Here is a 57,233-nt window from a genome sequence, read left to right on the forward strand (position 1 = left end):
GTCGTGGGCTCAAGCCGGGGCGCTGTTCTTGTTGTCCTCGTGAGTCGTGGGCTCAAGCCGGGGCGCTGTTCTTGTTGTCCTCGTGAGTCGTGGGCTCAAGCCGGGGCGCTGTTCTTGTTGTCCTCGTGAGTCGTGGGCTCAGGCCAGGGCGCTGTTCTTGTTGTCCTCGTGAGTCGTGGGCTCAGGCCGGGGCGACGCGCGGGAGGCGGAGCGCGGCCAGGACCGGGAGATGGTCCGTGGCCGCCGTCAGATCGGCGTCGGTGACGCCCGGCAGCCCCACCGGGACCCCACAGCCGATGATCTCGACGCCCTCGGAGGCGAAGAGCGCGTCGATGCGCTGATGCGGATCCTTCGGCGTCGAGGTGGCCTCGCTCCCCCACGGCTCGGTGGCCCAGCCGTCGCGCAGCCGCCCGGCGATCCGGCGGAAGGCACGGCCGTCCGGCCGGTCGTTGATGTCACCGGCCGCGACGGCGTACGGGACGTCCATCGCGGCCAGCCGGTCCAGCAGCATCCCGGCCTGGTCGTAGCGCTCGGCCGCCGCCAGGCTCAAATGGCAGCTGATCACGCCCAGCCGGATGCCGTTGGTCGCATTGGCCGCCCCCGTGGGGTCCGTGTCCCGGTGGCCGCCGCCGAACCGCAGCACGGCGGTCGCGAATCCGCGCCGGTGCAGCCCGGGGACGCGCGGCAGCAGAATGTCCTCGGTCCGCTCCACCTGGGCGCGCAGCGAGGTGAGGATCATCGGGCCCGTGGCGGTGGCGCCGCCCGTGGTGTAGACGAGCCCGGTCTCCCGGGCCAGCCAGGCGGCGGCCTTGCGCCAGCGGAAGAAGCGCGGCGCCTCCTGGAGGCAGACCACGTCGGGGGCGCAGGCCCGGATCACCCGGGCCAGCGCCTCACGGTCGTCGCGCATCGAGCGGATGTTGTAGCTGAGCACCCGCACCACGGCCGCGTCCGGGCCGGTGCTCGAGCCGGGCAGGTCCGCCGGCGGCACGACGACGCCCCCTCTCCGGCTCAGCCCTGACGGGCCAGGTCGGCGGCGCCGACGAGCCCGGCCTTGCCGCCGAGCTGGGCGGCGAGCACCTGGGCGTGCGGACGCCACTGATTGCCGACGAGCCAGCGGCGGAAGGACTTGCGGATCGGGTCCAGGACGAGATCGCCCTCGTCGGAGACCCCGCCGCCGACGATGAACGCCGAGGGGTCGAAGAGCGAGGCCAGGTCGGCCAGCCCGGCCCCGGCCCAGCGGGCCAGCTCACGGAAGGAGTCGATGGCGACCGCGTCGCCCCGGCGGGCGGCGTCGCTGATGTGCTTGCCCTCGATGCCCTCGGGGGTCCCGTCACCCAGACCGAGGAGCACCTCCGCGCTCTCCGGGGTGGCCGCGGCGCGCTGCTTGGCGTAGCGGACGAGGGCGCGCCCGGAGGCGTACTGCTCCCAGCAGCCCTGGCTGCCGCAGCCGCACAGCAGACCGTCCGGCACGACCCTTATGTGGCCGAACTCGGCCGCCACGCCGAAGCGGCCGCGGTGCAGCTTGCCGCCGATGATGATGCCGCCGCCCAGACCGGTGCCGAGCGTGATGCACACGACGTCGTCATGGCCGACGCCGGCGCCGAAGCGGTACTCGCCCCACGCGGCGGCGTTCGCGTCGTTCTCCACCACCACGGGCAGCCCGACGCGCTGCTCGACCTTGTCCTTCAGCGCCTCGTGCCGCCAGTTGATGTTGGGTGCGAAGAGAACGGTGGCCCGCTTGTCGTCGACATAACCGGCCGCGCCGATGCCGACCGCCTCGACGTCATGGCCGACGCTGACCTTGCGCACGGCAGCCGCGATGGCGTCGACGACCCCCTCGGGAGTCAGCGGGGTCGAAACCTGGCTTGTCTCGAGAATCGAGCCCTCTTCGTCGACCACGCCGGCCGCGATTTTCGTGCCGCCGATATCGACGCCGATGGTGAGTCCCATGAGTCCCTCAGTTATTTGGTCGAACCCCGCCGGGGCTAACGGTACCGGAGGTAGCCCTCAGTCGAGGTCGATGTGTTCACTGCTCGAACCCTTGCCTTCGCCACCCTGACCCCTCCTGCCCGTTTCGCCGCTTTGGGTCCAGCGCTGCTCCTGCCCTGATACGGCGGCATGATAGGCCGCGAGCAGCTCCGTACCGGCGCCGACAAGATGCTCGAATACATCGGGATTGCGCTCTATGACCGGTTCGACGGCCGCTTTCGCCTGTGCGATCAACTGTTGTACGGCGCCCTGCACCGCCGTCCCGGCGATCGGCGCCCGCAGCCCGGCGACCTTGTCCGCGATGGCGTCGGCCAGCTTGCGGAACTCCTCCCCGGCGCTGCCCGGCTCTTCGGCCGCCCCGGCCGCCTCCCGGGCCCGCCGGGCCCTCTCCTCGGCCAGATCCTCGGCGCACGCCCGCTCCCAGGCGTCCGGGTCCATCTCGGTGACCGGCACGTCGTCGGTGATCGGGATGTCGTCGACCGGGGTGTCTGCGGGACGCTCGGTGGCATCGCTCATGGCGAACAACTCCTGCGGCGGGGATGCGGTGCGGGCTGCCGGGGTGCGTTCATCCGGTCTTGTCATCGACGTTACCGGAATGAGGGGGCGAGGTCAGAGGCCGTGACCGGACGGGGGTTGGCGGGTAGGTCAGAGCCTCTTGGGCCACAGGTCCGGGTCGGGCGTGAAGCGGACCTGCAGCCGGCCGTCGCGCAGCCCGGCACCGGAGACGGTACAGCGGCGCAGCGCGGACGGCAGCGGCAGCACCCGGTGGAACGGGCCGACCGTGACGATCAGTTCATCGCCACGGCGCACCAGGCCGAGCGCGTCGCGGTGGGCACCGGGCAGCGGCAGCCGCCACAGCAACACCCCGTCCTCCGCCAGCCGGTCCTCGACGCTCCAGGGGTCGGCGGCCGGACGGTCCGGGCGCGCGTCGGGCGCCCCGACGGCCCCGGCGAGCGCGGCCAGGCCGGCGGTGGGGCGGGGGACTGTGGGGCCCTGGGGGTCCTGCGGGTCCTGCCGGCCCTGCGCGTCCTGGGGGTCCTGCGGGTCCTGCGGGTCCTGCGGGTCCTGCGGGTTCCGGGGGCCCTGCGGGCCCAGGGGGTCTTTCGCGCCGTGGGGGTCTCCCACCCCGTGCGGCTCGCGGCCCAGATGGGGCACCTCCCGGACCGGGACGGCGGGCGCCCACTGCTCGTACAGCTCCTTGAGCGCGGCCTGCTGCTGCCCGGAGAGGCCGGCCAGCCACGCGTCGGCGGTGCCGGTGGGCAGCAGCCGGTTCGCGATCACCGCCTCGACGCGGCAACCGTGCAGCGCCAGCCCGGCACGGGCGGTACGCAGCGCGCGGTCGGCCACCGGGCCGGGTTCGACGACCAGCCGTACCGTCGTGGCCTCCGAGTCGATCACACCCTGCACCCCGGCCAGCTCCCGCTGCCAGCGCTCGGCCGTTTCGTACAGCTTCTGCGCGGGCATCGGCACCCCCGCCAGCTGGGCCAGCATCGGCCGCAGCGCACGCGCCGCCTGCCGCTCGGCCGGCAGCAGCCGCCGCAGACAGCGGCGCAGCTGCTCGGGCAGGGCGAGGATCGCGACGGTCTCCGGCGCGGGCGGCATATCGACGACCAGGACGTCCCAGCCGGTACCGGGAGGGGCGGTCTGCGCGGCGCGCAGGGCGCGCAGCAGCGCGATGGACTCCATACCGGGGAGGGCGGTCAGCTCCTCGCCGTCGAGCGGGGTCGCGCCGAGCATGTCGAGCGCGGCCCGGCCACGCTCCTGGAGGGCGACCAGCTCGGCGCGGAACCACTCGTCCGTGACGATCCGGGCGGCCCACAGACCTGGGGTGAGCTCCACGGGCACCGACCACGGCAGCTGCTCGGGCCCCCGGCCCGGGGCGGAGCGCAGTGGCCCGATGCCGAGCAGGGCCTCGGGGGTGCCGTCCGGGTCGGCGGTGAGCAGCAACGCCCGCTTCCCCTCATGGGCGGCGGCGAGGGCGGTCGCGGCGGCGACCGTGGTGCGGCCCGCGCCGCCGGTACCGGTGACGAGGACCGTACGCATGAGGGAGCCTCCGGCGGGGGTGATGCGTGGGTTCGTGGTGTTCGCGGCGCGGCATCCGAATGATCCGCACCGGCCGGAGCGTACCTCGCGGGGCGGATGGGGGCGCGGGGTCCGTGGGTGGTGGTTGCCGGGGCGATCCGGCCCGTCCGGCGTTCGAGGACACGCCTGGAAGGCGTGCCGGGGGACGGGGCGAGGCCCGGACTCGGCGGCGAACCCCGGACGGGGTGGGCTCAGGCGCCTTCTACGCGCTTCTTGAGGCCCGCCAGGGCGCGGTCGATGATGACCTTTTCGGCCTTGCGCTTGATCATGCCCAGCATGGGGATCTTGACGTCGACCGTGAGCTGGTACGTCACCTCGGTGCGCCGGCCGCCGTCGCGGGCGGCGAGGCGGTAGGAGCCGTCGAGGGCGCGCAGCATCTGGGACTTGACCAGGGACCAACTGACCTGGTCGGCGCCGGTCCAGCTGTAGGCGAGGGTGTAGTCGTCCTTGATCGCCCCGGCGTCGAGCACCATCCGCACCTGCTCGGCGCGGCCCCAGTCGTCCTTGGTGAGGATGTCGGCCTCCTTCACCTCTCCGGACCATTCCGGGTAGCGGTCGAAGTCGGCGATCACCTCCATGACGTCGGCCGGTGCCGCCTCGATCGTGATGCTCGAGCTGGTGTGTTCCGCCATCGCCGTGGCTCCTCCGTACCGGTCCGCCGCATGGGATGTCTGCCGCTGAAGGCTACCGCGCGCGGGTCACCACTCCAGGCTCCAGGGGGCCCCTGTCGAGGCGAAGTGTCCGACATTGACGCACTCGGTGGCGCCGATTCGCATACGGCGGGCGAGTGGCTGATGGACATGGCCGAAGAGGGCGTACTTGGGCCGGACGGTATGAATCGCCTCCAGGAGCGCCGCACTGCCGCGCTCGAAGCGGCGGGCGACGGTGTCGTAGCAGAGCTCGGGGACCTCCGGCGGGATGTGGGTGCACAGGACGTCGACCTCGCCGAGTCCCGCGATCTTGGCGGCGTAGGTCTCGTCGTCGATCTCGTACGGCGTGCGCATCGGGGTGCGCAGTCCGCCGCCCACGAAGCCGAAGACGAGGCCGCCGATCTCGACGCGCTCCCCGTCGAGGACGGTGGTGCCGGGCCGGGTGTACTCCGACCACAGCGACGGAATGTCGACGTTGCCGTATGTGGCATACGTCGGAGTGGGGAACGCGGCGAAAAGTTCGGCGTACTGCCGGCGGACGGCGGACTCGATGGCCGCGCGGCGGTCGAGCCCGTCCCACAGCCGGTCGCCGAGCTCGCGGGCCTCCTCGAACCGGCGGGCGGTGCGCAGCTCGACGAGGCGGTCGGCGTTCTCGACGCCGAAGAGATCGGGGAAGATCCCGCGGGAGTGGTCGGCGTAGTCGAGGAAGAGGACGAGGTCACCCAGACAGAGCAGGGCGTCGGCACCGTCGCCCGCCTTTTCGAGGTCCTCACTGTTGCCGTGCACGTCGCTCACCACGTGGACTCGCATGCGTGTCACCCTAAGACCTACAGCCAGCCGTCCGTAAGGTGATCGGACTGCGCTGACCCGCGTCTACCTGCGGTTACTTTCGGGTCGTGGCTTCAGTCGATTAGTCTGCGGACTGCACGAGGGCGGTGTGTGACGCATCAAACATCTGAGCACAAACCCCTATCCCGGAAGCCATACCCGCGAGTAACGTCCGGGCCGTCCAACCTCTCTCCCCCACCCCCATGCCCTGTAGCGGCGCCGGCGCCCCCACGAGGAGCAGCAGTCTTGCGCGAGTTCAGCCTTCCGGCCCTTTACGAGGTTCCGTCCGACGGGAATCTGACGGATCTCATCCGACGCAATGCCGCACAGCACCCGGATGTCGCTGTGGTCGGCCGCAAGGTCAACGGTCGGTGGGAGGACGTCACCGCGAGAGAGTTCCTCGCAGAGGTGCGCGCCGCCGCCAAGGGCTTGATCGCCGCGGGCGTCTCGCCCGGCGACCGGGTCGGCCTCATGTCGCGCACCCGCTACGAGTGGACGCTGCTCGACTTCGCCATCTGGAGCGCGGGCGGCATCACCGTGCCGGTGTACGAGACGAGTTCACCGGAGCAGGTCCAGTGGATCCTCAGCGACTCGGGCGCGGTCGCCGCCCTGGTCGAGACGGGGGTGCACGAGGCCGCCGTCGAGGCCGTACGGGACGCCCTGCCCGGTCTTCAGCACGTCTGGCGGATCGAGGGCGACGCCATCGAGGCACTGCGGAAGCTGGGCGCGGAGCTTCCGGACGAGGTGGTGGACGAGCGCTCCTCGCTTGCCAACGCCGACTCCCCCGCCACCATCGTCTACACCTCCGGTACGACTGGCCGTCCCAAGGGGTGCGTGCTCTCGCACCGCAGCTTCTTCGCCGAGTGCGGCAACGCGGTGGCCCGGCTCAAGCCGATCTTCAACACCGGTGAGGGTTCGGTACTGCTCTTCCTCCCGGAGGCGCATGTCTTCGGACGGCTGGTGGAGATCTGTGCGGTGCTGGCGCCGATCAAGATCGGGCATGTGCCGGACGTGAAGTCACTCACCGAGGAACTCGGCGCGTTCCGGCCCACGTTGGTGCTGGGCGTGCCGCGCGTCTTCGAGAAGGTCTTCAACTCGGCGCGGGCGAAGGCCCAGGCCGACGGCAAGGGCAAGATCTTCGACAAGGCCGCCGACGTCGCCATCGCGTACAGCAAGGCGCTGGACGCCCCGGGCGGTCCTTCGTTCGGGCTCAAGTTCAAGCACAAGGTCTTCGACCGGCTCGTCTACAGCAAGCTGCGGGACGTGCTCGGCGGCCGTGCCACCCACGCCATCTCCGGCGGCGCACCGCTCGGCGCCCGGCTGGGCCACTTCTACCGGGGCATCGGCTTCACCGTGCTGGAGGGCTACGGCCTGACGGAGACCTGTGCGGCCACCACCTTCAACCCCTGGGACCGGCAGAAGATCGGCTCCGTCGGCCAGCCGATGCCGGGCACGGTGGTCCGTATCGCCGACGACGGCGAGGTGCTGCTGCACGGCGAGCACCTCTTCACCGAGTACTGGAACAACCCCTCGGCGACGGCCGACGCGCTGTCCGACGGCTGGTTCCACACCGGGGACGTCGGCACCCTCGACGAGGACGGCTACCTCACCATCACCGGCCGCAAGAAGGAAATCATCATCACCGCGGGCGGCAAGAACGTCGCCCCGGCGGTGATCGAGGACCGCATCCGGGCCCACGCCCTGGTCGCCGAGTGCATGGTCGTCGGCGACGGTCGGCCCTTCGTGGGCGCGCTGATCACCATCGACGAGGAGTTCCTGCCCCGCTGGGCGGCCGAGCACGGCAAGCCGGAGGGTGTGACCGCGGCCGAGCTGCGGGAGGACCCGGAGATGCTGGCCGAGATCCAGACGGCGGTGGACGACGGGAACGCGGCGGTGTCGAAGGCGGAGTCGGTGCGGAAGTTCCGCATCCTGCCGACGCAGTTCACGGAGGACTCGGGGCATGTGACGCCGTCGCTGAAGCTGAAGCGGAATGTGGTGGCGAAGGATTTCTCCCAGGAGATCGAGGCCATCTACAACGGCTGAGGCGGATGGGGGTCTGGGCTGTCGCCCAGCCCCCGTACGGGGGCTTCGCCCCCGTGGCCCCGCTCAGCCACAGCCGCGTACGGGTGCCCGGGCCCCGGCGGCCCCAAGAGCGGCTCCAGGCTTCGTCCGGACCCTGCGGGCTCCGGGCTTTGTCCGGACCCTGCGGCCCCCGACGGGGCTCCGCCGTCGGCCCGGGAGCCGCCGCGTCGCCCCGTGCCAGGGCATCTCGCGGAGAGCCGGCTTCGCCGGGGGTCAGGGGCGAAGCCGGAGGGCCGGCTTCGCCCCTGACCCCGGCTGGCCCCGCCGGAACTCGGCTCTCGGCGCTCCCGGCCAGGCGGACTCCCAGCTGGGCCACCGGATCCGGCCGAGCGAGGTGGTTCACAGCAGGGTCTGCAGCCGTTCCGCCAGGAGGTCCCAGCGCCAGCGCTCCTCGACCCAGGCGCGGCCCCGCTCGCCCATCCGCCGCCGTAGCTCCGGGTCCTCCAGCAGCGCCACGATCCGCTCGGCGCTCTGCTCGGCGAAGCCGCCCGGCACGACCCAGCCCGTCTCCCCCTCCAGCACCGCGTCCGGCGCGCCGCCCGAGTCGCCCGCGACGACCGGCAGCCCGGTCGCGGACGCCTCCAGGTAGACGATGCCGAGCCCCTCGACGTCCAGCCCGCCACGGCGGGTGCGGCACGGCATGGCGAACACATCGCCCGCGCCGTAGTGGGCGGGCAGCTCCTCCCAGGGGACGGGTCCGGTGAACCGTACGGAATCGGCCACCCCAGTCGTCTCCGCCAGCCTGCGCAGATCCTTGGCGTACGGGCCGCCGCCGACGATCAGCAGTACGGCGTCCGGCACTCGCCGCAGGATCGCCGGCATGGCCTCGATCAGCGTGTCCTGCCCCTTGCGCGGCACCAGCCGCGATACGCACACCACGACGGGCCGGTCCGCCAGCCCCAGCCGGGCCCGGATCTCCTCGCCGCCCGAGCCGGGGTGGAACGTCTTCTCGTCCACGCCGGGCGGGAGTTGGACCATCCGCGCGGCGGCGCGGGGGTCCAGGGCGGCGGCGATCCGGGAGCGGGTGTACTCGCCGAGGTAAGTGATCGTGTCCGTGCCCTCACCGATCCGCCGCAGCAGCTGCCGCGAGGCGGGAAGCTGCGCCCAGGCCGCCTCATGCCCATGCGTGGTCGCCACCAGCCGCCGGGCGCCCGCCTTCCGCAGCGCCGGGGCCATCAGGCCCAGCGGGGCCGCGGCCCCGAACCACACCGAGGAGCAGCCGTGTTCGCGCAGCAGCGCGGCCGCTCGGCGGGTGACCCGCGGGGCGGGCAGCAGCATCGTCGTACGGTCCCGCACGACGGTGAACGGCTGCTCGGCATCGAAGCGCGCGGTCTCCTCGGCGCCCTCCTGGCCGCGTTTCCAGGTGGACGCGTAGACGACGATCCTCGCCGGGTCGAGGCGCAGCGCGAGGTTGTGCAGGAACGCCTGGATGCCGCCGGGGCGGGGCGGAAAGTCGTTGGTCACGAGCAGGGTCTTGTCCATCGGGGCCGACAGTACCGGCTGGGGGTGGCGCGCGGGTCAATCCCCCACCCCGCCCCTTCCCGAAACCGGGGCTCCGCCCCGCACCCCGGCGCGGGCCGGCCCCGCCCCACGCCCTTCGGTTCTAGTGGTCGTCGCAACACCCCAGGACCCCGGACGCCCTTCGGGCGTGTCCGGGGTCGCCGGACGGGCTGGACTTTGCCGCTCCGGCGTCTGAGGAGCGGGGGCTGGACGCGAAGCCCCGTGCGGGATCCAGGGCCGCAGCCCCGGACGGGGCCCAGGCGTACACCACCCAGCAGGGTCCAGGGGCGGGGCCCCAGCGGGCTCGGGGGCTGGCCCTCGGCTTTGGGAAGGGGCGGGGCGGGGCTCCGCTCGCCGCAGGCGCACACCACCCGCACCGGGCCACCGGGCCACCGGGCCACCGGGCCGCAATCAGAGCCGGGGGCGGCCCCTCAGCCGAGCTCTGCCCTCACGTACTCGCGCGTACAACCACCCAGCAGGGTCCAGGGGCGGGGCCCCAGCGGGCTCGGGGGCTGGCCCTCGGCTTTGGGAAGGGGCGGGGCGGGGCTCCGCTCGCCGCAGGCGCACACCACCCGCACCGGGCCACCGGGCCACCGGACCGCCGGACCGCCGGACCACTGGACCACCGGGCCACCGGGCCACCGGGCCACCGGGCCACCGGGCCACCGGGCCACCGGGCCACCGGGCCACCGGGCCACCGGGGCCACCGGGGCCGCCGGGCCACCGGGGCCACCGGGCCACCGGGGCCACCGGGCCACCGGGGCCACCGGGGCCACCGGGGCCACCGGGGCCACCGGGGCCACCGGGGCCACCGGGGCCACCGGGGCCGCCGGGGCCACCGGGGCCGCCGGGGCCACCGGGGCCACCGGGGCCGCCGGACCGCCGGGCCACCGGGCCACCGGGCCGCCGGGCCGCAATCAGAGCCGGGGGGCGGCCCCTCAGCCGAGCTCTGCCCTCACGTACTCGCGCCACAGCGCCGTGAACTCCTCGAGGCTCACCCCCAGCACCCCCCGCAGCGCCGACTCCACCGCCCCGGACCGCTGCGGCGCCTCCCCCACCGCCCGGTAGAACCGCACCAGCCGCTTTCCACCCCATTTGTCGGCGATCAGGCGGCAGGCGAGCCAGCCTTGTTCGTAGGCGCGGGAGAGGCGGTCGGGGCCGGTGCCGAAGCGGAAGTCGTCGTCGCGGGGAAGTGACCGGGGCGGGTGGCCGGCGGCGAGGGAGGCGGTGAGTTCGGGGGCGATCTGGCGTGGGGTGCGGCCGGGGGCGTGGTAGCCGGCCCAGTCGGCGAAGCCTTCGGAGAGCCAGAGCGGGGTGGAGGCGGTGGTGGCGGTGCGGGTGGCGACGTGGGCGGTCTCGTGGGTGATGACGACGCGGCGGCCGAAGTCGCCGAGGATCTGGTACGCCTCGGGGTTGACGATGACCCGGTCGGCGGGGGTGGCGGAGCCGCCGGCGCCGCCGACCTCGCCCGTGGTGACGGCGGCGATGCCCCGGTAGCCATTGGCGGAGGCGCCCAGGAGGGCGGCCATCCGGTTGAGCGAGGCGGGGACCTGGACCACGACCCGCCCGGCCCACTCATGGGGCCAGACGCGGTCGAGGGCGGGCACGGCGCGGTCCGCGGTGGCGGCGACCGCGCGCAGCAGGCGGCGGTCCTGGCCGACGCCGAGCACGAGGCTGTGGCGGCCGCGTACGACGTCGACCGCGCCCTGCTCCCAGAGCTGTTCGGTGGCGCGCTTGCCGTCGACCACGCCGTCGTCGGAGGCGACGTACCACCGCCCGCCGCGCTGGGCGAGGGTCAGGTACTGGGAGGAGATGACCGGGGCGGTGTCGTAGCCGGCGAGCCGGTAGCGGAGTTCGACCTGCGCGGCGATGCGGTGGCCGGTGCCCAGGGCGGGCTGGAAGCCGCCGATGCGCACGAGCCGGTAGGTCCATGAGCGAAGGGGGATGGCGGACATCTGGGTGAAGACCCGCCGCTGCTCGGCCCGGTAGCGGGCGGAGCCGTGGTCGACGGTGGCGAGGTAGGCGCCCGCGTCCCGGTCGCGGATCGCCGCGGCTCGCCGGTCGAGCATGCGTTGCACGGCCCGGCCGTCCCGGCTCTCGGGGTCGTCGGGGGCGGCGACGTGGCCGCATCCGGTCAGCGCGGCGAGGGACAGCGCGCATACCAGCGGCAGGCTCAGCGTCGCCCGCCATCCGCCTGACCTCCGCCGTCTCGTCACGCGTTAGATCGTACGAGCCCGTGCGCCGGGTTCAGACGCGCGTGATGGAAGAGATCGGCATCATGCCGACAGGGTCGTAGCGGACCCGCGCCCCGGGGTACGGCGCGTGGATCACTTGCCCGTTGCCCGCGTACATCGCGACATGGCTGGCGTCGGAGCGGTAGACGACCAGGTCTCCGGGGCGGGCCTGGGACAGCGGCACGGGCTGTCCGGCGTGCGCCTGCTCCTGGGAGGTGCGGGCAATGGCGACCCCCGCGCGGGCGTAGGCCCACTGGGTGAGCCCGGAGCAGTCGAAGGCGGTCGGCCCGGCCTGTCCCCAGGCGTATGGCAGTCCGACCGCCGCACGCGCCGCGCCGAACGCGGCGGCCGCCCACCCCGACGACGGGGGCAGGTCCGGCGCGCCGGGAACACCGCCGGGAACGCCATGCGGGCCGCGCCCGTCCCGGGAGGCGCGTGCGTAGGGGTCCCGCTCCCCCTGCGGCACCGCACCGACCAGCCGCCGCGCGGTGGCCAGCTTGCGCTGTACGGCGCGCTTGTGACGGGCCACGGCCTTGCGGCTGTGCTCCAGCTTGACCAGCTTGGCCGCGGCCTCCGCCCGCTCCTGGCGCAGGGTGCGCTGGGCGCTCTTGAGGACCCGCAGCCGGCCGGCCTGCCGACTGGTGATCCGCTCCAGCGTGGCGGCCTTGTCGAGGTAGTGGGCGGGGTCCTCGGAGAGCAGCAGGGCGATACCTGGGTCGAACCCGCCGGTGCGGTACTGCCCGCCCGCGAGGGCGCCGAGCGCCACCCGCATCCGGTTGACCCGCTCCTGGCCGCGGGCGACGCGGTCCTGGAGCCGTTCCACTTGGTGGCGCAGGTCATGGGCGCGCGTCCGGGCCGCGTTGTACCGCTCGGTGGCCCGCTCGGCCTGGGCGTAGAGCGTGTCGATGCGGCTGCCGGCGGACCGGGCGGCCGGGTGGCCGTCCGCGGGGTCATGCGGCTCGGCCCCGGCCTGCCCGGTGCACAGCGCGGCGGCGGAGGCCGCGGCGACCGCCGAGGCGGTGGTCCAGACGGTGGCCCGGCGGTTTCCGGGCTTCGAGGCGCGGCGAGCGGACGACATGGGGAAGCCGCACTCCCTTCCGCAGGCTGAGGGGACCTGCGCGGCAGACAGTAGCCGTGCGGCTGGGGCCGGATCCAAGGGCAAGGGCGGGCAGACAAACTGACACCCCGCCGGAGACGCAGGTCACCGACGGGGTGGGGGTCAGCGGAACGTGTGGGGGATTCGCCCGAAAGGGGCGGTTGGCACAGCTCTCGCGAGGAGACTGGGATCAGATCCGCACGCCGAACTGGAACGGCATGTTGTCCATCGCCTCGAAGCGCACACTGGCACCGGGCTTGGGGGCGTGCAACACCTGCCCGTTGCCCGCGTACAGGCCTATGTGGTGCATGTCGCCGTAGAAGAGCACCAGGTCGCCGGGCTTGAGCTCGCCCCGGCCGATGTGGGTGCCGGCGTTCGCCTGGTCCTGCGAGATACGCGGGAGCTGGACGCCGGCCTGCTGGTACGCCCAGCCGGTGAGGCCGGAGCAGTCGAAGGAGGACGGACCGGTCGCGCCCCAGACGTAGGGGGAGCCGATCTTGGTCTTGGCGGCGGCGAGCGCGGCGGCGGCCCGCCCCGACTCGGGCACCTCGTTGCCCAGGTCCACGCGCTGGCTGGAGCGGTTGGCGCGCTCCTGCTCCTTGGCCGCGAGGGCGGCGCGCTCCTTGGCGGTGAGGGTGTTCAGGAGCTCCCGGGCCTTGGCGAGCTTGCCCTGGATCTCGTCCTTCTTCTTGCCCAGCGCCTTACGGGTGTCCGCCAGGTCCTGCAGCTTGGTGGACGCCTCTTCGCGCTGCTGCTTGAGCGTGCGCTGCTTGTCGGCGATCTTGCGCAGCGACTGGGCCTGCTTGCCGCTCAGCTGGCTGAGGGTGGACGCCTTCTCGAGGTAGGTGTCCGGGTCGGAGGAGAGCAGCAGCTGGACGGAGGGGTCGATGCCGCCGGTGCGGTACTGGGCGGTGGCCATCGAGCCGAGGCCGTCGCGCAGCTTGTTCAGCTCCTCCTGGCCGCGCGCCACCTTGTCCTGGAGGTCGCCGACCTGCTTCTCCAGCTTCTCCTGCTTGTCCTTGGCGCCGTTGTACTTCTCGGTCGCCTGCTCCGCCTCTTCGTAGAGCTTGTCGACCTGCTCCTTGACGTCCTTCTTGTCCTGCTTGGGAGCGGCCTGAGCGGCCTGGGAGGTGAGGGCGACGGCAGCAGCCGCGGTCACGGTGAAGACGGTTACCCGAGTACGGCTCGGCTGCTTGGGTCGACGGTGGGACGCCACGGGGGCGAGCTCCTTCTTCCTCCAGCCGCCTACCGGGAGTTGGGGGGTTGAATCCCCGGCTCCGCGTGGGGGCGCGGACTCGGCGGTACCTCCGCTGCCATCCCCGATGGATGATCAACCGCGCGAAGGTTCGAGCCGACCTTAGTGACCCCGCCGTGATCCGTTCAAATCCCAACGGCAAAAAAGTGGCCCTTCGAGCGCATCTTTTACAAATATCACACGGGCAGTGACGGTCATTTGACGCTGCGCTGATAATCAGACTTCACTTAGGTGCGCGCAAGTCGCTTCAACAACAGGGCCGATGCCACGGGGCGCGCTCCGGCGCGCGCCACCCCGTCGGCCACCTCTCGATCGGTCGACACCACGACCACCGGCCGCCCCGGCGGCTCGGCCCGCACCAGCTGCCGGACGAGCTCGTCCGCGGTCACCCCTTAGGTGCGCGCAAGTCGCTTCAACAACAGGGCCGATGCCACGGGGCGCGCTCCGGCGCGCGCAACCCCGTCGGCCACCTCTCGATCGGTCGACACCACGACCACCGGCCGCCCCGGCGGCTCGGCCCGCACCAGCTGCCGGATGAGCTCGTCCGCGGTCACCCCCGGCTTGCTGAACAGCACCCGCACCCCGCGCGGCGGGGCCAGCAGCACCGGGGTGGCCAGATCCGCCCCGTCGAAGACACAGGTCATCTCGGCCCCCGTCTGGGCCGCGAGCACCGCGAGACCGCCCAGCAGCCGCAGCCGCTGCTTCTCCAACGGCATCGTCGGATAGCCGGTCTTGGTGACGTTGTAGCCGTCCACCACCAGATGCGCCTGCGGCAGTGCGAGCAACTGGTCCAGCAGCGCCGGATCCGTCTCCGACAGCGCCCTGGTCGCTATGTCCTTCGGCGTCATCTTCCCCGGCTCGACCGCGTCCACCGTGTCCGCCGGGTGCATCGACGCGGGCGGCAGCGCCAGTTCGCGCCGTAGCCCCTGGGCCGCGTCCAGCACCGTGTCCAACAGCAGCCGCAGCCGCATGTCCTCCACGCTGCGCCCCTCGCGCACCGCCCGCCGGCTCGCCTCCACCGCGGACTCCGCCTCCGCGAGCCGGGCCCGCAGCCGGCGCGCCTCGCCGTCCGCGGCCGCCTGCCGCGCGGCTGCCTCGGACCGTACGGAGTCCAACTCGGCCTCGGCCTTGCGCAGCGCCGCCGCGCCCCGCTTCACATCGCTCTGTGCGCTCCGCAGCTTGCGCTGGAGCACGTCGTTCTCCTTGCGCGCCGCGTCCAGCTCGGCGCGGGCGCGCTCGGCCTCACCGCGCGACGCCGCCTTGGCCTCGGCGAGCTCGTCGCGCAGCCGCTGCAGCTCACGCGCCGCCTCCTCGCCGGCCCGCTCGGCGGACGCCCGCTGGGCCTCCTCACCGGCGGCCTCGACCAGCTTGACCCAGCCCACCGGGCGCAGCACATACGCCACCGCGGCGACATCCACCGGATCGGCCGCGGCGGGCGGCGAACCGCCCTCGATCGCCTCGGCCAGCTCCGGCTGGGTCTCCCGCAGCCGCTCCGCGATCCGCTGCCGGAAGACGGGGTCGCTCTCCACCGCGGCGGCCATCGCGTTCCCCGCGAACTTCGCCCGGCGGGTCGGGGTGAATCGGGCGTACTGCCGCAGCTGAGGTGGCAGTTCGGTGACCGTCAGACCACCGAACGCGTCCGCGACGAGCGCCACGACACGCCGCCGCACCCCTTCCGGCAGGGGGCGGTCGAGCGCCTCGGAGACGCCCTCGGCGTCACCGGCCACTCCGGGGCCGCCCGTCCGGTCCACCACCTGTCATCGCTCCGTTCTCAGGCGCTCGCGCTCGTGTCCGGGCGGTCGACCAGCTCGATCTGGTCAACCGCATTGCACCAGCGGCAGCGCACTGACTCAATGGTCTCACTGAGCACCTCGCGCTCCTCGACTCTCGGTTCCCCGGCCAGGTCGAGGTGCACATACTCCACGGCCTTGGTCGAGCGGGTCACGTCGAATCGGGTGAGATTGCCGCACAGCGTGCAGCGCCAGCGGGTCTCGGCGGTCGGCAGGGGAACGGCCATCGTCTCGCGTCCTCGCTTCTGGACTCATCGGCGTCCTGTAACCCTACGGCCTGAGCCCTGACCTGTGCCGGGCCCGTCTCGCGGCGAGGCACTCTGGGCAGGTTGTGCCGGGTACGCGATGATCTGACCATGATCGAGACGTCCGCGGGGCCCGGCCGCCCCCTGATGACGTACACCCTCATCACCCTGTGCTGCCTGGTCTTCGTCCTGGGACCGGCCTCCGGGCTCAATCCCGGCTACGGCACGGGAAGCAAGCTGCTCGAGGCGCAGTCCGCGTACTTCGAGCGCTGGGGGGTGGTCCCGAGCGCCCTGTGGAGCGGCACCCCCGGCGAGCCGCTGACCCCGCTGACCGCGCTGTTCGTCCACGGCAACTGGCTGCATCTCCTCGGCAACATGCTGTTTCTCTACGTCTTCGGCGCTATGACGGAAGAGCGCATGGGCCGAGTCCAATTCGCTCTCTTCTACCTCGCCACCGGCTATCTCGCGCTGCTCGGCTACGCCGCCGCGCACGCCGACTCCACGCAGACCCTGGTCGGCGCCTCCGGGGCCATTTCCGGCGTACTCGGCGCCTTTCTGTGGCTGTTTCCGTGGGCCCGGGTGACCAGCCTCTTCCCGTTTTTGTTCTTTCTGCCGCTGCGCTTCCCCGCCTGGGTCGTCCTGATCTTCTGGGTCGCCCTCCAATGGATGTCCGCCCGCGAGGCCGACGACCGCCCCGGCGTCGCCTACCTCGCCCATCTCGTGGGCTTCACGCTCGGATTTCTCTACGCGTGGGCCCGGTTCGGGCGGACGGCTAGAGTGGGCGCCGCAGCCAGGTCCAGCGAGGGAGAAAGCCAGCCGTGATCACTTCGATCGTGCTCATCAAGACCAGCGTGGACCGGATTCCGGAGATCGCCGAGAAGATCGCCGCGATCGAGGGCGTGAGCGAGGTCTATTCGGTCACCGGAGCGCACGATCTGATCGCGATGGTGCGGGTCGCGCAGCACGACGATCTCGCGGACATCATCCCGGGCCAGATCAGCAAGGTGCCGGGGGTCGCCTCGACGGAGACGCACATCGCCTTCCGCACGTACTCTCAGCACGACCTCGAGGCCGCCTTCGCCATCGGCCTCGACAGCTAGGCCCATGCCGGTGACTTAGTAGGGCTTGCGAGGCGCTGACCTGAAGCGATGCCCCCGATCGGCATGCCTTGGAAGCCTGCAAAGTCACCGGCATTGCAGTGACGCGGAGAAGGATCAGCACTTGACTTCGCCGTAACCGCTCAGGCCCTTTCCGGGCCCTGGGGCACAGCCGGGCCCAGGAAGCGCACCCCTGGGCCCCGGGCTTCAGCCCCGCGCCGGGACGCAGCGGCCGTCCTCGGTGCGGTAGGTCCACCGGGCGCCGTCCCGGACCAGTTCCTTCACGGCGCGGACGAAGCGCTCCACATGCTCATCCGGGGTGCCCGCGCCGAAGCTGACCCGGATCGCGTTCAGCGAACGCTCCCCCGGCGCCGCCTCGGGCGCCCCGCACTCGCCCGGCTCCTCGGGTTCACTGCCCAGCAGGGTCCGTACCAGCGGATGCGCGCAGAAGAGGCCGTCGCGCACGCCGATGCCGTACTCCGCGGAGAGCGCCGCCGCGAAGTGCGAGCTGTTCCAGCCCTCCACCACGAACGAGAGCACTCCCACCCGGGGAGCGTCGTCGCCGAACAGGGACAGCACCCGCACCTCGGGCACCTCGGCCAGCCCCTGCCGCACCGTCTCGATGAGCTGGCGCTCGCGCGCGACCAGCCCCTCGAAGCCGGCCTCGGACAGCGCCTTGCACGCCGAGGCGATCGCGTACACCCCGATCACATTCGGCGAACCGGCCTCGTGCCGGGCGGCGGTGGTGTGCCACTCGACGTCCACCCCGCCATCCTCCCGCCGCGCGACCTTGCGGCTCGCGCCGCCGCCCGCCAGGTACGGCCGCGCCTCCCGCAGCCAGTCGGCCCGCCCGGCCAGCACGCCCGCCCCGAACGGCGCGTACAGCTTGTGTCCGGAGAACGCCACCCAGTCGACATCCGCCTCGGCGATGTCCACCGGATGATGGGGGGCGAGCTGGGCGGCGTCCAGCACGATCCGCGCGCCGTGCGCATGCGCCACCGCCGCCAGCTCTCGCACCGGCCACAGCTCACCTGTCACATTCGACGCACCCGTCACACACACCAGCGCCGCACCGCCGTCCCGGCCCGCCAGCGCCTTCTCCAGCGTCTCCACCGCCTGCCGCGGCGAGCGCGGTGCGCTCAGGTAGCGCACCCGCACGTCCTCCCGCTGCTCCCACGGCAGCAGCGAGGCATGGTGCTCGGTCTCGAACACGAAGACCTCGGTGCCCCGCGGCGCCACGGCGGCCAGCAGGTTGAGGGAGTCCGTGGTCGAGCGGGTGAAGACGACCTGATCGTCCTCGCGGCAGCCGAGGAAGGCGGCGACGTCCTTACGGCTGTTCTCGAACAGATCGGTCGACAGCTGGGAGAGATAGCCCGCCCCGCGGTGCACGCTTCCGTAGTACGGGGCGTACGCGGCGACGTCGTCCCACACGCGCCGCAGGGCGGGCGCACTGGCGGCGTAGTCGAGCGCGGCATACGTCACCTCGCCACCGGTGACCAGGGGGACGCGGACATCGCTGCCGAGGACGGGAAGCGGCTCGCAGGTGGCAACAGACGAAAAAGCGGACATGGCGAATTCTCCCGGGAATGCCGAAAAAGCCGAAAAGGCGTGCATGCGGACGCGCAGGCGGAATCTGCCGCCAGGGCGCGGAAGGAACGAAAGGGAACGGGCCGTCCGGCCCTAGCGCATTCGCTGCATCACGGAAGAACTCCCTCGACCACCAGGACCCCTAGTGCGAGGGGTCCGCGCTTGCCGCAGACCTCGCTGCCTGCGGCCTGGTCATCACCCGGGGCACCCCGCCACGGACGGAGGGTTGCCGGACAGCGGGCCGGGGCCGTAGTCGCTGTCGCTCGTGACCTGGCCGGCAGTATGCCATCGGCTGATCGACGCACGCAGCCCCTGTCCGCATCCCGGACAGGGGCTGCTGCACGACCTTCGGATCACGCGTTGCTCGCCAGCACCCACCGCTCCAGGGCGCTGCCCGCCGCCCCCGAGTCGATCGACTCGGCCGCCCGCGCCACACCCGCCGCGATCCGCTCCGCCAGCGGCTTGTCGCCCGGCTCCGGCTCCAGCGCCACGAGCGCCGCCGCCGAGTTCAGGAGCACCGCGTCCCGTACCGGGCCCGTCTCGCCCGCCAGCAGCCGCCGCGCCACGTCCGCGTTGTACGACGCGTCCGCGCCGCGCAGCGCCTCCACGGGGGCCAGCTCGAACCCGATGTCCCGCGGGTCGAACGTCTCCTGGCGTACGACGCCGTCGCGGACCACCCACACCTGCGAGGTCGACGTCACCGTCAGCTCGTCCAGACCGTCATCGCCGCGGAACACCAGCGCCGAGGAGCCGCGCTCCGCCAGCACACTGGCCATGATCGGCGCCATTCGCGCGTCCGCGACGCCCGTGGCCTGGCATCGCACCCGCGCCGGGTTGGTCAGCGGGCCCAGGAAGTTGAACGGGGTGGCGATGCCCAGCTCGCGACGGGCGGGGGCGACATGCCGCAGCGACGGGTGGAACTTCACCGCGAAGCACATGGTGATCCCCGCCTCCTCGGCGATCTCGGCCACCCGCCGCGGGCTGAGCTCCAGATTGACCCCGAGCTTCTCCAGCACGTCGGAGGCACCGCTGGCCGAGGACGAGGCCCGGTTGCCGTGCTTGACGACCCGCGCCCCGGTGCCGGCGACGACCAGCGCGGACATGGTGGAGATATTGACGGTCCTGGCGCGGTCGCCGCCGGTGCCGACGATGTCGACGGTCGCCCCGGGCACCTCGATCACCTTGGCATGCTCGTACATGGCCCGGACGAGCCCGGACATCTCGGCCACGGTCTCGCCCTTGGCCCGCAGCGCGACGGCGAAACCGGCGATCTGCGCGTCGGTGGCCTCACCCCGCATGATCCGGTCCATGGCCCAGGCGGTGTCATCGGCGCTGAGGTCCCGGCCCCGCAGCAGTGAGTCGAGGACATCCGGCCAGGTGCGGGCCGTCGCGGTGCTGTCGCCTCCGGCGGGGGTCACAACGTCCATGGTCCGCTCCTGGATCCGTGGGGTGGGCAGGGGAAGGGGCCCGCCATACGGGCGTGGCGCCCGTGGCAAGCCTATCGGCGCGAGAACGCCACCCGCCGCACGCCCGTATGGCGGACAACGACCAGGGCCTCGGTCCGGACCCTGAGGTCCGGACCGAGGCCCTGGCGGTGGCGTCAGCTGACGTGCGAGAGATCAGTGGTGGCCGTGGCCGCTGGTGATCTCGTCGTACTCCGCACGCGTCGGCTTCGGAATGACGGCATCCTCGCCGTAGTAGCTCTTGGAGAGCTTCGAGCGGAGCTTCTGCGACGGCTTTATCTTGCGGGCGACCCCGTTCTCGTCCACGGCCGGACCGACCTCGTACGGCTCCGGCTGCTCATGCTGGGTGAGCAGATGCCGCTGCTCCTGCGAGATCGGCTCGTGCACCTCGATGAACTCACCGTGCGGCAGCCGCTTGATGATGCCGGTCTCGCGACCGTGCAGCACCTTGTCGCGGTCGCGCCGCTGGAGGCCCAGGCAGATCCGCTTGGTGGCGATGAAGGCCAGGACCGGGCCGGCGAAGAAGGCGATCCGCACGAACCACGTGATCGAGTTGATCGAGAGGTGGAAGTGGGTGGCCCACAGGTCGTTACCGCCACCGATCAGCATCACGAAGTACGCGGTCAGCCAGGCGACGCCGAAGGCGGTGCGGGTCGGGGCGTTGCGCGGACGGTCCAGGATGTGGTGCTCGCGCTTGTCCCCGGTGATCCAGGACTCGATGAACGGGTAGACGCCGATGGCCAGCAGGACCAGCGGGAAGAGCACGATCGGGATGAACACGCCCAGGACGAGCGTGTGACCCCAGGCGTTGATCTCCCAGCCGGGCATCACCCGGACCAGACCCTCGGCGAAGCCCATGTACCAGTCGGGTTGGGCGCCGGTGGACACCTGGTCGGGCCGGTAGGGGCCGATGGTCCAGATCGGGTTGATGGTGGCGATCGCCGAGATGGCCGCGATCACACCGAAGACCAGGAAGAAGAAGCCGCCCGCCTTGGCCATGTAGACCGGCAGCAGGGGCATGCCGACCACGTTCTTCTCGGTCTTTCCGGCGCCCGGGAACTGCGTGTGCTTGTGGTAGAAGACCAGGATCAGGTGCGCCACCAGCAGGCCGAGCATGATGCCCGGCAGCAGCAGGACGTGGACCGGGTAGAGCCTCGGGATGAGGTCCATACCGGGGAACTCGCCGCCGAACACGAACATCGAGATGTAGGTGCCCACGACCGGGATCGACAGGAACACGCCCTCGATGAACCGCAGACCGGTGCCGGAGAGCAGGTCGTCGGGGAGCGAGTAGCCGGTGAAGCCGGTCAGCATGCCGAGGAAGAACAGCAGGAAGCCGAAGAGCCAGTTGATCTCACGCGGCTTGCGGAACGCACCGGTGAAGAACACCCGCATCATGTGGACGAACATGCCGGCGAGGAACACCAGCGCCGCCCAGTGGTGGATCTGCCGGATCAGCAGACCGCCGCGGACCTCGAAGCTGATGTCGAGCGTCGAGGCGAACGCCTCGGACATCTTGACGCCCTGCATCGGCACGTACGGGCCGTGGTACGTGACCTCTTCCATGCTGGGGTGGAAGAACAGCGTCAGATACACACCCGTGAGGATGATGATGATGAAGCTGTAGAGGCAGACCTCGCCCAGCATGAAGGACCAGTGGTCCGGGAAGATCTTGCGCATATTGGCCTTGGCGAGGCTGTAGATGCCCAGCCGGCCGTCGGCCCAGTCGGCGACGCGCTCACCCGCGGGCGCTTTGCCGCGCCGCTCGGTGTGCCGCGTGGTGTCAGTACTCATCCGCGCTCCCAGAAAGCAGGACCGACGGGCTCCGGGAAGTCGCCCATGGCTTCGAGGTACCCCTGGTCATTGACCGAGATCCGCAACTGCGGCAGGGCGTGACCGGCCGGACCGAAGATCACTCGGCCACCGTCGGAGAGGTCGAACGTCGACTGATGGCAGGGGCACAGGACGTGGTGCGTCTGCTGCTCGTACAGGTTGATCGGGCAGCCGACGTGGGTGCAGATCTTCGAGAACGCGACGATGCCGTCGTGCGACCAGTCCAGCTCGCGCTTGTCCTTGATGTTCTCCGGCTGCAGCCGGACCAGCATCAGGGCCGCCTTGGCGATCTCCGTCTGGAAGTCGTGCTGCTCCTCGCTCATGCCCTCGGGCATGGCGAAGGTCAGCGAGCCGACGACGATGTCCTCGGGGCGCAGCGGCTGCATGGTGTTCTGGTTCATCAGCCGCTTGCCCTTGGCCCACTTGGTGTGCCGGAGCTTGGTGCCCGGCAGCGGACCGAGGTCGCGCAGCAGCACCACGCCGGAGAGCGGCACCAGCGCCAGCGCGCCGAAGAGGGTGTTGCGCGCGAGCTTGCGCCGGCCGAAGCCGGACTCCTCGGCGCCCGTCCGGAAGTCGTCGAGGACCTTGGCCTTGACCTCGGGGGGGGCCTCGATGGGGTGGCGCTCGTCGGCGACCTCCACATCGGACATCAGGGTGCGGGCCCAGTGGACCGCGCCCGCGCCGATGGCGAACAGGGCGATGCCGAGGGTCAGTCCCAGCGCGAAGTTGAGCGCGCTGACGTGGCCGATCGGGAAGACATAGATGTACTTGTCCACCGGGAGGGCCACATACGAGGCGATGAAGGCGATCGTGGCCACCATCGAGACCGTGAACAGCAGGGCGACCGTGCGCTCGGAGCGCCTCGCGGCCCGCTCGTCGATGTCCTGCTTGCGGTGCTCGTGCGGGGGCAGCCCCGGGTCGGCGAACGGGTCCTCGGAGACCGCTACCGCGCCCTCCCCGGCCGCCCGCTCCTGCGGCAGCTTGTCTTCTGCGTCTGGCATCTCGTGGCTACTCATGACTTCTTGGCCTTTGCGGTCCGGGCGGCGACCCAGATGGTGAGGACGATCAGCGCGCCCATCCCGAAGACCCAGCCGAAGAGGCCCTCGCTGACGGGGCCGAGCCCGCCGAGCTCAAGGCCGCCGGGGGTCTTGGTCTTGTCGCTGTTGACCGTGTCGAGGTACGCGATGATGTCCTTCTTGTTCTTCTCCGGCAGCGTGGTGTCGGGGAAGGAGGGCATGTTCTGCGGGCCGGTCTGCATGGCCTCGTAGAGGTGCTTGGGCTCGACGCCATCGAGGGCCGGCGCGTACTTGCCGTTCGTCAGGGCGCCGCCCTTGCCGGCGAAGTTGTGGCACTGCGCGCAGTTCGTACGGAAGAGCTCCCCGCCCTTCGCGATGTCCGCGCCGTCAGGGCTGTACTGGCCCTTGGTGGGGGTCACCGGACCCGGGCCGAGCGAGGCGATGTACGCGGCCAGCTGCTCGATCTCGGCGTCCGAGTAGATCTTCTTCTTCTTCGGCACCTGGGCGCCCGGCTGCTGGGCGGGCATACGGCCGGTGCCGACCTGGAAGTCGACGGCGGCGGAGCCCACTCCGACCAGGCTAGGGCCGTCGGTGGTCCCCTGACCGCCCGTGCCATGGCAGGTGGCGCAGCCGACGGCATAGAGCTTCTTGCCCTCCTCGATGGCGAGGGACTGGGCGGAGCTGTCATCGGCCTTCGCCTCGCTCGGCGAGAACGCGGCGTACAGCCCCCCAGTGACCGCCAGCGCGAAGAGTAGGACGACGAGCGCAGCCAGCGGATGGCGCCGTCGTGCGGAGAGCTTTTTCACGGATTACCCCGGTGTCAGGATCTTCTGCGTCGATGCTTTAAGGACGTGGTTCCGGTCGCGGAGACCGGCTTACTTGATCATGTAGATCGTGGCGAAGAGGCCGATCCAGACGACATCGACGAAGTGCCAGTAGTAGGACACGACGATCGCCGCCGTCGCCTGCTGGTGGGTGAACCTCTTGGCCGCGTACGTCCTGCCCAGGACCAGCAGGAAGGCGATGAGGCCGCCTGTCACATGCAGTCCGTGGAAACCGGTGGTCAGGTAGAACACCGAACCGTACGGGTCGGACGAGAGCGAGAGCCCGTCATGCTTGACCAGTTCGGTGTATTCGAAGATCTGACCGCCGACGAAGATCGCGCCCATCATGAAGGTGATCACGAACCAGGTGCGCAGCTTCTTCACGTCGCCGCGCTCGGCGGCGAAGACACCGAGCTGGCAGGTGAGGGAGGAGAGCACCAGGATCGTGGTGTTCGTCGCCGAGAACGGGAAGTTCAGCGCGGACGCCATTTCCTTCCAGTGCTCGGCTCCGGTCACCGATCGCAGGGTGAAGTACATCGCGAAGAGGGCCGCGAAGAACATCAGCTCGGAACTCAGCCAGATGATGGTTCCGACGCTGGTGAGGTTCGGCCGGTTGACCGACGGGTGCGCGTGCCCGGTATCTACTGCTGTTGCTGTCGCCACGACCGACATTATGTCGGTCGCTTATCCAGCGCTCACTCCCGGGGGTCCCGTTCGGAGTGTCAAGGCCATCGATGCTGCTCGTCGGGGCTCTACGGGCCAGTCCCTCGAAGGAGGGAGAGATCCGTACGCCCCCTCCTCCGCACGGCTGTACCGGAGTAGCATCCGCGACAGGAGCCCAGCGGATCACTTACTTCGCCCGGAGGACGCCATGCGGCCGACCGCAACGGTGCTGGTCTACAGCGATGATGCGAGCACCCGTGAGCAGGTGCGGCTCGCGGCCGGGCGGCGGCCCGCCGCGGATGTGCCGCCGGTCGAGTTCGTCGAGTGCGCGACCCTCCCCGCCGTCCTCTCGGCTCTGGAGGACGGGGGTATCGACGCGTGCGTACTGGACGGCGAGACGGCGCCCGCGGGCGGTATGGGCGTCTGCCGGCAGATCAAGGACGAGATCTTCCGGTGTCCGCCGGTGCTGCTCCTCATCGGCCGCCCGCAGGACGCCTGGCTGGCCACCTGGAGCCGCGCGGAGGCCGCGGTCACCCATCCGGTGGACCCGGTGGCCCTGGCGGACGCGCTGGCCGGGCTGCTGCGCACGCGGCCGGCCGTGGACGCCTGACCTCGCGGGGGCCATCGGGGTCACACCTGGGGGCGGAGCCGGGCCGAGTCGGCCGGGTCGTTGCCCTCGCGCTGGCCGGCGAGGGCGCTGCCCTGGCGCCAGTCGGCCCAGGCCATGTTCCAGTCGCCGTAGCCGTTGTCGAACGCCGTCATGTTGTCTCCGTTGCTGTTCACGACCCTGACGATGTCTCCGAGGCGCACGGTGTTGAAGAACCACTGCGCGTTCGCCGTGGACATACCGGTGCAGCCGTGGCTGACGTTGGCGACGCCCTGGGAGCCGGTGGACCACGGCGCGGCGTGGACGTATTCACCGCTCCACGTCACCCGGGTGGCCCAGTAGACCATCAGGTCGTAGGAGTTCCCGAGCCCGATGCTGGCGCCGGTCATCCGCACGGCGGATTCCTTGGCGAGGATCACCTTGATGCCGTTTCGGGTGTCGAAGCCGGGCATGCCGGTGGTGATCGGGATGGTCCGGATGGGCACCCCGTTCCGCCTCACCGTCATCTGGTGGGTGCCGGAGTCGGTCAGGGCCTCGATGCGGTCACCGGTGGTCAGCCGCAGCGACTTGGCGGCGCCGCCGTAGAGCCCCGCGCCGATCCTGATGCCGTTGAGGTTGGAGTGCACCTTGATCGTGGCGTGGGCGGGCCAGTACTCCTGCGGACGGTAGTGCAGGTTCCGGTCGTCCGCCCAGTGCCAGACCCCCTCCACCGCGGGCTGTGAGTCGACCTTCAGGGCGCGCTCGATGACGGCCCGCGCCGACGGGTCCTTGACCGGTGCGCTCAGCTTGGCGGTGATGGGCTGCCCCACCCCGTACTCGCCCGCCTTCGGGCCGAAGGTGACCTTCAGCCGCTTCTTGGCGGAGCCGGTGGTGGTGAAGTCGATGGCACGGCGGCCCGGGGCGCCGCCCGAGTCCTCCGTGGACACCTTCAGCGTGTAGTGCGCGCCCGCGGCCAGCGGCACGGTGCTGCGCCACCGGCTGCCGTCGGGGCTCAGCTCACCGCGGACGTAACGGCCCGCGGCGTCGGTGGCCGTGACGTCCGTGATCCGGCTGTCGTCCCCCTTGGCCGTCACTTCGAGCGGCTTGTCCGGGTCGGCCTGGTGGCTGTCCCCGTCGCCGCTGAACGAGATCTGGTCGGCGGCGTCGTACGGCTTGGCGGACAGCGGGTCCGAGGAGGGGCCCCCGCATCCACTCAGCCCCGCTATCAGCGGCGCCACCAGCAGAGCGCAGGTGAACACCGCTCGGGTTCGCGATGATCGAGGTGTGTGGCTCATGGGCCCACGCTAAGAACGGCCGCCGCGTTCGGCGCGCGGAGTGAAGCGGCGGAGTGACACCCGGACGGAGCACACACGAGCGGGGCCCGGGCACCTGGGGAGGTGTCCGGGCCCCGCTCGCTGACCGGCCGGAACCGGTTACTGGTTCGCGTTCTCGCCGCGGTAGTACTCGAAGACCCAGCCGAAGAGACCGACCATCACGATCGGGGCCGAGAAGAAGAGCAGCCACCAGCCGAAGGCGATGGCCATGAAGGCCAGGGCCCCACCGAAGGCGAGGGCAAGCGGCTGCCAGCTGTGCGGGGAGAAGAAGCCCAGCTCACCGGCGTCGTCCGCGACATCCGCGTCCTTGTTGTCCTGCGCTCCGGCGTCCACCCGGCGAGCTGTGAAGGCCAGGTAGAAGCCGATCATGATGCTCAGTCCGAAGGCGAGGAAGAGCGCGGTGGTGCCGGCGGGCTCCTTCGACCACACGCCATACACGATCGCCATCACCAGCATGAAGACGGCGAGCCAGATGAACATCCGTCCCTGGATCTTCACTTGCCGGCCTCCTTGCCACCCACGAGGGCCTTGTCACCAGCGGGCACACCGTGGTTCTCGAGCTGGTCGAGCGCCGCGATCTCCGGGTGGTGCAGATCGAACGCCGGGGATTCGGAACGGATCCTCGGCAGCGTGAGGAAGTTGTGCCGCGGCGGCGGGCAGGAAGTCGCCCACTCCAGCGAACGGCCGTAGCCCCACGGGTCGTCGACCTCGACCTTCTTGCCGTACTTGGCAGTCTTCCAGACGTTGTAGAAGAACGGCAGGATCGAAAGGCCCAGCACGAAGGAGCTGATGGTCGAGATCGTGTTCAGCAGGGTGATGCCGTCGGCCGCCAGGTAGTCGGCGTACCGGCGCGGCATGCCCTCGGCGCCCAGCCAGTGCTGCACCAGGAACGTGCCGTGGAAGCCCACGAACAGCGTCCAGAAGGTGATCTTGCCGAGCCGCTCGTCCAGCATCTTGCCGGTGAACTTGGGCCACCAGAAGTGGAAGCCGGCGAACATCGCGAAGACGACGGTGCCGAACACCACGTAGTGGAAGTGGGCCACCACGAAGTACGAGTCGGAGACGTGGAAGTCCATCGGCGGCGACGCCAGGATCACACCGGTCAGACCACCGAAGGTGAAAGTGATCAGAAAGCCGACGGCCCAGAGCATCGGGGTCTCGAAACTCAGCGACCCCTTCCACATGGTGCCGATCCAGTTGAAGAACTTCACTCCGGTCGGGACCGCGATGAGGAACGTCATGAAGGAGAAGAACGGCAGCAGCACTCCGCCGGTCACATACATGTGGTGCGCCCACACCGTCACCGAAAGACCGGCGATGGCGATCGTCGCGGCGATCAGGCCGATGTAACCGAACATCGGCTTCCGGGAGAACACCGGAATGATCTCGGAAATGATGCCGAAGAACGGCAGCGCGATGATGTACACCTCGGGATGGCCGAAGAACCAGAAGAGGTGCTGCCAGAGCAAGGCGCCGCCATTGGCCGCGTCGAAGACATGCGCCCCGAATTTACGATCCGCCTCCAGCGCGAAGAGCGCGGCGGCCAGAACCGGGAAGGCGAGCAGCACCAGCACGGCGGTGAGCAGCACGTTCCAGGTGAAGATCGGCATCCGGAACATCGTCATGCCCGGAGCGCGCATGCAGATGATCGTGGTGATGAAGTTGACCGCACCGAGGATCGTGCCGAAGCCGGACAGCGCCAGACCCATGATCCACATGTCCGCGCCGACGCCCGGCGAGCGGACCGCGTCCGACAGCGGGGAGTAGGCGAACCAGCCGAAGTCGGCCGCGCCCTGCGGGGTCAGAAAGCCGCCCACCGCGATCAGCGAGCCGAAGAGGTACAGCCAGTAGGCGAACATGTTCAGCCGCGGGAACGCCACATCGGGCGCGCCGATCTGCAGCGGCATGATCCAGTTCGTGAAGCCGGCGAACAGCGGGGTGGCGAACATCAGCAGCATGATCGTGCCATGCATGGTGAACGCCTGGTTGAACTGTTCGTTGTTCATGATCTGCGTGCCGGGGCGGGCGAGCTCGGCGCGCATGAGGAGCGCCATCAGCCCGCCGATGCAGAAGAACGCGAACGACGTGACGAGGTAGAGCGTGCCGATCGTCTTGTGGTCCGTGGTCGTCAGCCACTTGACGACGACATTGCCGGGCTGCTTACGGCGCACCGGCAACTCGCCTGCGTGTGAGGCGGTCGCGTCGGCACCCTGAGGTTCGTTGAGGATGCTCACTTGTTCTTGGTCTCCGCGTTCTTGGCGGCGTCCGTCTGCGCAATGCCCGCCGGGATGTAGCCGGTCTGGCCCTTCTTCACCAGGTCCTTCAGGTGCTGCCGGTAGCGCTCCGGCGACACGACCTTGACGTTGAAGAGCATCCGGGAGTGGTCGACGCCGCACAGCTCGGCGCACTTGCCCCTGAAGGTCCCCTCGCGGGTGGGGGTGACCTCAAAGACGTTGGTCTTCCCCGGAATGACGTCCATCTTCATCAGGAAGGGAAGTACCCAGAACGAGTGGATGACATCGCGGGAGGTCAGGATGAACTGGACCGACTCACCCTTCGGCAGCCACAGGGTGGGGCCCGGGTTGCCGTTCTGCGGGTTTCGCTCACCGGGGATACCGGCGTCGTAGACGCCCTCGGCGCCCTTGGGCACCCCGGTGAGCAGGCGGTCGGGGATGGCCGCGATCTCCTTGGCGTTCTGCTTCGGAGTGGCGGTGTCCCCGTCCACGTTCTCCATGTAGTTGAAGCCCCAGCTCCACTGGTAGCCCACCACGTTGACCACGTGGTCGGGCTTCTTGGAGGTCTTCAGGAGCGCGTTCTCATCGCGTGCGGTGAAGTAGAACAGCACCGAGACGATGATGATCGGGACCACGGTGTACAGCGCCTCGATGGGCATGTTGTACCGGGTCTGCGCGGGAACCTCGATCTTGGTCCTGCTGCGGCGGTGGAAGATGACCGCCCACAGAATCAGGCCCCAGACCAGTATGCCCGTGGCGAGCGCTGCCGCCCACGAGCCCTGCCACAGGGAGAGGATCCGCGGCGCCTCCTCCGTGACGGGAGTGGGCATTCCGAGGCGGGGGAAGTCCTTGGATGTGCAACCGGTGGCGGTCGCCAGGACCAAGCCCGCGGCCAGCGCCTGCAGCAGCTTCCGCCGCACCGGGCGCCGCGACGAGCGGTCGGAGCCGTTGGGACTCACGTAGCGCCTTCCCGAGAGTCTCGCCCGCGCGGTCGGCCGCGGCCGTCTGTCTGGTCGGTCGCCGGCCCGGTGCGAGCAGGGGTTTGGATGTTTATGCGGACCAAACCCTACTGGACGCCATTTGGGGCTGCGCGGGGAGGGTGCCCAACGCGCCGGGCCGCTCCCCGAAGGGATGGAATCCCCTGCTCCGCCAGCGGTTTTCGGCCCCGGTGGGGTCGGCGTCCGGCACCGGGACCGCACGCCGCCCAGGACACCCGTTCCGGCGACCGGGCTGCGGGGTACATCCTTTCGGGGGCCCGCCGGGCACAGCGACTAGCGTTTCGTATGTGCCCTACTTCGACGCGGCCTCATCCGCTCCCCTGCACCCCGTCGCCCGGCAGGCGCTGCTCGCCGCCCTCGACGAGGGGTGGGCCGACCCGGCCCGGCTCTACCGGGAGGGGCGCCGCGCCCGGCTGCTCCTGGACGCCGCCCGGGAGGCGGCGGCCGAGGCCGTCGGCTGCCGCCCGGACGAACTCGTCTTCACCCCTTCGGGGACCCGCGCGCTGCACGACGGGATCGCCGGGGCGCTCGCGGGCCGCCGGCGGGCCGGGCGCCATCTGATCGTCTCCGCCGTGGAGCACTCCGCGGTGCTGCACGCCGCCGCCACGCACCAGGCGGGCGGCGGCACGGTGGCCGAGGTCCTGGTGGACCGCACCGGCCGGGTCGCACCCGGTGCCTATGCGGCGGCCCTTCGGGAGGCCCCCGGCCCCACCGCCCTGGCCTGCCTCCAGTCCGCCAACCACGAGGTCGGCACGGTGCAGCCGGTGGCCGAGGTGGCGGACGAGTGCGCGGCGCGGGACGTCCCGCTGCTGGTGGACGCGGCGCAGTCGCTGGGCTGGGGGCCCGTGGAGGGCAACTGGTCGCTCCTGACCGCCAGTGCCCATAAATGGGGCGGCCCCTCGGGCGTCGGGCTGCTCGCCGTGCGCAAGGGCGCGCGCTTCGCGCCCCAGGGACCGGCGGACGAACGGGAGTCGGGCCGCGCCCCCGGCTTCGAGAACCTCCCCGCCATCGTCGCCGCGGCCGCCTCCCTGCGAGCCGTACGCGCGGAGGCCGCCGCCGAGGCGGAGCGGCTGCGGGGGCTGGTGGACCGGATCCGGGCGCGGGTGCCGGAACTGGTGGGGGATGTCGAGGTGGTCGGCGACCCGATGCGGCGGCTGCCGCATCTGGTGACCTTCTCCTGTCTCTATGTCGACGGAGAGGCGCTCCTCCATGAGCTGGACCGCGCGGAGTTCTCGGTCTCCTCCGGCTCGTCGTGCACATCGAGCACGCTGACCCCCAGCCATGTGCTGCGGGCGATGGGTGTGCTGTCCGAGGGCAACATCCGGATCTCGCTCCCGCCCGGCACGGCGGAAGAGGACGTGGAGCGGTTCCTGGACGTGCTACCGGGGGTGGTGCGCGGGGTACGGGAGCGGCTGGGCGCGCCGGTGGAGCCGGCGGGCGCCGCGGAGCCCGTCGCCGACCTCGTGGTCGACACCCTCGGCAAGCGCTGCCCGATCCCCGTGATCGAGCTGGCCAAGGTCATCGGCGAGGTGCCGGTGGGTGGGCTGGTGACGGTCCTGTCCGACGACGAGGCGGCCCGGCTGGACATTCCGGCGTGGTGCCAGATGCGGGGCCAGCACTACGAGGGCGAACTCCCCGCCGAGCGGGGCGTGGCGTACCGGGTGCGCCGCCGGGCCTGACGCCGGGTCGGCGGGCGCGAACCGGTCCGTGGTCCGGCCCGTCCGCCATCCGGCCCGTCCGCCATCCGGCCCGGTGGGGCGCTCCCCACCGGACCGGTCGCGGCTCAGACCAGGTGCTCGTTGATCTCGGCCGCCGCCTCATGCCCGTAGGCCTTGGTGAAGCGATCCATGAAGTGGCCGCGGCGCAGCTCGTACTCCTGGGTGCCCACCGTCTCGATGACGAGTGTCGCGAGCATGCAGCCCACCTGCGCGGCGCGCTCCAGTGAGAGGTTCCAGGACACTCCGGCGAGGAAGCCGGCACGGAAGGCGTCGCCGACGCCGGTCGGGTCGGCCTTCTCGTCCTCCTCCGGACACCCGACGACGATCGGCTCCTCGCCGTCGCGCTCGATCCGCACGCCCTGCGCGCCCAGCGTGGTCACGCGGGTGCCGACCTTGGCGAGGATCTGGTCCGCGGTCCAGCCGGTCTTCGTCTGGATCAGCGCGGCCTCGTACTCATTGGTGAAGAGGTACTGCGCGCCCTCGACCAGCAGCCGGATGTCCTCGCCGTCCATGCGGGCGAGCTGCTGGGAGGGGTCGGCGGCGAAGGGGATGCCGCGCGAGCGGCACTCCTCGGTGTGGCGGACCATCGCCTCCGGGTCGTCCGCGCCGATGACCACGAGGTCGAGCCCGCCGACCCGCTCGGCGATCGGCTGGAGCTCGATCTGGCGGGCCTCGCTCATCGCGCCGGTGTAGAAGGACGCGATCTGGTTGTGGTCGGTGTCCGTGGTGCATACGAAGCGCGCGGTGTGCAGGACCTCGGAGATCCGGACGGATGAGGTGTCCACCCCGTGGCGGTCCAGCCAGGAGCGGTATGGGGCGAAGTCCTCACCGGCCGCGCCGACCAGGATCGGGCGCAGCCCGAGCACGCCCATGCCGAAGCAGATGTTGGGGCCCACGCCGCCTCGGCGGACATCGAGGGTGTCGACCAGGAAGGAGAGGGAGACCGTATGCAGTTGATCGGCGACCAGCTGATCGGCGAAGCGGCCGGGGAAGGTCATCAGATGGTCGGTGGCGATGGAGCCGGTAACGGCGATACGCACGGTGGTCGCTCCTGCGGGGCGGCGGCGAAGTCGGACGCCTCACGCTATCGGCTCGGCCACCCTCGCACGAACGGAAGAAACTACCCGATAGTAGGGCTTTTTTCACTCGTACCCCGCTGCATACGGTGCGTACCCACGGGGTACACGTTGGTAATCCCCTTGAAACAGGGAGGCCGTATGCCGAGCCATCTCCACACCACACTTCCCGCACTGCCCGCCGGCGCCATCGAGCCCGAGTATCTGGAGGGGCTGCGCGGCGACTGTGCGCGTATGGCACCGCATTGGACGGTCACCGTATCGCCTCCGGCCGCGCCCGTATCCCCTTCCCGCATTCGCGGAGTCACGGTGCCGCCCGCGTCGGCCGATCTGCTGGTCGGCATGTCGGACTACGGCGACTGAAGGAACCACCCGCCCCTTCACTCCGTCTCATCGGCATCTCACTCGCGAGGGATGGACCGTAGAACGTGAGCGGAGCCGAAGGAGCGATACGGTGAGCACCGAGGACACCGACACCCCGCAGACCCCCGACGACGACATCCGACAGTCGCGGCGCCGTTCGCCGCTGGCCGTCGTGTCGGTGGCGGCCGCGGTTCTGGTCGCCGGTGGCGGCGGGGCCTACTGGGCCTCCACCGCGACGGACGGCGGCACAGCCCCGGGCGCGGCACGCAAGGACGGATCGCCGAAGCCCCTCGCACTCGACGCCTACGCCTCCCGCGCCGGGCAGGCCGGGAACGGCGGCGACGAGGGCATCGCACCCGGCGAGCCCGACCCGAACGGCGGACGCTATGTGGCCACCGGCAAGCTGCCGGACGGGCCCGGCTCGGCCCCGGTCTATCCGACCGATCCGAAGGTCACCAAGGCCGACGTGGCCCGGCTCGCCAAGGCCCTGGACGTAGCGGGCAGCCCCCGCGCCGACCACGGCTTCTGGAAGGTCGGCGGCCCGGCGGACGGAAACGGCCCGGCGCTGCGGGTGAGCCGCGAGGGGCCGGGCGCCTGGTCGTACTCGCGGTACGGGGCCCCGGGCGGCGACTCCTGCGTCCACCCGGGCGCGAGGACGGACGCCGGCACGACCACGGGCAGCGCGGCCGGCGGCAGCGGCGCGAGCGAGAAGGGCTGCCCGTCCTACCGCGACGGCGCCAAGCACGGCGACAACGGCGCAGGCGAGGGCAGCGACAAGGCCGTGTCCCAGGAGAAGGCCGAGCGCGCCGCCGAGCCGGTACTGAAGGCGCTCGGACTGTCGGACGCGAAGCTGGACGCGCGTGGCCTCTACGGCGCCGTGCGGATGGTGAACGCGGAGCCGAAGGTGGGCGCGCTGCCCACCCAGGGCTGGACGACCAGCCTGGAGGTCGGCGCCGACGGCCAGTTGGTGGGCGGCAGCGGCATGCTCTCGACGCCCCGGAAGGCCGACAGCTATCCGCTGATCGGCGCGGACGAGGCGCTGAAGAAGCTCAACGCGGCCGCGGCCAAGGGCCGTGACACCTCCGGCAAGGTGATGGTGCGCAAGGCCACCTTTGGGCTGGCCGCCCATATGGTGGACGGACGGCGGGCCCTGGTGCCCTCGTGGATCTTCGAGACCCGGCCGACCGGGACCAACGGCGTTGCGCTGACCCTCCCCTACCCCGCCGTGAAGCCCGAGTTCATCAAGAAGGCCGGCACCACCCCGGGCCAGGGCCAGTCGAGCAGCCGACCGGGCAAGCCCGGCAAGAAGACGGACGACATCACCTCGTACAGCGCGGACGGCAAGACCCTGACGCTGCGCTTCTGGGGCGGGGTCTGCAACACCTACTCGGTCTCCGCGAAGGAGACGTCGAAGCAGGTGACGGTGGACATCACGAGCAAGCCCACCCATCCGGGGCGGGCCTGCATCCTCATCGCCAAGCAGCTGGAGAAGAAGGTCACGCTGGACAAGCCGCTGGACGGGCGGAAAGTCGTGGACCGGTCGACCGGTGAGACGTTGCCGCCGCGGAAGTAGCCGTGCGGAGGTGGTCGCACGGACGACGAGAGGGGGCGGGCCCGTGGGCCCGCCCCCTCTCGTCGTCGCTGTGCCGCGCGCCGGGGACTCAGCTGAAGGAGTCGCCGCAGGCGCACGAACCCGTGGCGTTCGGGTTGTCGATCGTGAAGCCCTGCTTCTCGATGGTGTCGACGAAGTCGATCGAGGCACCGCCCAGGTACGGGGCGCTCATCCGGTCGGTGACGACCTTGACGCCGCCGAAGTCCTTGACGACGTCGCCGTCGAGCGAGCGCTCGTCGAAGAAGAGCTGGTAGCGCAGGCCGGAGCAGCCGCCGGGCTGAACGGCGACGCGCAGCGCGAGGTCGTCACGGCCCTCCTGCTCCAGCAGGCTCTTGACCTTCGACGCGGCGGCGTCGGACAGGATGATGCCCTCGCTCGCGGTGGTCTCGTCCTGAACGGTCATCTGCTTCTCTCCCGGGTCGTACGGACTGCTTGCCGTCGGCTCCAACCGACGGCGCCCCGGATTCATTCCGGGCCCAGCGCAATTCTCCTGGCTCTTCATGCTCGCACACGGGTCGGCGGACCGGAATGCGTCACATCGACACGATCCCCATCGTCAAAGTGACGTGAACGGGATAAGATATATAGCGTCAATTTGACGATTACCCCGACCAGGGTTTACCAGCGAAGAAAGAAGGGTGCGTGACGTGACCACCGCCCAGCCCCTCGACGTGCAGCCGACCCCGCTCGCTCTGCTGCTCCTCGGCCGTGAGACCGACCCACGGAGCGAGCGCGGCGTGGAGTGCCCCGGAGACCTTCCGGCGCCCTCCGACCCGGACCTGGTGGCCCGCGCCCGCGCGGCCAAGGAGAAGCTCGGGGACAAGGTCTTCGTGCTCGGCCACCACTACCAGCGCGACGAGGTCATCGAGTTCGCTGACGTCACCGGAGACTCCTTCAAGCTCGCCCGCGACGCGGCCGCCCGGCCGGACGCCGAGTACATCGTCTTCTGCGGTGTGCACTTCATGGCCGAGTCCGCCGACATCCTGACCAGCGACGCCCAGCAGGTCGTCCTTCCCGACCTCGCGGCCGGCTGCTCGATGGCGGACATGGCCACCGCCGAGCAGGTCGCCGAGTGCTGGGACGTGCTGGCCGAGGCGGGCGTCGCCGAGGCGACGGTCCCCGTCTCGTACATGAACTCCTCCGCCGACATCAAGGCGTTCACCGGCAAGCACGGCGGCACGATCTGCACCTCCTCCAACGCCCAGCGGGCCCTGGAGTGGGCCTTCGGCGAGGGCGAGAAGGTCCTCTTCCTCCCCGACCAGCACCTCGGGCGCAATACGGCGGTCCGCGACATGGGCATGTCGCTGGACGACTGCGTCGTCTACAACCCCCACAAGCCGAACGGCGGGCTGACCGTGGAGGAACTGCGCGCCGCGAAGATGATCCTGTGGCGCGGTCACTGCTCGGTGCACGGCCGCTTCTCGCTGGAGTCGGTGCGGGATGTGCGCGAGCGGATACCGGGCGTCAATGTCCTGGTGCACCCCGAGTGCAAGCACGAGGTGGTGGCCGCCGCCGATTACGTCGGCTCGACCGAGTACATCATCAAGGCCCTGGAGGCGGCGCCCGCCGGCTCCAAGTGGGCGATCGGCACCGAGCTGAACCTGGTACGGCGGCTCGCGAATCGTTTCGCCGGGGAGGGCAAGGAGATCGTCTTCCTGGACAAGACGGTGTGCTTCTGCTCGACCATGAACCGGATCGATCTGCCGCATCTGGTGTGGGCGCTGGAGTCGCTGGTGGCGGGGAAGGTCGTCAACCGGATCGAGGTCGACCGGGAGACGGAGCAGTTCGCGAAGCTGGCGCTGGAGCGGATGCTGGCGCTTCCGTAGGCTGCCATCATCCAGCCCGGCCGGCGATTGAGGACACGGCCGAAGGCCGTGCCGGGGGGGCGCCGCCCCTGGCGCCCAGCCTCGGCGGGGCACCCGGCTCCTCCGACGTTGAGGAGCGGGTGCCCCGGGGGCGGAGCCCCGGTTCGGGGCGGGGCGGGGCTGGGTGGGGGCTTTCCGCCGTAGGCGCCCGGTTACATGCCCGGGCGGACCAGGCCCGTTTCGTAGGCGATCACGACCAGCTGCGCCCGGTCACGGGCGCCGAGTTTGGCCATGGCGCGGTTGACGTGGGTCTTGACCGTGAGCGGGCTGACCTCCAGGCGGCCGGCGATCTCGTCGTTGGAGTGGCCGCCGGCGACCTGGACCAGGACCTCGCGTTCGCGGACGGTGAGGGCCTCCAGCCGGGAGGAGTCGTAGGCGCTGTCGTCCTGCGCGCCGCCCTGGGCGAGGAAGCGGGCGATGAGGCCCTTGGTGGCGGTCGGGGAGAGCAGCGCCTCGCCCGCCGCCGCGATGCGGATGGCGGAGAGGAGTTCGTCGGGCTCGGCGCCCTTGCCGAGGAAGCCGCTGGCCCCGGCGCGCAGCGAGTCCACCACGTACTCGTCGACCTCGAAGGTCGTCAGCATGACGACCCGGACGTCCGTCAGCGAGGGGTCCTCGCTGATCAGCCGGGTCGCGGTCAGCCCGTCCGTGCCGGGCATGCGGATGTCCATGAGGACGACGTCGGCGCCCCTGGTGCGGGCGATCTCGACCGCCTCGGCGCCGTCGGATGCCTCGCCCACCACCTCCATGTCGGGTTCGGAGTCCACCAGAACGCGGAACGCGCTGCGCAGCAGCGCCTGGTCATCGGCGAGCAGCACCTTGATCGTCATGAGTCCCCTCCCGTACGCGTCTGCAAGGGAAGTCTCGCCCTGACCCGGAAGCCGCCCTCGGGGAGGGGTCCGGTTTCACAGCTGCCGCGCAGGGCGGCGACCCGTTCCCGCATGCCGAGCAGCCCGTGGCCGCCGCCACCGGTCTCCTCGGGGGTCGTTCCGGCCCCGTCGTCCACCACGGTGACCTCCAGGGCGCCATGGTCGCGGACGATGCGGATCTCGACCTTGGCCTGGGGCCCGGCGTGCTTGTGCACATTGGTCAGGGCCTCCTGGACGACCCGGTAGGCGGTGAGGTCCACGGCGCCCGTGAGGGAGTCGAGCACGTCCTGGTGGTCCGTCTCGACCTCGATCCGCATTCCGGTCCGTGCGAAGCCGTCCACGAGCTGGTCCAGGACGGCGAGGCCAGGTGCCGGTTCGGTGGGGGCGGCGGGGTCGCCGTACTGCCGCAGCAGGCCGACCGTGGCGCGCAGCTCGTCCAGGGCGGAGCGGCTGGCCTCCCGTACGTGGGCGAGCGCCTGTTTGGCCTGGTCGGGGCGGCTGTCCATGACGTGGGAGGCGACTCCGGCCTGGACGTTGACCAGCGCGATGTGGTGGGCGACGACGTCATGCAGTTCGCGGGCGATGCGCAGCCGTTCCTCGGCGACACGGCGGCGGGCCTCTTCCTCCCGGGTCCGCTCGGCCCGTTCCGCCCGCTCCTCGATCGCGGCGATGTAGGCGCGGCGGCTGCGGACGGCGTCGCCGGCGGCCGCGGCGAGGCCGGCCCAGGCGAAAATGCCCAGGTTCTCCTGGGAGTACCAGGGGCTGAGCCCGAAGAGCATTCCGGCCCCGGTGAGCAGCGCGGCCGTGGCGGCGCCGACCCGCCGGGTGGTGGGGCGGTCGGTGCGTGCCGCGACGGTGTAGAGCGCCACCACGACGGCGAGCACGAGCGAGGTGCGCGGCGGCCCCACGTCATTGGTGAGGATCTCCGTGAGGGTCATGGCGCAGGTGACCGCGAGCACGCTGCGCGGCAGGTCCCGGCGGAAGATCAGCGCGGCGGAGGAGGCCACCGCCAGCAGTACGAAGAACACGCCCAGCGACTGGTGGCGCATATGCGGGTTCGCCACCGCGCCGATGAGGATCAGCGCGAGGACGCAGAGGGCCACCACCGTGTCCAGGGCGCGGGGGTGGGCGCACAGCCAGCGGTGCGGACGGGCCAGGCCCGGCCCGACGGCGAGGGGAGTCACGGCATCCAACGGTAAGGGCCGTGGCGGGCGGCCACGGTCGTGGCGACCCGCGCCCGGCGGACGAAGGGGACGGCGGGAGGGGGTGGGAGCTGTGCCGGAGTGCGGTCCGCGCTAAGCGGTTACGGCGAAGTCAAGTGCTGATCCTTCTCGGCGTCCAAGCCCTCGGCCAGGCCGACGGCGAGGGATCAGCGGCGAACTTCACCGCATCCGCTCAGCCCGGGATCAGTCCGTCGTCCTTGAGCATCGCCTTGACTTCCTCGAGCGTGGCGTCGGCGGCGGGCAGGATCAGCTCCGACGGTTCGAGCGAGTCGTCGGGCAGCGGCTCCCCCGCCGAGCGCACCGCGTCGAGCAGCGTGCTGAACGTCCGCCGGAAGTGGTCCTGCTCGCCGCCCTCGATGGCGGCCAGCAGTTCGTCGTCCAGCTCGTTGAGTCCGGGCAGCCGCTCGTCGGAAACCCGCACCTGCCCCTCCCCCATGATCCGTACGATCATGACGACCTCCTCAGGAGACCTCGCCCGGGCAGGGGCGCGGGCTAGTGCTTGTCGAACTTGTGGCTGTTGGGGGACTGCTCGGCCTGGTCCTTCTGGCCGCTCTCGATCGCCTGCTGCGGGCCGCCGCCGGCCAGCTCGGCCTTCATCCGCTGAAGCTCAAGCTCCACATCCGTCCCACCGGAGATCCGGTCGAGCTCGGCGGCGATGTCGTCCTTGGCCATGCCGGACTGGTCGTCGAGCGCGCCGGAGGCCAGCAGCTCGTCGATCGCGCCCGCGCGCGCCTGGAGCTGCGCGGTCTTGTCCTCGGCACGCTGGATCGCCATGCCGACGTCGCCCATCTCCTCGGAGATGCCGGAGAACGCCTCACCGATGCGGGTCTGTGCCTGGGCCGCGGTGTAGGTGGCCTTGATGGTCTCCTTGCGCGTACGGAACGCGTCGACCTTGGCCTGCAGCCGCTGCGCGGCGAGCGTCAGCTTCTCCTCCTCGCCCTGCAGCGTCTGGTGCTGCGTCTCCAGGTCGGTGACCTGCTGCTGCAGTGCCGCGCGTCGGGAGAGCGCCTCGCGGGCAAGGTCCTCACGGCCGAGCGCGAGCGCCTTGCGGCCCTGGTCCTCCAGCTTGGTGGACTGGCCCTGCAACTGGTTCAGCTGCAGCTCCAGACGCTTGCGGGAGGTCGCCACGTCGGCGACGCCGCGACGCACCTTCTGCAGCAGCTCAAGCTGTTTCTGGTACGAGTAGTCAAGAGTCTCGCGCGGGTCCTCGGCCCGGTCCAGGGCCTTGTTGGCCTTCGCGCGGAAGATCATCCCCATACGCTTCATGACACCGCTCATGGGCCTCGCGCGCCCCCTTCTGGCTGACGGACTCGGTACTCCGGCACTTCAGACCCAGCCTACGGGCCCTGCTTCCATTACCGCACTGTTCGGCCGCGCTCGGGCTCCTCCTGCAGGACGATCGGGAGGCGGGAGCCTCCGGCGCAAGGAGGAGTGTGACCCCTGTGTCCCGATACGGCGGGGATGCCGTTGCCGGATCGTTCCCACTGAGGCTGGGGCGCAACCCCGCCAACCCGTACCCTTGGTCTTTGTGTTCCGAAGCCGTTCCAAGGATGAGCAGGCCGCCACCTCCAAGGTGACCGCGGACCAGCCGCAGCAGACCCGTGACCCGCAGGCGCCCAAGGGCCGCCCCACTCCCAAGCGCAGTGTGGCCCAGTCCCAGCGCCGCAGCCTGGCGACGACGCCGGCCAACCGCAAGGACGCCGCCAAGCGTCAGCGGGAGGCCCGCCGCGCCGATCTCTCCCGCCAGCGCGAGGCGCTGGCCAGCGGTGACGAGCGCTATCTGCCCGCCCGAGACAAGGGCCCGGTGCGGCGCTTCGCCCGTGACTTCGTGGACTCGCGGTTCTCGATCGCGGAGTTCTTCCTGCCGCTCGCGGTGGTCATCCTCGTCCTCAGCATGATCCGGGCCGGCGCCATGCAGAGCTACGTGCTGCTGCTGTGGATGGTCGTCATCGTCCTGATCGTGATCAACTCCATCGTCCTCGGCTTCCAGCTCAAGCGGCAGCTGCGCAAGCGGTTCCCCGACGAGAATCTGCGCGGCGCGGTGGCGTACGCCCTGATGCGTACCCTCCAGATGCGCCGACTGCGGCTCCCCAAGCCGCAGGTCAAGCGCGGAGAGCGGCCCTGAGCGGCCGACCTTCCGGCTTCGCCGGCGGGGCGGCCGACTGGCTCGGCCACCTCGGAGGGTTACGGAACACGCTCAGGCAGGCGCTGGTCGCCCACCAGCTCGATGAGCAGATCACCGCGCGCTATCCGGTCGGACAGCGGCTGCGGGTGCTCGATGTCGGCCCCGGCCAGGGCACCCAGGCCCTGCGGCTGGCCCGCGCGGGCCACGAGGTGACCGGGCTCGAGTGCGACCCCACGATGCTGGAGGCGGTCCGCGCCGTGCTCGCCGACGAGCCCGAGGGCATCCGCGAGCGGTTCCGGCTGATCGAGGGCGACGGCCGGGACACCGGTGCGCACTTCCTGCCGGGCGCCTTCGATGTGGTGCTCTGCCACGGCGTACTGATGTACGCACCCGAACCGGATCCGCTGCTCGCCGGCCTCGCCCGCGTGCTCGCGCCGGGCGGTCTGCTCTCCCTCCTCGTACGGAACGCCGACGCGCTCGCCATGCGGCCCGGCCTCGCCGGGGACTGGGAGACGGCGCTCAGCGCCTTCGATTCCCCCGTGTACACCAACCGGATCGGACTGCGGGTCCGCGCCGACCGGCGCGAGGAGCTGACCACGACCCTGACCGCGATCGGCGCGCCGCTGCACGCCTGGTACGGGGTGCGGGTCTTCACCGACCAGGCCCCGAGCACCGAGCCGCTCCCGCCGTCCCCCGAGTGGGACCGGCTGCTGGCGGCCGAGGAGCGGGCTGGGCGCACCGATCCGTATCGCGCGGTGGCGGCCCTGCTGCATCTGTGCGGGGTGCGCGGCTGACGTGAGAGGTACCCGGCTGACGTGCGGCGCGTGCGGGGTACCCGGCTGACGTGCGGCGTAGCGGCTGACGTGCGAGCACCGAGCCGCTCCCGCCGTCCCCCGAGTGGGACCGGCTGCCGGCGGCCGAGGAGCGGGCCGGGCGCACCGATCCGTATCGCGCGGTGGCGGCCCTGCTGCATCTGTACGGGGTGCGCGGCTGACGTGAGAGGTACCGGCTGACGTGCGGCGTACGCGGCTGACCGCGGGTACGCGGCTGACGCGGGGTGGCGGCTGACCGCCGGTACGCGGCTGACGCGGGGTGGCGGCAGTGCCGCCACCCCGCCCGGGACCTACTCCGCCCGCAGACTCATCGGGCCGTAGATCTTCGAACCGTCCTCGAAGAGGGTCACCTGCTCCGCCCCTCCGTCGAGGAGCGCCCGCCACTCCTCACCGATCCACGACTCCGCGTCCCCCTGGGTCGGGAACTCCTCCGGCTGCACCGCGGGCTTCGTCTCCGACCCGTCGGACTTCTCGAACCGCCACGTCCACGCCATGTTCGCCTCCTCCATCCCACCGGTCCACACCTGATACCTGCCCGATATCTGCCCCGCAGCCTAGGCGACTGATCAACCCTTGGGGGTGGCCCCGCGCGACCGGCCCCGGCGGACGCGAGACGATCGGGACGTGGAACTCACTCTTCTGGGCACCGGGGCCCCCGACGGGCTGCCCCGCCACGGCTGCCCCTGCGCGGCCTGCGCCACCGCCGTCGGCGACGAGGCACGCGCCGCGACGGCACTCCTGATCGACGGCGCGCTGCTGCTCGACCTCACCCCGGGGGCCGCCTTCGCCGCCGCGCGGGCCGGGTATTCGCTGGTCGGCGTGCGGCAGGTGCTCCTGTCGCATCCGCACGCGGGCCCGGCCGTCGAGTTCCCCGCCGGCCTGCCGGCCCCCGGGCGGGTACCGGACGGCCGTGAGCTCTCCCTGATCAGCGGCCACCGGGTGCGGGCCGCCGCACTGGACTCCCCCGGCACGGGCTACGACGTCACCGGACCCGACGGCACCCGCCTCCTGTACCTCCCGCCGGGCGCCGCCCCCGCGGGGATCATCGAGCAGGCCGAGCCGTACGACATGGTCCTGCTCGACGTCCTCGGTCGCCCCGATGCCCTGGCCCGGCTGCGGGCGAGCGGGGCGGTGGGCACGACCACCGACGTGCTCGCCGTCCATATCGACCACACCGTCCCGCCCGGCCGCGAACTCCACCGCCGCCTCGCCACGGCCGGCGCACGGGCCGTCCCGGACGGACAGACCGTCATCGTCGGCGAGTACCACGCGGTGCCCGATCTGCCACGGCGCACACTCGTCCTGGGCGGCGCGCGCTCCGGCAAGTCCCTTGAGGCCGAACGGCGGCTCGCCGCCTTCCCCGACGTGCTGTACGTCGCCACCGGCGGCACCCGTGACGGCGACCCCGAATGGGCCGCCCGCATCGCCGCCCACCGCGACCGCCGCCCCGGCTCCTGGCGCACCACCGAAACCTGCGACCTGGCGCCGCTCCTGGCCGACGACGGCCCGCCGCTGCTCGTCGACTGCCTTGCCCTGTGGCTCACCGACGCGATGGACTCCGTCGGTGCCTGGGACGACGGAGAGTGGGCCCACGGTGGCGAACGCGCCCTCCACGACCGCGTCACCGAGCTCGTCACCGCCCTGCGCACCACGTCCCGCACGGTGGTGGCGGTCAGCAACGAGGTCGGCGCGGGCGTCGTCCCGGCCACGGCCGCGGGGCGTCGCTTCCGCGACGAACTCGGCCGCCTGAATGCGGCGTTCGCCGCCGAGTGCGAACAGGTGCTCCTCGTCGTGGCCGGTCAGGCGTTGCCGCTTCGCGGCTAGGTCCCGCGCCGGACGGGCTGGCTCGACCCCGTGCCCGGCCCGGTAGGGTTCGGCGCGTGAGTGGTCTGAATCTCGATGACTTCGCCGACCTGATCGAGCGCCCCGACGGTGGCATCCGGCGCGACGCCGAGGAGCGCCGGGAGCGGCTCGCGGTGCCGTCCGGTGCGCTCGGGCGGCTGGACGAGCTGAGCGAGTGGCTGGCCGCCGCTCAGCAGCGGGTGCCGGTCAAGCCCATCGAGCAGCCCCGTGTGATCCTCTTCGCGGGCGACCACGGCGTCGCCGACCTCGGCGTCTCCGCCCGCCCCGCCCGGAGCGCCCACCGCCTCGTACGCGCCGCCCTCGACGGCGCGAGCCCCGCCGCGATCCTCGCCCGCCGCCTGGGCGTCCCGCTCCGCGTCATCGACATGGCGCTGGACTGCGACCCGGCCGGCCTCCCCGACGAGGTCACCCGGCATCGGGTGCGCCGCGGCTCGGGCCGGCTCGACATCGAGGACGCGCTCACTTCCGAGGAGGCCGAGCAGGCCTTCCGGACCGGTATGGCCATCGCCGACGAGGAGGCGGACGCGGGCACGGATCTCCTTGTCCTCGGCGACCTCAGCGTCGGCGGCACGACGGCCGCGGCCACCCTGATCGCCGCGCTGTGCGGTACGGACGCGTCCGTGGTGACGGGCCGCGGCGGGGCCGGTATCGACGACCTGGCCTGGATGCGCAAGTGCGCGGCGATTCGCGACGGGCTGCGCCGGGCGCGCCCGGTGCTCGGCGATCAGCTCCAGCTGCTGGCCACCGTCGGCGGGGCCGACCTCGCGGCGATCACGGGCTTTCTGCTCCAGAGCGCCGTGCGCCGTACCCCCGTGATCCTCGACGGAGTCGTCTCGGCGGCGTGCGCGCTGGTCGGGCAGCGGGTGGCATTCCGCGCGCCGGACTGGTGGCTGGCCGGCCAGGCTTGCGGTGAGCCGGGGCAGGAGAAGGCGCTTGACCGGATCGCGCTCACCCCGCTGCTCGACCACGGCGTCACTGTGGGCGAGGGGACCGGGGCGCTGCTCGCCCTGCCACTGGTGCAGGCGGCCGCGGCCCTGGCGGCAGAGCTGCCCGAGCGCGACGATTGATCTCGACGCGTTCTGGCCACGTCCGACATGACGACCGACCGCTCCGGACATAGGGCACGCATACGCCCGAACCGCTGGTTATCGCCTCACCCCTCATATGCTCGACTTTGATGGGAGAGGAAGAGGTCCACGTGCTCCGGCAACCCACACCGCTCAAGGACACCTGGTCACCGCGCGCCGCCGTGTTCGCCGTCTGGTATCTCCGCATCGTCGCCTTCATCAATCTGCTCGGCGCGGTGTGGGTGTCGTTCGGCAATGACATCAAACGGCACAACATCGATGAGTACTTCACCCCGTACCTCCTCACCGCGGGCTTCTTCTCCGGCGCCTTCTCGATGTTCCTGGCGATCACCATGCGCCGGCACAAGCGCGCGGCCTGGATCCTCAACCTCGTCCTGGGCGCGCTGACCCTGGCCCTGCTCGCCCTCGCGATGACCTGGGCCCCGGCCCGGCGCCATCCACAGAACTGGATCTCGCTGGCGTTCACCGCGGCGTTCGTCGGCGCGCTGCTCATCGGGCGCCGGGAGTTCTACGCCAAGGGGGACCGTTCGAACCCCCGGCTGGCGGCGGCCGTGGCCGTCGGCGGGCTGCTGATCGGCTCGCTGCTCGCCGCCGGGCTGGTCACGATCACCAACACCGCGCCCGACGACTACCGTGCCGGCTTCCTGGAGCGCTGGCACTACGGGGTGTTGCGGCTGATCTCACTGGCGACCGTGGAGGGCCACTTCCAGGGGATCTCCACGCCCGGCTGGGCCAACGTGATCATCAACATCATGAGCACGGCGCTGCTGCTGCTCGTCCTGTACGCGGCCTTCCGCTCCCGCCGCGCCGTCGACCCGATCTCCCCGGACGACGAGAGCCGGCTGCGCGCGCTGCTGGACCGGCACGGCGAACGCGACTCGCTCGGCTACTTCGCGCTGCGCCACGACAAGAGCGCCGTATGGTCGCCGTCCGGCAAGTCGGCCGTGACGTACCGGGTGGTGGGCGGGGTGTCACTGGCCTCCGGGGACCCGCTCGGCGACCCCGAGGCATGGCCGGGCGCGATCGACCGATGGCTGACCGAGGCGCGCGAACACGGCTGGATCCCGGCGGTCATGGGCGCCGGCGAGGAGGGCGGCACCGTCTACGCCCGGCATGGCCTGGACGCGCTGGAACTCGGCGACGAGGCGCTCGTGGACACCGAGGAATTCACCCTGGAGGGGCGGGCGATGCGCACCGTCCGCCAGGCGTACAACCGGATCAAGCGGGCGGGCTATACGGTCTCCATCCGCCGCCACGAGGACATCCCCGAGGCGGAGATGGCCGAGTTGCTGCGGCTCGCCGACCACTGGCGCGACGGCGAGACCGAGCGCGGCTTCTCGATGGCGCTCGGCCGGCTCGGCGATCCCCGCGACGGCCGCTGCGTCATGCTCGTGTCCACCGACGGGGAAGGCAGGCCACGGGCGCTGCTCAGCTTCGTCCCCTGGGGCCCGCACGGGCTGTCGCTCGATCTGATGCGGCGGGACCGGGACTCCGAGAACGGGTTGGTGGAGTTCATGGTGCTGGAGCTGATCCAGCGCGCGAAGGAGGTCGGCGTCCACCAGATCTCGCTGAATTTCGCCATGTTCCGGTCCGTCTTCGAGCGCGGGTCGCGGCTCGGCGCGGGCCCCGTCCTGCGGTTGTGGCGCTCACTGCTCAGTTTCTTCTCCCGCTGGTGGCAGATCGAGTCGCTCTACCGCGCCAACGCCAAGTACCGGCCGATCTGGGAGCCCCGCTATCTGCTCTTCGAGAAGAGCACCGATCTGCCGCGGATCGCCATCGCCAGCGCCCGCGCGGAGGGGTTCCTGGAGGCGCCCGGGCTGCCGAAGTGGCTGAACCGGAAACATCTGGAGACCGCCGCGAGCCGCCACACCGACCGCGCACGCGTCACCGGCTGAGCCCTGTGCTACCGCCGTGTGCTGACGCCGTGTGCTGACGCCGTGCGCTGACGCCGTGTGCTGACGCCGCGTCAGGACTCGGTGAACCCGCCGATCCAGTCCTGAAGCCGCCGTCGCACCTGGTTCCAGCGCGCGTCATGGCGCTCGGCGCGGGTCCGGGCCTCCGCGGCGGCCCGGGGCCGGCGGCGGTAGAAGCGCCGGGCCCACGGCGATCCGGGGCGCGCCAGCCGTACGGCGCCGACAATCGCCACGACGGGCACCAGCACCCCGACCACCGCGATCCGCAGCTTCCCCTTGACCAGCGCGAACAGGGCGAACGCGAAATTGACGACGATCTCCGCGACCACGACCGCGCGGTTGCCGCGCTCAGCGGCGGACACCTCGTTCACCCCGAACGGCAGAAAGCCGCTGAGCAGCAGGGCCACCAGCGACGCGGTGATGACCACGACCTCGACGCTCTGGCGCCCCTGCTCGGACCAGTACACGTCGTGCAGATGGAGAATCAGCGCGAACTCATCGAGCACGAGCCCCGCGCCCACCCCGAAGAGCACCGCCGAGATCACCGCCCCGATCCCCTGCCGCCCGCTCGCGATGGCGCCGAACCCGCCGATGACGGTGAGCACGACACCGGGGACGACATGGTGGATGTGCAGGCCACCCGGGGTGATGTCGCGGAACGGGCCCTTGCCCGCCTTGATCATCCGGGTGATGGTCCGCGTGGCCGCGAACGAGAGGATGAACGAGGCCAGAGCCAGGAGCAGCGGCAGCTTGCCGGGCTCGATGATGTTCCGCTCCAACCAGTGGCCCATGGCCTTTCAGGGTGCGCGATACCCTGCGGCGCGATGGACACCACGCCGGAGCAGTCCCCCGAACACCAGCCGCCGCCCCCCGGCCATCCGCCGCCCCCCGGCCATGGCCCGCGGGCGTCATGGAGCGACGGAGTCCGCTTCGCCTTCGGCACGCTGACTGTGCTGCCCGTACGGGTGGCGCGCTGGGACCGGGAGGCGGCGCGCGCCGGAATGCTGTGCGCCCCGCTGGCCGGGCTCATCGTCGGGCTGTGCGCGGGCGCGGTGGGCGGGGCGCTGCTGTTCCTCGGCACGGGCGCGCCGCTGGCGGCGGTCGCCACCGTCGCCGTACCCGCGGTACTGACCCGCGGTCTCCACCTCGACGGACTCGCCGACACCGCCGACGGCCTCGGCAGCGGCAAGCCGGCCGAGGACGCGCTGCGCATCATGAAGCGGTCGGACATCGGACCGTTCGGTGTCATCACCCTGCTGCTCGTCCTGCTCGGCCAGGTCGCGGCACTGGACCGGCTGTACGGGGCGGGCTGGGCGCACGGCGTGGTCGCGGCGGCCGTCTCCGGCGTCGCCGCCCGCTGCGTCCTGACCCTCGCGGCCCGGGACGGCGTCCCGGCGGCGCGTCCGGAGGGGCTCGGTGCGGCGGTGGCGGGGGCCGTGCCGGTGCGGTCCGCGGCTGTCGTGGTGGCGGGGGCCGTGGCGGTGTGCGCGGCGATGGCCCTGCCGCTGGGCCCGTACGCCGTCCTGCGCCCCGCCCTGGCCTGTGTCGCCGCCCTGACCGCCGCCGAGCTGCTCCTTCACCACTGCCGCCGCCGTCTGGCCGGGGTGACGGGCGATGTCTTCGGCGCCCTGGCGGAAACGGCCGCCACGGTGGCCTTGACCGTTCTCACCTTCGGCTGACCGCCCGGGGGCGCGGTCGGTCAGCGGTGGGGAGCCGGGGGCTGGGCCTCGGGGCGGTGCACCCACCGCAGGTGCCCGGTCGCGCCCCGTGGGCGAACCGAGCCTGAGAGGGTGGGCATACGATGCGGACGGGCGCGGCCAACGTCGGCCGACGAACTACCGGAAGAGGGACCCGACCACTGTGACTGCACTGACTCTCAGCACCTCGTCCGCCGCGACACTGCGCGCGGACGCCGTCGTCGTCGGCGTGGCGAAGGGGGCCAAGGGCCCCGTCGTCGCCGTCGGCGCCGAGGCCGTGGACAAGGCGTTCGGCGGGAAGCTGGCCGCCACGTTGGAGACGCTCGGCGCGACGGGCGCCGAGGGCGAGGTGACGAAGCTGCCCGCCGCCTCCGGTCTCAAGGCCCCGGTCGTGCTGGCGGTCGGGCTGGGCGAGGTTCCGGCCAAGGGCGACGGCTACGAAGCGGAGACGCTGCGCCGGGCGGCGGGCGCGGCGGCCCGCGCGCTGGCCGGTTCGAAGAAGGGCGCGTTCGCGCTGCCGGTCGAGGACGCGGCGGCGGCCGCCGCTGTCGCCGAGGGCGCGCTGCTGGGCGCGTACACGTACGACAAGGGCAACGGGGACGCCAGGGACGACAAGAAGAAGAACAACGGCCCCCTCGCCGAGGTCACGGTGCTCGGCGGCAAGCCGCGCGACAAGGCGTACAAGGCGGCGGCCGAGCGCGCCACGGCCGTGGCCGCCGAGGTGAACCGGGCCCGGGACCTGATCAACGCCCCGGCCAATGTCCTCACCCCGGCCTCCTTCGCGGTTACCGCGGTCGCGGCTGCGAAGGAGCACGGACTGAAGTCCGAGGTGCTGGACGAGAAGGCGCTGAAGAAGGGCGGCTACGGCGGCATCCTCGGCGTGGGCCAGGGTTCGGAGAACCCGCCGCGGCTGGTGCGGATCGGCTACACCCACCCGAAGGCCGAGAAGACGATCGCGCTGATCGGCAAGGGCATCACCTATGACTCGGGTGGTATCTCGCTCAAGCCGGCCGGTCACAACGAGACGATGAAGTGCGACATGAGCGGCGCCGCCGCCGTGTTCGCGGCGGTCGTGGCGGCGGCCAAGCTGGGGCTGCGGGTGAATCTGACCGGTTGGCTGGCGCTGGCGGAGAACATGCCGTCGGGTTCGGCCATCCGGCCGGGCGATGTGCTGTCGATGTACGGCGGCAAGACCGTCGAGGTGCTGAACACCGACGCCGAGGGCCGGCTGGTACTGGCCGACGCGATCACTCGCGCCGGGGAGGAGAAGCCGGACGCGATCGTGGACGTGGCGACGCTGACCGGTGCGATGGTCCTCGCGCTGGGCCACCGCACGTTCGGGGTCATGGCGAACGACGAGGCGTTCCGTACGGCGCTGCACGAGACCGCGGAGGAGGCCGGGGAGCAGTCCTGGCCGATGCCGCTGCCGTCGCATCTGCGCAAGAGCATGGACTCGCCGGTCGCGGATCTGGCGAACATGGGTGAGCGGATGGGCGGTGGTCTGGTGGCCGGTCTCTTCCTGAAGGAATTCGTGAAGGACGGCATCACCTGGGGTCACCTGGACATCGCGGGTCCGGCGTTCAATGAGTCGGGTCCGTTCGGCTACACCCCGAAGGGCGGCACGGGCAGCGCGGTCCGCACGCTGGTACGGCTCGCCGAGCGCACCGCGGCGGGCGATCTGGGCTGAGGCCGGGCCGAGGACGAACCGCCGATTTCGCCGTCAACGAAATCGGCGGGGTCCCCCGTACCGGCTACGCAGGAGTAACCCCTGAACTGGGATCTGGAGATATCTCACACATCGGCCCCGCGTCCCGTCCACTGTCAACAAGTGCGAAGATGTTGTCCCGGCAGGACAGGGCCCCCGACACCAGGGCCGAAGCAGATAGCGGCCGAACACCAGCCGCGCCCGGCCGACCGACGGCCGGCCCCGGCGCACCATGCATGGAGGACGTGACGTGGCGAACGACGCCAGCACCGTTTTCGACCTAGTGATCCTCGGAGGCGGTAGCGGCGGTTACGCCGCTGCCCTGCGCGCGGCGCAGCTGGGTCTGGACGTCGCCCTGATCGAGAAGGACAAGCTGGGCGGCACCTGCCTGCACCGCGGCTGCATCCCCACGAAGGCTTTGCTGCACGCCGGTGAGCTCGCCGACCAGGCCCGCGAGGGCTCGGAATTCGGTGTGAAGACCACCTTCGAAGGCATCGACATCGAGGGTGTGCACAAGTACAAGGACGGCGTGATCTCGGGACTCTACAAGGGTCTGCAGGGTCTGATCGCCTCCCGCAAGGTCACCTATGTGACGGGTGAGGGCCGGCTGTCCTCCCCGACCTCCGTCGATGTGAACGGTGAGCGTTACACCGGCCGCCACATCCTGCTCGCGACCGGCTCGGTGCCGAAGTCCCTGCCGGGCCTGGAGATCGACGGCAACCGGGTCATCTCCTCCGACCACGCGCTGGTGCTCGACCGCGTGCCGAAGTCCGCGATCGTGCTGGGCGGCGGCGTCATCGGCGTCGAGTTCGCCTCCGCGTGGAAGTCCTTCGGGGCCGACATCACCATCGTCGAGGCGCTTCCCCACCTCGTCCCGGTCGAGGACGAGAACAGCTCCAAGCTGCTGGAGCGCGCCTTCCGCAAGCGCGGCATCAACTTCTCCCTCGGCTCCCGCTTCTCGGGCGTCGAGTACACCGCCGACGGCGTCAAGGTCTCGCTGGAGAACGGCAAGACCTTCGAGGCCGAGCTGCTGCTCGTGGCCGTCGGCCGCGGCCCCGTCTCGCAGGGCCTGGGCTACGAGGAGGCCGGGGTCGCCATGGACCGCGGCTATGTCCTCGTCGACGAGTACATGCAGACCAATGTCCCGACCGTCTCCGCCGTCGGTGACCTGGTCCCCACCCTCCAGCTGGCCCACGTCGGCTTCGCCGAGGGCATGCTGGTGGCCGAGCGGCTGGCGGGCCAGAACCCGGTTCCGATCGACTACGACGGCGTGCCGCGGGTGACGTACTGCCACCCCGAGGTCGCCTCCGTCGGCATCACCGAGGCCAAGGCCAAGGAGCTGTACGGCGCGGACAAGGTCGTCGCCCTGAAGTACAACCTCGCGGGCAACGGCAAGAGCAAGATCCTGAAGACCGCGGGCGAGATCAAGCTCGTCCAGGTCCGCGACGGTGCCGTCGTCGGCGTCCACATGGTCGGTGACCGCATGGGCGAGCAGGTCGGCGAGGCCCAGCTGATCTACAACTGGGAGGCGCTGCCGGCCGAGGTCGCGCAGCTCGTCCACGCCCACCCCACGCAGAACGAGGCGCTCGGCGAGGCCCACCTCGCGCTGGCCGGCAAGCCGCTGCACTCCCACGACTAATCACCCCGAGCGCGAACATCCGCACAGATCGTTAAGGAGCAACCGAAAACCATGGCGGTTTCCGTAACCCTGCCGGCGCTCGGCGAGAGCGTGACCGAGGGCACCGTCACCCGCTGGCTCAAGGCCGAAGGTGAGCGCGTCGAGGCCGATGAGCCGCTGCTCGAGGTCTCGACCGACAAGGTCGACACCGAGATCCCGGCCCCATCCGCGGGTGTGCTGACGTCCATCAAGGTGGCCGAGGACGAGACGGTGGAGGTCGGCGCCGAGCTGGCCGTCATCGACGACGGCGAGGGCGCCCCCGCGGCCGAGCCCGCACCGGCGGCCCAGCCCGAGCCCGCCGCGGCCCCCGCCGCCGAGGCCCCGGCCCCGGCCCCCGAGCCGGCCGCGGCCGCTCCGGCCGGTGGCGCCGAGGGCACCGATGTCGTCCTGCCCGCGCTGGGCGAGTCGGTGACCGAGGGCACCGTCACCCGCTGGCTCAAGGAGGTCGGCGAGTCGGTCGAGGCCGACGAGCCGCTGCTCGAGGTCTCCACCGACAAGGTCGACACCGAGATCCCCGCCCCGGCCGCGGGCACCCTGCTCGAGATCCTGGTCGCCGAGGACGAGACCGCCGAGGTCGGCGCCAAGCTCGCCGTGATCGGTACGGCCACTCAGGGGGCTGCCGCTCCGGCCGCCGCGCCCGCCCCGGCTCCGGCGGAGGCCCCGGCCCCCGAGCCGGCCAAGGAGGCCCCGGCCCCGCAGGCCCCGAGCGCCCCGGCGCCGCAGGCCGTCACCCCGGAGCCGGTCGCCCCCGAACCGGCCCCGGCCGCTCCGGCGCCCGCCCCGGCCCCGGCGGCCCCGGCCCCGTCCGCGGCGGCCCCGTCGATCCCCGCTCCGACGGCCCCCGAGGCCGAGGGCGCGTACGTCACCCCGCTGGTGCGCAAGCTCGCCGCCGAGAACAACGTGGACCTCTCCACGGTCAAGGGCACCGGCGTGGGCGGCCGCATCCGCAAGCAGGACGTCATCGCCGCCGCCGAGGCCGCCAAGGCCGCGGCCCAGGCCCAGGCCCCGGCCGCCGCCGCGCCGAAGGCCGCCCCGCAGGCGGTGTCCCCGCTGCGCGGCCAGACGGTCAAGATGCCGCGGATGCGCAAGGTCATCGGCGACAACATGATGAAGGCGCTGCACAGCCAGGCGCAGCTGACCAGCGTGGTCGAGGTGGACGTCACCAAGGTCATGCGGCTGCGCGCCCAGGCCAAGGAGGCGTTCGCGCAGCGCGAGGGCGTCAAGCTCTCGCCGATGCCGTTCTTCGTGAAGGCCGCCGTCCAGGCGCTGAAGGCCCACCCGGCCATCAACGCCCGGATCAACGACGACGACACCATCACGTACTTCGACGTGGAGAACGTCGGCATCGCGGTGGACACCGAGAAGGGCCTGATGACCCCGGTCATCAAGAACGCGGGCGACCTCAACATCGCCGGTATCGCCCGGAAGACGGCGGAGCTGGCGGGCAAGGTCCGCTCCAGCAAGATCACCCCGGACGAGGTGTCCGGCGCCACCTTCACGGTCAGCAACACCGGCTCGCGCGGTGCGCTGTTCGACACGATCATCGTGCCGCCGAACCAGGTCGCCATCCTGGGCATCGGCGCGACCGTCAAGCGCCCCGTGGTCATCGACCACCCGGAGCTCGGCGAGACCATCGCGGTGCGCGACATGACGTACGTCGCGCTCTCCTACGACCACCGCCTGGTGGACGGCGCCGACGCGGCCCGCTACCTGACGGCCGTCAAGGAGATCCTCGAGGCCGGCGAGTTCGAGGTCGAGCTGGGTCTCTGAGACCTGTGAGGCACCACTGCCGCGCCCCGCACGGTTGGCCGTGCGGGGCGCGGTTTTCGCTGCCGCGATAATGGCCGCAGTTCACCGCTGGTCCCGAAGGAGCGCCCCATGGCCCCGCCCGTCGTCCACTCGCTGCGCGAGCAGATCCGCGAGCACATCGTGGAGGGGATCGTCAGCGGGCGGTGGAAGCCGGGCGAGCGGATCGTGGAGCGGCGGATCGCGACGGAGCTGGAGGTCAGCCAGACGCCCGTCCGGGAGGCGCTGCGCGAGCTGGAGTCGCTGCGGCTGATCGAGTCGGCCCCCAACAAGGGCGTGCGGGTGCGTAATCTGACCGCCTCCGACCTTGAGGAGATCTATCCGGTACGGGCCGGGCTTGAGCAGATGGCCGCCGAGCTGGCGGCGGGCCGGCTGGCCGAGGACACCTCCGCCCTGGAGCCGGAGGTGCGGGCGCTGTACGCGGCGGACCGCGCGGCGGACGGGGAGGCCCAGGTCCGGCACACGGTGGCCTTCCACCGGGAGCTGGTGCGCGCGTCGGGCAACAGCGTGCTGCTGCACACCTGGGAGTCGCTGGGCATCGAGATCTGGACCACGCTGTCCATCCGCTGGCTGGGCACCGTGCAGCAGTCGTACGCCGAGGAGCACCAGGCGGTCGTGAACGCGTTCCGGCGGCGGGATCCGCGGGTGGGCGAACTGGTCAAGGAGCATGTGCTCGGCTGTGCGCCGCGTGCCTGAATCGCGCGCCCAAGGTGTGCACCGCGTGCCTAGTTTCGCGGCACGGAATGCCAATTTCGGCTGATGGAGCATTTTTTTGGCTTCCAGGCTTTGATCGATCATCGATCAGAATTACAGTCCCTCCATGACCGATCTCGCACGCCCGCGGCCGAGCGCGCTCGACCAGCTCCCCGACCGGGACCCCGAGGAGACCGCCGAGTGGGGCGCCTCCCTGGACGCCGTCAACCAGGCGGCCGGACCCCACCGCGCCTCGTATCTCATGCGCCGCACCCTGGAGCGCGCCGAGACCGCCGGGCTCGCCCTGCCGCCCCTGCTGGAGACGGACTACGTCAACACCATCCCGACCGCCGCGGAGCCGGCGTTCCCCGGTGACGAGGAGATGGAGCGCCGCATCACCGCCTGGAACCGGTGGAACGCGGCGGCGATGGTCACCCGCGGCAGCCGGGACGGCCTCGGCGGCCACATCGCCACCTTCGCCTCCGCCGCCTGGCTGTACGAGACGGGCTTCCAGCACTTCTTCCGCGGCAAGGAGACCGACGGCAGCGGCGACCAGCTCTACATCCAGGGCCACGCCTCCCCCGGCATCTACGCCCGCGCCTTCCTCGACGGGCGGCTGACCGAGCACCACCTGGACCACTTCCGCCGCGAGGCGGGCGGGAACGGTCTGCCCTCCTACCCGCATCCGCGCCGGCTGCCGTGGCTGTGGGAGTTCCCCACCGTCTCGATGGGCCTCGGCCCGATCTCCGCGATCTACCAGGCCCGGTTCAACCGCTATCTGGCCGCGCGCGGCATCAAGGACACCTCCCGGTCCCATGTCTGGGCCTTCCTCGGCGACGGCGAGATGGACGAGCCCGAGTCGACCGCCGCCCTCGCCCTGGCCGGGCGCGAGGGCCTGGACAATCTGACCTTCGTCATCAACTGCAATCTGCAGCGCCTCGACGGCCCGGTGCGCGCCAACTTCAAGATCGTGCAGGAGCTGGAGGCACAGTTCCGCGCCGCGGGCTGGAATGTCGTCAAGTCGCTGTGGGGCTCCGCCTGGGACGAGCTGTTCGCGCTGGACACCTCGGGCGCGCTGGTGCGCCGGCTGCGCGAGGTACCCGACGGCCAGTTCCAGACGTACGCGACCCGCGACGCCGCCTACATCCGCGAGCACTTCTTCGGCACCGACCCGGAGCTCGCCCGGCTGGCCCAGTCGCTGCCGGACGCCAAGCTCACCGAGTGTTTCCGCACCTCCCGGGCCGGCCACGAGCCGCGCAAGGTCCACGCGGCCTACCGCGCGGCCGTCGAGCACAAGGGCGCCCCCACGGTCGTCCTCGCCCAGACCGTCAAGGGCTGGACGCTCGGCCCCGGCTTCGAGTCGCGCAACGCCAACCACCAGATGAAGAAGCTGACGGGCAAGGAGTTCCGCGCCATGCGTGACCTCCTGGAGCTCCCCATCCCCGACAGCAAGCTGGACGACGCCCTCGTCCCCTACGCCCACCCCGGCCCCGACTCGCCCGAAGTCCGCTACCTCCAGGAGCGCCGCGCGGCCCTCGGCGGCCCCGCCCCGGCCCGCAAGGTGCACCCGGTGGCCCTCCCGGAGCCGTCCGCGAAGCCCTTCGAGACGCTCGCCAAGGGCTCCGGCAGCCAGGAGATCGCCACCACCATGGCTTTCGTCCGGCTGGTCAAGGACCTGATGCGGGACAAGGAGACCGGGAAGCGCTGGGTGCCGATCGTGCCCGACGAGGCGCGGACCTTCGGCATGGAGTCGCTGTTCCCCACTGCCGGGATCTACTCCCCGCTCGGCCAGACCTACGACCCGGTCGACCGCGATCAGCTCCTGTACTACAAGGAGGCGGCGAACGGTCAGATCCTCAACGAGGGGATCACCGAGGCCGGTTCGATGGCCGACTTCACCGCCGCCGCGACGTCCTACGCGACGCACGGCGAGCCGATGATCCCCTTCTACATCTTCTACTCGATGTTCGGCTGGCAGCGCACCGCCGACCAGATGTGGGCGCTCGCCGACCAGCTCGGCCGCGGCTTCCTGATCGGCGCCACGGCGGGCCGTACCACGATGACCGGCGAGGGCCTGCAGCACGCCGACGGCCACTCCCATCTGATCGCCTCCACCAACCCGGCGGCGCTCGCCTACGACCCGGCGTTCGCGTACGAGGTCGGTGTGATCGTGCGGGACGGGCTGCGGCGTATGTACGGCCCGCAGGCCGAGGACGTCTTCTACTACCTGACGGTCTACAACGAGACCAAGGTGCAGCCGCCGATGCCCGAGCGGGACGGGGTCGAGGAAGGCATCCTCAAGGGCCTCTACCGCTACCAGGAGGCCGAGGCCCCGGCCGAGGACTCCCCCCGCATCCAGCTGCTCGCCTCCGGCACCGCCATCCACTGGGCGCTGGAGGCCCAGAAACTCCTCGCCGACGACTGGGGCGTGGCCGCCGACGTGTGGTCCGCCACCTCCTGGAGCGAGCTGCGCCGCGACGCCCTGTCCTGTGACGCGGCGCAGCTCAACGGCGAAGACCGGGTCCCCTACGTCACCCGTGCCCTGGCCGGCGCACCGGGCCCGGTCCTCGCGGTCAGCGACTGGATGCGGGCCGTCCCCGACCAGATCGGCCAGTGGGTCGAGCAGGACTGGTCCTCGCTGGGTACGGACGGCTTCGGCCTCTCCGACACGCGGGAGGCGGCACGCCGCCACTTCGGCGTGGACGCCCCGGCCATCGTGGTGGCCGCGCTGTCCCGCCTCGCCCAGCGCGGCGAGATCAAGCGGACGGCTCCGCGGGAAGCCGCGAAGCGGTACGGAATCTGAGAGGCCGCGTTCTCCCTCGGCGGAGGGGCTGGCCGGTCCAGCCCCTCCGCCGAGTTCTGTGACACCGCCCGGGCAGCCGTGCGCACCCGCGCCGGGGCGAACCCCAGGCCCTGGACCCGCGAGATTTCCGGCCCGTCCCGGCGCTCGCAGGACCCGGGACGCAGCCCCGGCGGCCCCCAACCAGGCCCCGGCGGGGGCCGGGGCTCCGACCCCGGGCAGCCGCAGCCGGCCGCGCCCCCGGGACGGGCACGGCATCATGGGGCGAGTGCGTGCTGCTCGGCTTATCAAGATGGTGCTGCTCCTCCAGGGTCGGCCCTCGATGACGGGGGCCGAGCTCGCGCGGGAGCTGGAGGTGTCGGAGCGCACCGTCACCCGGGACGCCGCCGCGCTCTCGGAGGCGGGGGTGCCGGTGTACGCGGACCGGGGCCGGGCCGGGGGATATCGGCTCATCGGCGGCTATCGGACCCGGCTGACCGGTCTAGGGCGGGCGGAGGCCGAAGCGCTGTTCTTGTCGGGTGTGCCGTCAGCGCTGCGGGAGATGGGGCTCGCGGACGCCGCGTCCGCCGCCCGGCTGAAGGTGTCCGCCGCGCTCCTCCCGGAGCTGCGCGACGCTTCGCACAGCGTGGCCCAGCGTTTCCATCTCGACGCGCCCGGCTGGTGGCAGGAGCCGCAGACGACCGAGCTGCTGCCGCTCATCGCGGACGCCGTCTGGGACGATCTGCGGATCACGGTCCGCTACCGCCGCCGGGACGGGGAGGTGGAGCGGGAGCTGGAGCCGTACGGGCTCGTGCTCAAGGCGGGGGTCTGGTATCTGGCGGCGCGTGTGGAGGGCGACTTCCGGGTGTACCGGGTGGAACGGTTCGCCGCCGTCGACCCGTCCGGCGCCCGCTTCGCCCGCGCCGGGGGCTTCGATCTGCCCG

General features: G+C 71.4%; 50 protein-coding genes, 1 pseudogene and 1 riboswitch (1 of these 52 only partly in view). Of the genes and pseudogenes, 21 read left to right on the forward strand and 30 right to left on the reverse strand.

Annotation, left to right across the window (positions count from 1 at the left end; all coding sequences use genetic code 11):
- Nucleotides 1–181 precede the first annotated feature (181 nt).
- The 6 genes from ABZU99_RS12700 to ABZU99_RS12725 all read right to left on the reverse strand — a co-directional run bounded on the left by ABZU99_RS12700 (nt 182) and on the right by ABZU99_RS12725 (nt 5,531).
- Entirely contained in the window at nt 182–988 is an 807-nt protein-coding gene (locus tag ABZU99_RS12700; protein WP_355939196.1) for an endonuclease/exonuclease/phosphatase family protein, read from the reverse strand.
- A gap of 20 nt (nt 989–1,008) precedes the next feature.
- Entirely contained in the window at nt 1,009–1,950 is a 942-nt protein-coding gene (locus ABZU99_RS12705) for an ROK family glucokinase (protein ID WP_355939193.1), read from the reverse strand.
- A gap of 57 nt (nt 1,951–2,007) precedes the next feature.
- A complete protein-coding gene (locus ABZU99_RS12710; RefSeq protein ID WP_355939822.1) occupies nt 2,008–2,427 on the reverse strand; it encodes a DUF5304 domain-containing protein in 420 nt (139 codons plus the stop codon).
- A gap of 207 nt (nt 2,428–2,634) precedes the next feature.
- On the reverse strand, nt 2,635–4,032 hold the full coding sequence (locus ABZU99_RS12715; protein WP_356046984.1) for an ArsA-related P-loop ATPase: 1,398 nt from the start codon (nt 4,030–4,032) through the stop codon (nt 2,635–2,637).
- Between the two features lie 230 nt (nt 4,033–4,262).
- On the reverse strand, nt 4,263–4,703 hold the full coding sequence (locus ABZU99_RS12720) for an SRPBCC family protein (RefSeq protein ID WP_355939187.1): 441 nt from the start codon (nt 4,701–4,703) through the stop codon (nt 4,263–4,265).
- 66 nt (nt 4,704–4,769) lie between these two features.
- The gene (locus ABZU99_RS12725; RefSeq protein ID WP_355939184.1) at nt 4,770–5,531 is read right to left on the reverse strand and encodes a metallophosphoesterase; all 762 of its coding nucleotides are present in this window, start codon (nt 5,529–5,531) and stop codon (nt 4,770–4,772) included.
- A 264-nt stretch (nt 5,532–5,795) separates the two neighbouring features.
- Between ABZU99_RS12725 and ABZU99_RS12730 the strand changes: the two genes are divergently transcribed.
- Entirely contained in the window at nt 5,796–7,592 is a 1,797-nt protein-coding gene (locus ABZU99_RS12730) for an AMP-dependent synthetase/ligase (RefSeq protein WP_355939181.1), read from the forward strand.
- A gap of 378 nt (nt 7,593–7,970) precedes the next feature.
- Here the strand turns inward: ABZU99_RS12730 and ABZU99_RS12735 are convergent, their stop codons facing one another.
- The 6 genes from ABZU99_RS12735 to ABZU99_RS12760 form a co-directional block, all read right to left on the reverse strand.
- The gene (locus tag ABZU99_RS12735) at nt 7,971–9,113 is read right to left on the reverse strand and encodes a glycosyltransferase family 4 protein (RefSeq protein WP_356046981.1); all 1,143 of its coding nucleotides are present in this window, start codon (nt 9,111–9,113) and stop codon (nt 7,971–7,973) included.
- A 956-nt stretch (nt 9,114–10,069) separates the two neighbouring features.
- Nucleotides 10,070–11,347, reverse strand: a complete 1,278-nt coding sequence (locus ABZU99_RS12740) for a hypothetical protein (RefSeq protein ID WP_356046979.1) — start codon at nt 11,345–11,347, stop codon at nt 10,070–10,072.
- A gap of 31 nt (nt 11,348–11,378) precedes the next feature.
- Nucleotides 11,379–12,443: an NlpC/P60 family protein gene (locus ABZU99_RS12745; RefSeq protein WP_356046977.1), complete on the reverse strand. Its 1,065-nt coding sequence runs from the start codon at nt 12,441–12,443 to the stop codon at nt 11,379–11,381.
- A 208-nt stretch (nt 12,444–12,651) separates the two neighbouring features.
- On the reverse strand, nt 12,652–13,677 hold the full coding sequence (locus tag ABZU99_RS12750) for an NlpC/P60 family protein (RefSeq protein WP_355939169.1): 1,026 nt from the start codon (nt 13,675–13,677) through the stop codon (nt 12,652–12,654).
- A gap of 431 nt (nt 13,678–14,108) precedes the next feature.
- A complete protein-coding gene (locus ABZU99_RS12755; protein WP_355939166.1) occupies nt 14,109–15,470 on the reverse strand; it encodes an NYN domain-containing protein in 1,362 nt (453 codons plus the stop codon).
- Nucleotides 15,471–15,487: 17 nt separating this feature from the next.
- Entirely contained in the window at nt 15,488–15,733 is a 246-nt protein-coding gene (locus ABZU99_RS12760; RefSeq protein WP_355939164.1) for a hypothetical protein, read from the reverse strand.
- A 129-nt stretch (nt 15,734–15,862) separates the two neighbouring features.
- Here ABZU99_RS12760 and ABZU99_RS12765 point away from each other — a divergent pair, with 129 nt between their 5' ends.
- A complete protein-coding gene (locus ABZU99_RS12765) occupies nt 15,863–16,573 on the forward strand; it encodes a rhomboid family intramembrane serine protease (protein ID WP_355939161.1) in 711 nt (236 codons plus the stop codon).
- A complete protein-coding gene (locus ABZU99_RS12770) occupies nt 16,570–16,851 on the forward strand; it encodes an Lrp/AsnC ligand binding domain-containing protein (protein WP_123100692.1) in 282 nt (93 codons plus the stop codon). The genes ABZU99_RS12765 and ABZU99_RS12770 overlap by 4 nt, the downstream gene beginning before the upstream one ends.
- Before the next feature lie 204 nt (nt 16,852–17,055).
- Here the strand turns inward: ABZU99_RS12770 and ABZU99_RS12775 are convergent, their stop codons facing one another.
- The 6 genes from ABZU99_RS12775 to ABZU99_RS12800 all read right to left on the reverse strand — a co-directional run bounded on the left by ABZU99_RS12775 (nt 17,056) and on the right by ABZU99_RS12800 (nt 24,243).
- Entirely contained in the window at nt 17,056–18,417 is a 1,362-nt protein-coding gene (locus tag ABZU99_RS12775) for an aminotransferase class V-fold PLP-dependent enzyme (protein ID WP_356046974.1), read from the reverse strand.
- Nucleotides 18,418–18,588: 171 nt separating this feature from the next.
- Nucleotides 18,589–18,706: riboswitch (SAM riboswitch) on the reverse strand.
- A gap of 82 nt (nt 18,707–18,788) precedes the next feature.
- Nucleotides 18,789–19,862 (reverse strand): anthranilate phosphoribosyltransferase, encoded by a 1,074-nt coding sequence (trpD, locus tag ABZU99_RS12780; RefSeq protein WP_355939152.1) that lies wholly within the window; start codon nt 19,860–19,862, stop codon nt 18,789–18,791.
- A gap of 192 nt (nt 19,863–20,054) precedes the next feature.
- Nucleotides 20,055–21,692, reverse strand: a complete 1,638-nt coding sequence (locus tag ABZU99_RS12785; RefSeq protein WP_356046971.1) for a cytochrome bc complex cytochrome b subunit — start codon at nt 21,690–21,692, stop codon at nt 20,055–20,057.
- Nucleotides 21,689–22,747 carry a Rieske 2Fe-2S domain-containing protein gene (locus ABZU99_RS12790; RefSeq protein WP_355939146.1) on the reverse strand — a complete coding sequence of 353 codons (1,059 nt, stop codon included), beginning with the start codon at nt 22,745–22,747 and terminating at the stop codon, nt 21,689–21,691. The genes ABZU99_RS12785 and ABZU99_RS12790 overlap by 4 nt, the downstream gene beginning before the upstream one ends.
- Nucleotides 22,744–23,553, reverse strand: a complete 810-nt coding sequence (locus ABZU99_RS12795) for a c-type cytochrome (protein ID WP_356046969.1) — start codon at nt 23,551–23,553, stop codon at nt 22,744–22,746. The genes ABZU99_RS12790 and ABZU99_RS12795 overlap by 4 nt, the downstream gene beginning before the upstream one ends.
- Before the next feature lie 69 nt (nt 23,554–23,622).
- Nucleotides 23,623–24,243 carry a heme-copper oxidase subunit III gene (locus tag ABZU99_RS12800; RefSeq protein ID WP_355939141.1) on the reverse strand — a complete coding sequence of 207 codons (621 nt, stop codon included), beginning with the start codon at nt 24,241–24,243 and terminating at the stop codon, nt 23,623–23,625.
- Between the two features lie 199 nt (nt 24,244–24,442).
- Between ABZU99_RS12800 and ABZU99_RS12805 the strand changes: the two genes are divergently transcribed.
- Nucleotides 24,443–24,844, forward strand: a complete 402-nt coding sequence (locus ABZU99_RS12805; protein WP_355939138.1) for a hypothetical protein — start codon at nt 24,443–24,445, stop codon at nt 24,842–24,844.
- 20 nt (nt 24,845–24,864) lie between these two features.
- Here ABZU99_RS12805 and ABZU99_RS12810 read toward each other — a convergent pair whose 3' ends face one another.
- The 4 genes from ABZU99_RS12810 to coxB form a co-directional block, all read right to left on the reverse strand.
- Nucleotides 24,865–26,115 (reverse strand): Ig-like domain-containing protein, encoded by a 1,251-nt coding sequence (locus ABZU99_RS12810; protein WP_355939136.1) that lies wholly within the window; start codon nt 26,113–26,115, stop codon nt 24,865–24,867.
- A gap of 138 nt (nt 26,116–26,253) precedes the next feature.
- Nucleotides 26,254–26,652 (reverse strand): cytochrome c oxidase subunit 4, encoded by a 399-nt coding sequence (locus ABZU99_RS12815; RefSeq protein WP_356046967.1) that lies wholly within the window; start codon nt 26,650–26,652, stop codon nt 26,254–26,256.
- Nucleotides 26,649–28,388, reverse strand: coding sequence for a cytochrome c oxidase subunit I (ctaD, locus tag ABZU99_RS12820; protein ID WP_356046965.1), 1,740 nt, complete (start codon nt 28,386–28,388; stop codon nt 26,649–26,651). The genes ABZU99_RS12815 and ctaD overlap by 4 nt, the downstream gene beginning before the upstream one ends.
- Nucleotides 28,385–29,347, reverse strand: coding sequence for a cytochrome c oxidase subunit II (gene coxB, locus ABZU99_RS12825; protein ID WP_355939127.1), 963 nt, complete (start codon nt 29,345–29,347; stop codon nt 28,385–28,387). Before coxB ends, ctaD begins: the two co-directional genes overlap by 4 nt.
- Nucleotides 29,348–29,673: 326 nt before the next feature.
- Here coxB and ABZU99_RS12830 point away from each other — a divergent pair, with 326 nt between their 5' ends.
- A complete protein-coding gene (locus ABZU99_RS12830; protein WP_355939124.1) occupies nt 29,674–31,065 on the forward strand; it encodes an aminotransferase class V-fold PLP-dependent enzyme in 1,392 nt (463 codons plus the stop codon).
- A 104-nt stretch (nt 31,066–31,169) separates the two neighbouring features.
- Here ABZU99_RS12830 and ABZU99_RS12835 read toward each other — a convergent pair whose 3' ends face one another.
- Nucleotides 31,170–32,144 carry a carbohydrate kinase family protein gene (locus ABZU99_RS12835; RefSeq protein WP_356046962.1) on the reverse strand — a complete coding sequence of 325 codons (975 nt, stop codon included), beginning with the start codon at nt 32,142–32,144 and terminating at the stop codon, nt 31,170–31,172.
- Between the two features lie 177 nt (nt 32,145–32,321).
- On the opposite strand from ABZU99_RS12835, the gene ABZU99_RS12840 reads away from it, so the two are divergent.
- On the forward strand, nt 32,322–32,543 hold the full coding sequence (locus ABZU99_RS12840) for a hypothetical protein (protein WP_355939119.1): 222 nt from the start codon (nt 32,322–32,324) through the stop codon (nt 32,541–32,543).
- Nucleotides 32,544–32,634: 91 nt separating this feature from the next.
- Entirely contained in the window at nt 32,635–34,116 is a 1,482-nt protein-coding gene (locus tag ABZU99_RS12845; RefSeq protein WP_356046961.1) for a hypothetical protein, read from the forward strand.
- A gap of 88 nt (nt 34,117–34,204) precedes the next feature.
- Here ABZU99_RS12845 and ABZU99_RS12850 read toward each other — a convergent pair whose 3' ends face one another.
- The gene (locus tag ABZU99_RS12850; RefSeq protein ID WP_020871998.1) at nt 34,205–34,558 is read right to left on the reverse strand and encodes an iron-sulfur cluster assembly accessory protein; all 354 of its coding nucleotides are present in this window, start codon (nt 34,556–34,558) and stop codon (nt 34,205–34,207) included.
- 235 nt (nt 34,559–34,793) lie between these two features.
- On the opposite strand from ABZU99_RS12850, the gene nadA reads away from it, so the two are divergent.
- Complete coding sequence (nadA, locus tag ABZU99_RS12855; RefSeq protein WP_356046960.1) at nt 34,794–35,981, forward strand: quinolinate synthase NadA; 1,188 nt, start codon at nt 34,794–34,796, stop codon at nt 35,979–35,981.
- 191 nt (nt 35,982–36,172) lie between these two features.
- On the opposite strand, the gene ABZU99_RS12860 is transcribed toward nadA, so the two are convergent.
- The 4 genes from ABZU99_RS12860 to ABZU99_RS12875 form a co-directional block, all read right to left on the reverse strand.
- Complete coding sequence (locus ABZU99_RS12860; RefSeq protein WP_355939109.1) at nt 36,173–36,847, reverse strand: response regulator transcription factor; 675 nt, start codon at nt 36,845–36,847, stop codon at nt 36,173–36,175.
- On the reverse strand, nt 36,844–38,079 hold the full coding sequence (locus ABZU99_RS12865) for a histidine kinase (protein ID WP_356046958.1): 1,236 nt from the start codon (nt 38,077–38,079) through the stop codon (nt 36,844–36,846). The genes ABZU99_RS12860 and ABZU99_RS12865 overlap by 4 nt, the downstream gene beginning before the upstream one ends.
- Before the next feature lie 202 nt (nt 38,080–38,281).
- Nucleotides 38,282–38,560, reverse strand: coding sequence for a hypothetical protein (locus ABZU99_RS12870; RefSeq protein ID WP_355939103.1), 279 nt, complete (start codon nt 38,558–38,560; stop codon nt 38,282–38,284).
- A 41-nt stretch (nt 38,561–38,601) separates the two neighbouring features.
- Complete coding sequence (locus ABZU99_RS12875) at nt 38,602–39,375, reverse strand: PspA/IM30 family protein (protein ID WP_355939100.1); 774 nt, start codon at nt 39,373–39,375, stop codon at nt 38,602–38,604.
- Nucleotides 39,376–39,637: 262 nt separating this feature from the next.
- Between ABZU99_RS12875 and ABZU99_RS12880 the strand changes: the two genes are divergently transcribed.
- From ABZU99_RS12880 to ABZU99_RS12890, 3 genes and pseudogenes are all read left to right on the forward strand, one after another.
- The gene (locus ABZU99_RS12880) at nt 39,638–40,234 is read left to right on the forward strand and encodes a DUF3043 domain-containing protein (RefSeq protein WP_355939097.1); all 597 of its coding nucleotides are present in this window, start codon (nt 39,638–39,640) and stop codon (nt 40,232–40,234) included.
- An 83-nt stretch (nt 40,235–40,317) separates the two neighbouring features.
- Complete coding sequence (locus tag ABZU99_RS12885; protein WP_355939819.1) at nt 40,318–41,028, forward strand: methyltransferase domain-containing protein; 711 nt, start codon at nt 40,318–40,320, stop codon at nt 41,026–41,028.
- Between the two features lie 89 nt (nt 41,029–41,117).
- A pseudogene (locus ABZU99_RS12890) lies at nt 41,118–41,228 on the forward strand (SAM-dependent methyltransferase); the annotation flags it as partial.
- A 129-nt stretch (nt 41,229–41,357) separates the two neighbouring features.
- Here ABZU99_RS12890 and ABZU99_RS12895 read toward each other — a convergent pair.
- Entirely contained in the window at nt 41,358–41,561 is a 204-nt protein-coding gene (locus tag ABZU99_RS12895) for a hypothetical protein (RefSeq protein WP_355939095.1), read from the reverse strand.
- Nucleotides 41,562–41,691: 130 nt separating this feature from the next.
- Between ABZU99_RS12895 and ABZU99_RS12900 the strand changes: the two genes are divergently transcribed.
- The 3 genes from ABZU99_RS12900 to ABZU99_RS12910 all read left to right on the forward strand — a co-directional run bounded on the left by ABZU99_RS12900 (nt 41,692) and on the right by ABZU99_RS12910 (nt 45,913).
- Nucleotides 41,692–42,891 carry a bifunctional adenosylcobinamide kinase/adenosylcobinamide-phosphate guanylyltransferase gene (locus tag ABZU99_RS12900; RefSeq protein WP_355939092.1) on the forward strand — a complete coding sequence of 400 codons (1,200 nt, stop codon included), beginning with the start codon at nt 41,692–41,694 and terminating at the stop codon, nt 42,889–42,891.
- Nucleotides 42,892–42,956: 65 nt separating this feature from the next.
- On the forward strand, nt 42,957–43,997 hold the full coding sequence (gene cobT, locus ABZU99_RS12905; protein ID WP_355939816.1) for a nicotinate-nucleotide--dimethylbenzimidazole phosphoribosyltransferase: 1,041 nt from the start codon (nt 42,957–42,959) through the stop codon (nt 43,995–43,997).
- A 110-nt stretch (nt 43,998–44,107) separates the two neighbouring features.
- Nucleotides 44,108–45,913, forward strand: a complete 1,806-nt coding sequence (locus ABZU99_RS12910) for a phosphatidylglycerol lysyltransferase domain-containing protein (RefSeq protein WP_356046955.1) — start codon at nt 44,108–44,110, stop codon at nt 45,911–45,913.
- 71 nt (nt 45,914–45,984) lie between these two features.
- On the opposite strand, the gene ABZU99_RS12915 is transcribed toward ABZU99_RS12910, so the two are convergent.
- Entirely contained in the window at nt 45,985–46,722 is a 738-nt protein-coding gene (locus ABZU99_RS12915; RefSeq protein WP_355939086.1) for a hypothetical protein, read from the reverse strand.
- A 33-nt stretch (nt 46,723–46,755) separates the two neighbouring features.
- Here ABZU99_RS12915 and ABZU99_RS12920 point away from each other — a divergent pair, with 33 nt between their 5' ends.
- The 7 genes from ABZU99_RS12920 to ABZU99_RS12950 form a co-directional block, all read left to right on the forward strand.
- Complete coding sequence (locus ABZU99_RS12920) at nt 46,756–47,610, forward strand: adenosylcobinamide-GDP ribazoletransferase (RefSeq protein WP_355939083.1); 855 nt, start codon at nt 46,756–46,758, stop codon at nt 47,608–47,610.
- Nucleotides 47,611–47,791: 181 nt separating this feature from the next.
- Nucleotides 47,792–49,315, forward strand: a complete 1,524-nt coding sequence (locus tag ABZU99_RS12925) for a leucyl aminopeptidase (RefSeq protein WP_356046953.1) — start codon at nt 47,792–47,794, stop codon at nt 49,313–49,315.
- A 268-nt stretch (nt 49,316–49,583) separates the two neighbouring features.
- Entirely contained in the window at nt 49,584–50,972 is a 1,389-nt protein-coding gene (gene lpdA, locus ABZU99_RS12930; RefSeq protein WP_355939077.1) for a dihydrolipoyl dehydrogenase, read from the forward strand.
- Between the two features lie 51 nt (nt 50,973–51,023).
- Nucleotides 51,024–52,781: a 2-oxoglutarate dehydrogenase, E2 component, dihydrolipoamide succinyltransferase gene (sucB, locus tag ABZU99_RS12935; protein WP_355939074.1), complete on the forward strand. Its 1,758-nt coding sequence runs from the start codon at nt 51,024–51,026 to the stop codon at nt 52,779–52,781.
- A gap of 108 nt (nt 52,782–52,889) precedes the next feature.
- Entirely contained in the window at nt 52,890–53,513 is a 624-nt protein-coding gene (locus ABZU99_RS12940; protein WP_355939071.1) for a GntR family transcriptional regulator, read from the forward strand.
- A gap of 124 nt (nt 53,514–53,637) precedes the next feature.
- Nucleotides 53,638–56,313 (forward strand): pyruvate dehydrogenase (acetyl-transferring), homodimeric type, encoded by a 2,676-nt coding sequence (aceE, locus tag ABZU99_RS12945; protein ID WP_356046950.1) that lies wholly within the window; start codon nt 53,638–53,640, stop codon nt 56,311–56,313.
- A 265-nt stretch (nt 56,314–56,578) separates the two neighbouring features.
- Nucleotides 56,579–57,233 carry the 5' portion of a WYL domain-containing protein gene (locus tag ABZU99_RS12950; protein ID WP_355939065.1) on the forward strand. The gene runs 311 nt beyond the window's last position, so the window shows 655 of its 966 coding nt (coding positions 1–655); the start codon lies at nt 56,579–56,581; its stop codon lies beyond the right edge, outside the window.

The organism is Streptomyces sp. NPDC005266 (assembly GCF_040607655.1).
Lineage (GTDB): Bacteria > Actinomycetota > Actinomycetes > Streptomycetales > Streptomycetaceae > Streptomyces.

Bases quoted from the DNA above. Each gene is read 5' to 3' on its own strand.
- ABZU99_RS12705 (WP_355939193.1), bottom strand. From the start codon at position 1,950: ATGGGACTCACCATCGGCGTCGATATCGGCGGCACGAAAATCGCGGCC.
- ABZU99_RS12710 (WP_355939822.1), bottom strand. From the start codon at position 2,427: ATGGACCCGGACGCCTGGGAGCGGGCGTGCGCCGAGGATCTGGCCGAG.
- ABZU99_RS12715 (WP_356046984.1), bottom strand. From the start codon at position 4,032: ATGCGTACGGTCCTCGTCACCGGTACCGGCGGCGCGGGCCGCACCACG.
- ABZU99_RS12720 (WP_355939187.1), bottom strand. From the start codon at position 4,703: ATGGCGGAACACACCAGCTCGAGCATCACGATCGAGGCGGCACCGGCC.
- ABZU99_RS12725 (WP_355939184.1), bottom strand. From the start codon at position 5,531: ATGCGAGTCCACGTGGTGAGCGACGTGCACGGCAACAGTGAGGACCTC.
- ABZU99_RS12735 (WP_356046981.1), bottom strand. From the start codon at position 9,113: ATGGACAAGACCCTGCTCGTGACCAACGACTTTCCGCCCCGCCCCGGC.
- ABZU99_RS12745 (WP_356046977.1), bottom strand. From the start codon at position 12,443: ATGTCGTCCGCTCGCCGCGCCTCGAAGCCCGGAAACCGCCGGGCCACC.
- ABZU99_RS12760 (WP_355939164.1), bottom strand. From the start codon at position 15,733: ATGGCCGTTCCCCTGCCGACCGCCGAGACCCGCTGGCGCTGCACGCTG.
- ABZU99_RS12765 (WP_355939161.1), top strand. From the start codon at position 15,863: ATGATCGAGACGTCCGCGGGGCCCGGCCGCCCCCTGATGACGTACACC.
- ABZU99_RS12775 (WP_356046974.1), bottom strand. From the start codon at position 18,417: ATGTCCGCTTTTTCGTCTGTTGCCACCTGCGAGCCGCTTCCCGTCCTC.
- trpD (WP_355939152.1), bottom strand. From the start codon at position 19,862: ATGGACGTTGTGACCCCCGCCGGAGGCGACAGCACCGCGACGGCCCGC.
- ABZU99_RS12785 (WP_356046971.1), bottom strand. From the start codon at position 21,692: ATGAGTACTGACACCACGCGGCACACCGAGCGGCGCGGCAAAGCGCCC.
- ABZU99_RS12790 (WP_355939146.1), bottom strand. From the start codon at position 22,747: ATGAGTAGCCACGAGATGCCAGACGCAGAAGACAAGCTGCCGCAGGAG.
- ABZU99_RS12800 (WP_355939141.1), bottom strand. From the start codon at position 24,243: ATGTCGGTCGTGGCGACAGCAACAGCAGTAGATACCGGGCACGCGCAC.
- ABZU99_RS12805 (WP_355939138.1), top strand. From the start codon at position 24,443: ATGCGGCCGACCGCAACGGTGCTGGTCTACAGCGATGATGCGAGCACC.
- ABZU99_RS12810 (WP_355939136.1), bottom strand. From the start codon at position 26,115: ATGAGCCACACACCTCGATCATCGCGAACCCGAGCGGTGTTCACCTGC.
- ABZU99_RS12840 (WP_355939119.1), top strand. From the start codon at position 32,322: ATGCCGAGCCATCTCCACACCACACTTCCCGCACTGCCCGCCGGCGCC.
- ABZU99_RS12850 (WP_020871998.1), bottom strand. From the start codon at position 34,558: ATGACCGTTCAGGACGAGACCACCGCGAGCGAGGGCATCATCCTGTCC.
- ABZU99_RS12860 (WP_355939109.1), bottom strand. From the start codon at position 36,847: ATGACGATCAAGGTGCTGCTCGCCGATGACCAGGCGCTGCTGCGCAGC.
- ABZU99_RS12870 (WP_355939103.1), bottom strand. From the start codon at position 38,560: ATGATCGTACGGATCATGGGGGAGGGGCAGGTGCGGGTTTCCGACGAG.
- ABZU99_RS12875 (WP_355939100.1), bottom strand. From the start codon at position 39,375: ATGAAGCGTATGGGGATGATCTTCCGCGCGAAGGCCAACAAGGCCCTG.
- ABZU99_RS12895 (WP_355939095.1), bottom strand. From the start codon at position 41,561: ATGGCGTGGACGTGGCGGTTCGAGAAGTCCGACGGGTCGGAGACGAAG.
- ABZU99_RS12910 (WP_356046955.1), top strand. From the start codon at position 44,108: ATGGGAGAGGAAGAGGTCCACGTGCTCCGGCAACCCACACCGCTCAAG.
- ABZU99_RS12915 (WP_355939086.1), bottom strand. From the start codon at position 46,722: ATGGGCCACTGGTTGGAGCGGAACATCATCGAGCCCGGCAAGCTGCCG.
- ABZU99_RS12920 (WP_355939083.1), top strand. From the start codon at position 46,756: ATGGACACCACGCCGGAGCAGTCCCCCGAACACCAGCCGCCGCCCCCC.
- sucB (WP_355939074.1), top strand. From the start codon at position 51,024: ATGGCGGTTTCCGTAACCCTGCCGGCGCTCGGCGAGAGCGTGACCGAG.
- ABZU99_RS12940 (WP_355939071.1), top strand. From the start codon at position 52,890: ATGGCCCCGCCCGTCGTCCACTCGCTGCGCGAGCAGATCCGCGAGCAC.
- aceE (WP_356046950.1), top strand. From the start codon at position 53,638: ATGACCGATCTCGCACGCCCGCGGCCGAGCGCGCTCGACCAGCTCCCC.